The 55,328-nt window shown below is 53.7% G+C and carries 61 protein-coding genes and 2 pseudogenes (1 of these 63 running past the window's edge); 27 read left to right on the top strand and 36 right to left on the bottom strand.

The genetic code is table 11. From position 1 onward, the window contains the following. Positions 1 to 330 carry the 3' end of an ABC transporter permease gene (locus tag SK35_RS01300; RefSeq protein WP_020996068.1) on the top strand. It extends 795 nt beyond the left edge of the window, so the window shows 330 of its 1,125 coding nt (coding positions 796-1,125); the start codon falls outside the window, past its left edge; its stop codon occupies positions 328 to 330. Between the two features lie 97 nt (positions 331 to 427). On the opposite strand, the gene nikR is transcribed toward SK35_RS01300, so the two are convergent. Next, on the bottom strand, positions 428 to 829 hold the full coding sequence (gene nikR, locus SK35_RS01305) for a nickel-responsive transcriptional regulator NikR (protein ID WP_003827507.1): 402 nt from the start codon (positions 827 to 829) through the stop codon (positions 428 to 430). A 91-nt stretch (positions 830 to 920) separates the two neighbouring features. Beyond that, on the bottom strand, positions 921 to 1,781 hold the full coding sequence (locus tag SK35_RS01310; protein ID WP_048215362.1) for a LysR family transcriptional regulator: 861 nt from the start codon (positions 1,779 to 1,781) through the stop codon (positions 921 to 923). A 99-nt stretch (positions 1,782 to 1,880) separates the two neighbouring features. On the opposite strand from SK35_RS01310, the gene SK35_RS01315 reads away from it, so the two are divergent. After that, positions 1,881 to 2,387 (top strand): phenolic acid decarboxylase, encoded by a 507-nt coding sequence (locus SK35_RS01315; RefSeq protein ID WP_048215363.1) that lies wholly within the window; start codon positions 1,881 to 1,883, stop codon positions 2,385 to 2,387. Here the strand turns inward: SK35_RS01315 and acpT are convergent. From acpT to SK35_RS01415, 20 genes are all read right to left on the bottom strand, one after another. Then, complete coding sequence (gene acpT / locus SK35_RS01320; protein ID WP_048215364.1) at positions 2,379 to 2,969, bottom strand: 4'-phosphopantetheinyl transferase AcpT; 591 nt, start codon at positions 2,967 to 2,969, stop codon at positions 2,379 to 2,381. The genes SK35_RS01315 and acpT overlap by 9 nt on opposite strands. A 1-nt stretch (position 2,970) precedes the next feature. Beyond that, the gene (locus SK35_RS01325) at positions 2,971 to 4,200 is read right to left on the bottom strand and encodes a beta-ketoacyl-ACP synthase (RefSeq protein ID WP_003827516.1); all 1,230 of its coding nucleotides are present in this window, start codon (positions 4,198 to 4,200) and stop codon (positions 2,971 to 2,973) included. After that, complete coding sequence (locus tag SK35_RS01330) at positions 4,197 to 4,928, bottom strand: 3-ketoacyl-ACP reductase FabG2 (protein WP_008786386.1); 732 nt, start codon at positions 4,926 to 4,928, stop codon at positions 4,197 to 4,199. Before SK35_RS01330 ends, SK35_RS01325 begins: the two co-directional genes overlap by 4 nt. Further along, complete coding sequence (locus SK35_RS01335; RefSeq protein WP_048215365.1) at positions 4,925 to 5,401, bottom strand: ApeP family dehydratase; 477 nt, start codon at positions 5,399 to 5,401, stop codon at positions 4,925 to 4,927. The genes SK35_RS01330 and SK35_RS01335 overlap by 4 nt, the downstream gene beginning before the upstream one ends. Continuing rightward, the gene (locus SK35_RS01340) at positions 5,398 to 6,567 is read right to left on the bottom strand and encodes a beta-ketoacyl-[acyl-carrier-protein] synthase family protein (RefSeq protein ID WP_048215366.1); all 1,170 of its coding nucleotides are present in this window, start codon (positions 6,565 to 6,567) and stop codon (positions 5,398 to 5,400) included. The genes SK35_RS01335 and SK35_RS01340 overlap by 4 nt, the downstream gene beginning before the upstream one ends. 1 nt (position 6,568) lies before the next feature. Further along, positions 6,569 to 7,153: a DUF3261 domain-containing protein gene (locus SK35_RS01345; RefSeq protein ID WP_048215367.1), complete on the bottom strand. Its 585-nt coding sequence runs from the start codon at positions 7,151 to 7,153 to the stop codon at positions 6,569 to 6,571. Then, a complete protein-coding gene (locus SK35_RS01350; protein WP_048215368.1) occupies positions 7,146 to 9,467 on the bottom strand; it encodes an MMPL family transporter in 2,322 nt (773 codons plus the stop codon). The genes SK35_RS01345 and SK35_RS01350 overlap by 8 nt, the downstream gene beginning before the upstream one ends. Beyond that, complete coding sequence (locus SK35_RS01355; protein WP_048215369.1) at positions 9,436 to 10,041, bottom strand: LolA family protein; 606 nt, start codon at positions 10,039 to 10,041, stop codon at positions 9,436 to 9,438. The genes SK35_RS01350 and SK35_RS01355 overlap by 32 nt, the downstream gene beginning before the upstream one ends. Then, positions 10,038 to 10,460: an acyl-CoA thioesterase gene (locus tag SK35_RS01360; RefSeq protein WP_008786381.1), complete on the bottom strand. Its 423-nt coding sequence runs from the start codon at positions 10,458 to 10,460 to the stop codon at positions 10,038 to 10,040. Before SK35_RS01360 ends, SK35_RS01355 begins: the two co-directional genes overlap by 4 nt. A 3-nt stretch (positions 10,461 to 10,463) precedes the next feature. Then, a complete protein-coding gene (locus SK35_RS01365; RefSeq protein ID WP_048215370.1) occupies positions 10,464 to 12,155 on the bottom strand; it encodes a glycosyltransferase family 2 protein in 1,692 nt (563 codons plus the stop codon). Next, positions 12,146 to 12,499, bottom strand: coding sequence for an ApeI family dehydratase (locus SK35_RS01370; protein ID WP_020996070.1), 354 nt, complete (start codon positions 12,497 to 12,499; stop codon positions 12,146 to 12,148). The genes SK35_RS01365 and SK35_RS01370 overlap by 10 nt, the downstream gene beginning before the upstream one ends. Next, entirely contained in the window at positions 12,486 to 13,847 is a 1,362-nt protein-coding gene (locus tag SK35_RS01375) for an AMP-binding protein (protein ID WP_048215371.1), read from the bottom strand. The genes SK35_RS01370 and SK35_RS01375 overlap by 14 nt, the downstream gene beginning before the upstream one ends. After that, complete coding sequence (locus SK35_RS01380) at positions 13,844 to 14,425, bottom strand: hypothetical protein (RefSeq protein WP_048215372.1); 582 nt, start codon at positions 14,423 to 14,425, stop codon at positions 13,844 to 13,846. Before SK35_RS01380 ends, SK35_RS01375 begins: the two co-directional genes overlap by 4 nt. A 6-nt stretch (positions 14,426 to 14,431) precedes the next feature. Beyond that, the gene (locus SK35_RS01385; RefSeq protein WP_003827536.1) at positions 14,432 to 14,683 is read right to left on the bottom strand and encodes an acyl carrier protein; all 252 of its coding nucleotides are present in this window, start codon (positions 14,681 to 14,683) and stop codon (positions 14,432 to 14,434) included. Positions 14,684 to 14,695: 12 nt separating this feature from the next. Further along, a complete protein-coding gene (locus SK35_RS01390) occupies positions 14,696 to 14,953 on the bottom strand; it encodes a phosphopantetheine-binding protein (protein WP_003827537.1) in 258 nt (85 codons plus the stop codon). Next, on the bottom strand, positions 14,934 to 15,749 hold the full coding sequence (locus tag SK35_RS01395; protein WP_048215373.1) for a lysophospholipid acyltransferase family protein: 816 nt from the start codon (positions 15,747 to 15,749) through the stop codon (positions 14,934 to 14,936). The genes SK35_RS01390 and SK35_RS01395 overlap by 20 nt, the downstream gene beginning before the upstream one ends. Beyond that, positions 15,746 to 16,468, bottom strand: a complete 723-nt coding sequence (locus SK35_RS01400) for a beta-ketoacyl synthase chain length factor (protein WP_048215374.1) — start codon at positions 16,466 to 16,468, stop codon at positions 15,746 to 15,748. Before SK35_RS01400 ends, SK35_RS01395 begins: the two co-directional genes overlap by 4 nt. Positions 16,469 to 16,508: 40 nt before the next feature. Further along, positions 16,509 to 17,570 (bottom strand): class I SAM-dependent methyltransferase, encoded by a 1,062-nt coding sequence (locus SK35_RS01405; protein WP_003827540.1) that lies wholly within the window; start codon positions 17,568 to 17,570, stop codon positions 16,509 to 16,511. 68 nt (positions 17,571 to 17,638) lie between these two features. Further along, complete coding sequence (locus SK35_RS01410) at positions 17,639 to 18,016, bottom strand: hypothetical protein (protein WP_122973906.1); 378 nt, start codon at positions 18,014 to 18,016, stop codon at positions 17,639 to 17,641. Between the two features lie 470 nt (positions 18,017 to 18,486). Beyond that, entirely contained in the window at positions 18,487 to 19,533 is a 1,047-nt protein-coding gene (locus tag SK35_RS01415) for an AI-2E family transporter (protein WP_048215375.1), read from the bottom strand. 133 nt (positions 19,534 to 19,666) lie between these two features. On the opposite strand from SK35_RS01415, the gene SK35_RS01420 reads away from it, so the two are divergent. After that, a complete protein-coding gene (locus tag SK35_RS01420) occupies positions 19,667 to 20,884 on the top strand; it encodes an MFS transporter (protein WP_048215376.1) in 1,218 nt (405 codons plus the stop codon). Positions 20,885 to 20,887: 3 nt separating this feature from the next. Here the strand turns inward: SK35_RS01420 and SK35_RS01425 are convergent, their stop codons facing one another. Beyond that, positions 20,888 to 21,445 (bottom strand): DcrB family lipoprotein, encoded by a 558-nt coding sequence (locus SK35_RS01425; protein WP_003827547.1) that lies wholly within the window; start codon positions 21,443 to 21,445, stop codon positions 20,888 to 20,890. A 72-nt stretch (positions 21,446 to 21,517) separates the two neighbouring features. Then, the gene (locus SK35_RS01430) at positions 21,518 to 22,183 is read right to left on the bottom strand and encodes a 7-cyano-7-deazaguanine/7-aminomethyl-7-deazaguanine transporter (protein WP_048215377.1); all 666 of its coding nucleotides are present in this window, start codon (positions 22,181 to 22,183) and stop codon (positions 21,518 to 21,520) included. 168 nt (positions 22,184 to 22,351) lie between these two features. Between SK35_RS01430 and tusA the strand changes: the two genes are divergently transcribed. Beyond that, a complete protein-coding gene (gene tusA, locus SK35_RS01435; protein ID WP_003827551.1) occupies positions 22,352 to 22,597 on the top strand; it encodes a sulfurtransferase TusA in 246 nt (81 codons plus the stop codon). A gap of 43 nt (positions 22,598 to 22,640) precedes the next feature. Here the strand turns inward: tusA and zntA are convergent, their stop codons facing one another. Beyond that, positions 22,641 to 24,839: a Zn(II)/Cd(II)/Pb(II) translocating P-type ATPase ZntA gene (zntA, locus tag SK35_RS01440; RefSeq protein ID WP_048215378.1), complete on the bottom strand. Its 2,199-nt coding sequence runs from the start codon at positions 24,837 to 24,839 to the stop codon at positions 22,641 to 22,643. Positions 24,840 to 24,913: 74 nt separating this feature from the next. Continuing rightward, positions 24,914 to 25,540, bottom strand: coding sequence for a lysoplasmalogenase (locus tag SK35_RS01445; protein ID WP_003827558.1), 627 nt, complete (start codon positions 25,538 to 25,540; stop codon positions 24,914 to 24,916). A gap of 141 nt (positions 25,541 to 25,681) precedes the next feature. On the opposite strand from SK35_RS01445, the gene SK35_RS01450 reads away from it, so the two are divergent. Beyond that, on the top strand, positions 25,682 to 26,041 hold the full coding sequence (locus tag SK35_RS01450) for a DUF2500 domain-containing protein (RefSeq protein WP_048215379.1): 360 nt from the start codon (positions 25,682 to 25,684) through the stop codon (positions 26,039 to 26,041). Between the two features lie 99 nt (positions 26,042 to 26,140). Here the strand turns inward: SK35_RS01450 and SK35_RS01455 are convergent, their stop codons facing one another. Continuing rightward, complete coding sequence (locus SK35_RS01455) at positions 26,141 to 26,416, bottom strand: DUF1145 family protein (RefSeq protein ID WP_003023415.1); 276 nt, start codon at positions 26,414 to 26,416, stop codon at positions 26,141 to 26,143. Then, on the bottom strand, positions 26,406 to 27,002 hold the full coding sequence (gene rsmD / locus SK35_RS01460; protein ID WP_032945257.1) for a 16S rRNA (guanine(966)-N(2))-methyltransferase: 597 nt from the start codon (positions 27,000 to 27,002) through the stop codon (positions 26,406 to 26,408). The genes SK35_RS01455 and rsmD overlap by 11 nt, the downstream gene beginning before the upstream one ends. A gap of 151 nt (positions 27,003 to 27,153) precedes the next feature. Between rsmD and ftsY the strand changes: the two genes are divergently transcribed. The 5 genes from ftsY to livJ all read left to right on the top strand — a co-directional run bounded on the left by ftsY (position 27,154) and on the right by livJ (position 32,886). Further along, positions 27,154 to 28,665, top strand: a complete 1,512-nt coding sequence (gene ftsY, locus SK35_RS01465) for a signal recognition particle-docking protein FtsY (protein WP_048215380.1) — start codon at positions 27,154 to 27,156, stop codon at positions 28,663 to 28,665. Between the two features lie 2 nt (positions 28,666 to 28,667). After that, a complete protein-coding gene (ftsE, locus tag SK35_RS01470) occupies positions 28,668 to 29,336 on the top strand; it encodes a cell division ATP-binding protein FtsE (RefSeq protein ID WP_003023420.1) in 669 nt (222 codons plus the stop codon). Next, entirely contained in the window at positions 29,329 to 30,387 is a 1,059-nt protein-coding gene (ftsX, locus tag SK35_RS01475) for a permease-like cell division protein FtsX (RefSeq protein ID WP_020996073.1), read from the top strand. Before ftsE ends, ftsX begins: the two co-directional genes overlap by 8 nt. Before the next feature lie 270 nt (positions 30,388 to 30,657). Beyond that, positions 30,658 to 31,512 carry an RNA polymerase sigma factor RpoH gene (rpoH, locus tag SK35_RS01480; RefSeq protein WP_003023425.1) on the top strand — a complete coding sequence of 285 codons (855 nt, stop codon included), beginning with the start codon at positions 30,658 to 30,660 and terminating at the stop codon, positions 31,510 to 31,512. Positions 31,513 to 31,782: 270 nt separating this feature from the next. After that, positions 31,783 to 32,886 carry a branched chain amino acid ABC transporter substrate-binding protein LivJ gene (gene livJ / locus SK35_RS01485; protein ID WP_139153507.1) on the top strand — a complete coding sequence of 368 codons (1,104 nt, stop codon included), beginning with the start codon at positions 31,783 to 31,785 and terminating at the stop codon, positions 32,884 to 32,886. 83 nt (positions 32,887 to 32,969) lie between these two features. Here the strand turns inward: livJ and SK35_RS27100 are convergent. Then, positions 32,970 to 33,097: pseudogene (locus tag SK35_RS27100) on the bottom strand (hypothetical protein). Continuing rightward, a complete protein-coding gene (gene panM / locus SK35_RS01490; RefSeq protein ID WP_003827573.1) occupies positions 33,082 to 33,465 on the bottom strand; it encodes an aspartate 1-decarboxylase autocleavage activator PanM in 384 nt (127 codons plus the stop codon). Before panM ends, SK35_RS27100 begins: the two are co-directional and overlap by 16 nt. Positions 33,466 to 33,888: 423 nt before the next feature. On the opposite strand from panM, the gene livK reads away from it, so the two are divergent. The 11 genes from livK to ugpQ all read left to right on the top strand — a co-directional run bounded on the left by livK (position 33,889) and on the right by ugpQ (position 44,353). Then, a complete protein-coding gene (gene livK / locus SK35_RS01495; RefSeq protein WP_003023433.1) occupies positions 33,889 to 34,998 on the top strand; it encodes a high-affinity branched-chain amino acid ABC transporter substrate-binding protein LivK in 1,110 nt (369 codons plus the stop codon). A gap of 61 nt (positions 34,999 to 35,059) precedes the next feature. Further along, positions 35,060 to 35,986: a high-affinity branched-chain amino acid ABC transporter permease LivH gene (gene livH, locus SK35_RS01500; RefSeq protein ID WP_003827575.1), complete on the top strand. Its 927-nt coding sequence runs from the start codon at positions 35,060 to 35,062 to the stop codon at positions 35,984 to 35,986. Beyond that, complete coding sequence (gene livM / locus SK35_RS01505; protein WP_048215381.1) at positions 35,983 to 37,260, top strand: branched chain amino acid ABC transporter permease LivM; 1,278 nt, start codon at positions 35,983 to 35,985, stop codon at positions 37,258 to 37,260. Before livH ends, livM begins: the two co-directional genes overlap by 4 nt. Continuing rightward, a complete protein-coding gene (gene livG / locus SK35_RS01510) occupies positions 37,257 to 38,024 on the top strand; it encodes a high-affinity branched-chain amino acid ABC transporter ATP-binding protein LivG (RefSeq protein ID WP_003023438.1) in 768 nt (255 codons plus the stop codon). Before livM ends, livG begins: the two co-directional genes overlap by 4 nt. 17 nt (positions 38,025 to 38,041) lie before the next feature. Continuing rightward, positions 38,042 to 38,755: a high-affinity branched-chain amino acid ABC transporter ATP-binding protein LivF gene (livF, locus tag SK35_RS01515; RefSeq protein ID WP_003827581.1), complete on the top strand. Its 714-nt coding sequence runs from the start codon at positions 38,042 to 38,044 to the stop codon at positions 38,753 to 38,755. 99 nt (positions 38,756 to 38,854) lie between these two features. Then, entirely contained in the window at positions 38,855 to 39,136 is a 282-nt protein-coding gene (locus tag SK35_RS01520) for a hypothetical protein (RefSeq protein WP_048215382.1), read from the top strand. A gap of 247 nt (positions 39,137 to 39,383) precedes the next feature. After that, a complete protein-coding gene (gene ugpB, locus SK35_RS01525) occupies positions 39,384 to 40,700 on the top strand; it encodes a sn-glycerol-3-phosphate ABC transporter substrate-binding protein UgpB (RefSeq protein WP_048215383.1) in 1,317 nt (438 codons plus the stop codon). A 110-nt stretch (positions 40,701 to 40,810) separates the two neighbouring features. Beyond that, positions 40,811 to 41,698: a sn-glycerol-3-phosphate ABC transporter permease UgpA gene (gene ugpA / locus SK35_RS01530; RefSeq protein WP_048215384.1), complete on the top strand. Its 888-nt coding sequence runs from the start codon at positions 40,811 to 40,813 to the stop codon at positions 41,696 to 41,698. Further along, entirely contained in the window at positions 41,695 to 42,540 is an 846-nt protein-coding gene (ugpE, locus tag SK35_RS01535) for a sn-glycerol-3-phosphate ABC transporter permease UgpE (protein ID WP_003023450.1), read from the top strand. Before ugpA ends, ugpE begins: the two co-directional genes overlap by 4 nt. A gap of 2 nt (positions 42,541 to 42,542) precedes the next feature. Further along, positions 42,543 to 43,613 carry a sn-glycerol-3-phosphate import ATP-binding protein UgpC gene (locus SK35_RS01540; RefSeq protein WP_048215385.1) on the top strand — a complete coding sequence of 357 codons (1,071 nt, stop codon included), beginning with the start codon at positions 42,543 to 42,545 and terminating at the stop codon, positions 43,611 to 43,613. Then, positions 43,610 to 44,353, top strand: a complete 744-nt coding sequence (gene ugpQ, locus SK35_RS01545) for a glycerophosphodiester phosphodiesterase (protein ID WP_003827589.1) — start codon at positions 43,610 to 43,612, stop codon at positions 44,351 to 44,353. The genes SK35_RS01540 and ugpQ overlap by 4 nt, the downstream gene beginning before the upstream one ends. Here ugpQ and SK35_RS01550 read toward each other — a convergent pair. Then, positions 44,350 to 44,790: a DUF2756 family protein gene (locus SK35_RS01550; RefSeq protein WP_048215386.1), complete on the bottom strand. Its 441-nt coding sequence runs from the start codon at positions 44,788 to 44,790 to the stop codon at positions 44,350 to 44,352. The two genes, ugpQ and SK35_RS01550, sit on opposite strands and share 4 nt — an antisense overlap. 118 nt (positions 44,791 to 44,908) lie before the next feature. Here SK35_RS01550 and ggt point away from each other — a divergent pair, with 118 nt between their 5' ends. Continuing rightward, positions 44,909 to 46,654, top strand: a complete 1,746-nt coding sequence (gene ggt, locus SK35_RS01555) for a gamma-glutamyltransferase (protein ID WP_048215387.1) — start codon at positions 44,909 to 44,911, stop codon at positions 46,652 to 46,654. Between the two features lie 47 nt (positions 46,655 to 46,701). Here ggt and SK35_RS01560 read toward each other — a convergent pair whose 3' ends face one another. Both SK35_RS01560 and yhhY read right to left on the bottom strand, forming a co-directional pair. Further along, entirely contained in the window at positions 46,702 to 47,586 is an 885-nt protein-coding gene (locus tag SK35_RS01560; RefSeq protein ID WP_048215388.1) for a hypothetical protein, read from the bottom strand. Between the two features lie 46 nt (positions 47,587 to 47,632). Further along, a complete protein-coding gene (gene yhhY, locus SK35_RS01565; protein WP_019078130.1) occupies positions 47,633 to 48,121 on the bottom strand; it encodes an N-acetyltransferase in 489 nt (162 codons plus the stop codon). A 470-nt stretch (positions 48,122 to 48,591) separates the two neighbouring features. Here yhhY and SK35_RS01570 point away from each other — a divergent pair, with 470 nt between their 5' ends. The 5 genes from SK35_RS01570 to gntU all read left to right on the top strand — a co-directional run bounded on the left by SK35_RS01570 (position 48,592) and on the right by gntU (position 53,585). Then, positions 48,592 to 49,629 (top strand): oxidoreductase, encoded by a 1,038-nt coding sequence (locus SK35_RS01570; RefSeq protein ID WP_048215389.1) that lies wholly within the window; start codon positions 48,592 to 48,594, stop codon positions 49,627 to 49,629. A 123-nt stretch (positions 49,630 to 49,752) separates the two neighbouring features. Next, positions 49,753 to 50,448: a quercetin 2,3-dioxygenase gene (gene yhhW, locus SK35_RS01575; protein WP_003023472.1), complete on the top strand. Its 696-nt coding sequence runs from the start codon at positions 49,753 to 49,755 to the stop codon at positions 50,446 to 50,448. A 129-nt stretch (positions 50,449 to 50,577) separates the two neighbouring features. Next, a complete protein-coding gene (gene gntR / locus SK35_RS01580) occupies positions 50,578 to 51,573 on the top strand; it encodes a gluconate operon transcriptional repressor GntR (RefSeq protein ID WP_008786351.1) in 996 nt (331 codons plus the stop codon). Between the two features lie 141 nt (positions 51,574 to 51,714). Continuing rightward, entirely contained in the window at positions 51,715 to 52,245 is a 531-nt protein-coding gene (gene gntK, locus SK35_RS01585) for a gluconokinase (protein ID WP_003023475.1), read from the top strand. Beyond that, positions 52,245 to 53,585, top strand: coding sequence for a gluconate transporter (gene gntU, locus SK35_RS01590; protein WP_003827609.1), 1,341 nt, complete (start codon positions 52,245 to 52,247; stop codon positions 53,583 to 53,585). The genes gntK and gntU overlap by 1 nt, the downstream gene beginning before the upstream one ends. On the opposite strand, the pseudogene SK35_RS01595 reads toward gntU, so the two are convergent. From SK35_RS01595 to yhgN, 3 genes and pseudogenes are all read right to left on the bottom strand, one after another. Continuing rightward, positions 53,508 to 53,687: pseudogene (locus SK35_RS01595) on the bottom strand (MarC family protein); the annotation flags it as partial. The gene gntU and the pseudogene SK35_RS01595 sit on opposite strands and share 78 nt — an antisense overlap. Continuing rightward, positions 53,681 to 54,127, bottom strand: a complete 447-nt coding sequence (locus SK35_RS01600) for a hypothetical protein (protein ID WP_047408133.1) — start codon at positions 54,125 to 54,127, stop codon at positions 53,681 to 53,683. The pseudogene SK35_RS01595 and the gene SK35_RS01600, both read right to left, overlap by 7 nt. 458 nt (positions 54,128 to 54,585) lie before the next feature. Further along, a complete protein-coding gene (gene yhgN / locus SK35_RS01610; protein ID WP_003023480.1) occupies positions 54,586 to 55,179 on the bottom strand; it encodes an NAAT family transporter YhgN in 594 nt (197 codons plus the stop codon). Positions 55,180 to 55,328: the final 149 nt, after the last annotated feature.

Below are 55,328 nucleotides of genomic sequence, written 5' to 3' on the forward strand. Positions count from 1 at the left end.
AGCCTGTTCGCCACCACCTCGATCGGCATTTTTATGGGCACGCTGGCGCGCTCCATGCCGCAGTTGGGGCTGCTGATGATTCTGGTGCTGCTGCCGTTACAGATGCTCTCAGGTGGCTCCACACCGCGTGAAAGCATGCCGCAGGCGGTGCAGGACATTATGCTGACCATGCCGACTACCCATTTCGTCAGTCTCGCGCAGGCGATACTTTACCGCGGCGCCGGGTTTAGCATTGTCTGGCCGCAGTTTCTGACGCTGCTGGCGATTGGCAGCGCGTTCTTCCTGATAGCACTGCTGCGTTTCAGAAAGACGATTGGTACGATGGCGTAATCATTATTGCCGGGGGCGCTTCGCTTGCCTGGCCTACAAACGATAACGGACGTAGGCCGGATAAGGCGTAGCCGCCATCCGGCAACGAAACAGGCAATTACTCTTCTTTCGGCAGGCACTGTAGATGGCCGTGGCGCACGCCGCGCTGGGAAATCACGTCATCGGCAAAATGTTGTACATCGCCCATGTCGCCTTTTAGCACGGCGATTTCCAGGCAGTCGTCATGGTTGATGTGCACGTGCAGCGTGGCGACCGATAAATCGTGGTGGTGGTGTTGGGTAGAAACAATACGGCTGGCCAGATCACGCTTCTCATGCTCATAAACATACGAGAGCACCGCGAAGCCCTGAGTGCCGTGTTCAAGGGTAGTTTCCTGCGCCAGTGCGCCACGCAGAATATCGCGGATCGCTTCGGAACGGTTGTTGTAGCCACGGCGCTGACTCAGGCCGTCGAGCGTTTCCAGTAAATCGTCATCGAGGGTAATGGTGACTCGTTGCATCTGCAGTTAACCTTTCATGTGGCGCGTTGGCGCACAGGGGGTAAGGGGAATAGCGTATTTTGTAACACACGTCCGGCATCCGGGGAAAAGGTTAATGCTCTCGCAATAAACGCAGGAGGGTACTGACCTGTTCATCCAGCGGAGCGAGAGTATCTTTAACGATCAGATGCAAAGGCGTGGCGCGACGAGCACCATGGCTTAACGGCAGTGGGCGTAAAAGCCCCTTATCAAGCTGCGTCTGAATACGTTCCTCGGGCAGCCAGCCGTAACCGACCTGATACATCACCGCATCAATCGCGGCATCAATGGTCGAGAAGGTCCAGGCATCACGCGCCGGTTGTTGTGGGTTATCGCGATCGGCAATGCGAATCAGCGGCCAGGCGCGTAATGCGTCTTCATTCAGCGGCGCATCCAGCATGCAGAGTGGGTGATCGCGGTGGGCCACGGCCACGAAGTCAATATTCATCAGCCATTCGCCGCGTCCGGTGACATCCTGACGCCGGGTCAGGACCATTACGTCCGCATCGGCATGTGCTGCCAGTCGAGCATCACCATTCTCCAGGACTTCGGTCAGACGCACCTGCGTTTGCGGCCAGGCCTGCTGAAACTGTTTGAGAATGGCAAACAGGCGTTTGCGTGGGAAGATGCTATCTACCATCAAATCCAGCCGCGTTCGTGTACCGTTTTGTAACGTTGCGGCCCGGGTTTCCACCCATAAAAAGGCCTTCAGTAGCGGTTTGACCTGATTGAGTAATAGCTCTCCGGCCGGTGTCAGGACAGCCCTGCGGCCTTCCGGGGTCAGCAGCGTTACGCCAAGTCGCTCCTGTAACAGTGCCAGATTATAGCTTACCGAAGACTGGCTACGGTTGGTCTCTTCCGCCGCTTTAGCGAAGCTGCCCAGCTCCACCACTTTCTCCAATAGGGCCCACTGATCGAGGGTTGTTTTGTGCATAACTCATCTAATAATTGAATGAATTTGATACAAACATAGCGTTATTCATCCAAATTTTGAAGCGTTAAGATCCTCGCATCAAGTAAGAGGAGAACGAATATGAGCGCGTTTGATAAACATGATTTAAGCGGATTTGTCGGCAAACATCTGGTCTATACCTACGATAATGGCTGGAATTACGAGATCTACGTGAAAAACGACACTACCCTGGATTACCGCATTCACAGCGGTATTGTGGGGAATCGTTGGGTGAAAGATCAGCGGGCCTATATTGTGCGGGTCGGGGAGAGCGTTTATAAAATTTCGTGGACCGAACCGACCGGGACCGACGTCAGCCTGATCGTAAACCTGGGTGACAAACTCTTTCACGGCACCATCTTTTTCCCTCGCTGGGTGATCAATAATCCGGAAAAAACGGTCTGCTTCCAGAATGACCATATTCCGCTAATGATGTCGTACCGCGATACCGGCCCGGCGTATCCCACCGAGGTGATTGATGAGTTCGCGACCATCACTTTCGTACGTGACTGCGGCGCGAACAACGATGACGTTATTGCCTGTGCGGCGAGCGAGCTGCCGAAAAACTTTCCGGAAAATTTACGCTAAGGCTTCCAGGCGCTGCACGGTGTCTGCGGTCAGGGTAAACGGCGTGGGGGTGCACACCGCCAGGCTCAGGGTATCGAGCTGGCACTGGCTGACGGAGAGTGAGGAAGTTAACGCGGTACTGTCGACGCTGACGATTTGCCAGGCACTGCCGCCGCGTTGCTTCACGATAGCTTCTTTACGCGTCCAGATGCGCCAGAACGCCGCCAACTGTTGTTCCGGGCGTTCGGCCTCGACTTCTGCATGTTCACCAAGACTGAATACCGTATTTGCCAGCGTTTGCCAGTTATCGCGCGGGCGAACGACTTCTATATCGCAGCCGACTTCCCCTTCGTCGCTGAGCAGCAGGGCGATATCATCACCGCTGTGGCTGAGATTGAACCACAGCGGCGTGTCAGCAGAAAAGGCCGGTTTTCCTTGCTCGCCATAGATGATGTCCGGTAATGGCGAAAGGGTATGGGAAAGCAGCACGCGACCGGCCAGCCAGCGCGCACGGCGAGCACCTTGCGGCGCTTGCTCACTCAGTGCGGCAGGCAGTGCACCTGCGCTTAAAACAGAAACTTTCCCAAGAACGATCCGGTACATATCACGGCCAACGTTTAATGATGATAGAAGTATTTATGCCGCCAAACGCAAAGTTGTTGCTCTGCAAAAACTCGCAATCAATCTTGCGGGCTTCACCCATAATGTAATCCAGCGCGCCACAATTGGCATCTGGCTGACTCAAATTTAGCGTAGGCGCAAACCAGCCTTCACGCATCATTTGCAGACTCATCCAGGCCTCTAGTGCGCCACAAGCGCCAAGGGTATGTCCAAAATAGCTTTTAAGCGAGGATAGCGGAACATTATCACCATAAATTGCAGAGGTTGCCTGACTTTCTGCAACATCACCACGATCGGTTGCGGTTCCGTGCGCTGAAATATAGCCGATATCCCGGGCACTAATACCTGCCATATTCAGCGATTTTTCCATGCAAATCTGCATTGTTTCGCGCTGCGGCTGGGTGATATGGGCAGCATCGCAGTTAGTGGCAAAGCCAACGATTTCACCATAAATCGTTGCTCCGCGCGCTTTAGCGTGTTCCAGCTCTTCCAGTACTAGCGTACCTGCACCTTCTCCGATGACCAGACCATCGCGTTTTTCATCGAATGGGGATGGGGTGGTTTTCGGCTCGTCGTTGCGCTGACTGGTTGCGAATAACGTATCAAACACGGCGGCTTCGGAAGGACACAGTTCTTCTGCGCCGCCGGCGACCATCACCGTTTGATAACCGTGTCGAATGGCTTCCCATGCATAACCAATTGCCTGGCTACCGGATGTGCAGGCGCTGGATGTCGGGATGACTCGCCCACGCAGACCGAAAAACAATCCGGTGTTAACGGCAGTGGTATGCGGCATCATTTGCACGTAGGTCGTGCCGGTGATGTTATTGGTGTGTTTCTCGGTCAGCATGGTCGCGAACTCGCTCACTGGACCGGTACTACCGGTTGATGAACCATAAGCGATCCCGGTTTCACCGTTAGTCAGTACCCGATCGCCAATCAGCCCGGCTTGCTCAAGCGCCAGCTCTGTTGCGCGGGTGGACATCAGCGATACGCGCCCCATGGCGCGAATTCGCTTGCGGGTATAGTGTTCCGGCAGAGTGAAGTCGTCGATCGGCGCTCCCAGCAGTGTGTGTAGTCCGTCATAAACCTGCCACTCCGGCATTTTGCGTACCGCATTTTCATATGCCAATAACCTGGCGGAGACAGCCTGCCAGTTTTCCCCAAAGGCGGTGACGCCGCCCATGCCTGTAATCACGACACGACGTGTCATAACATCCCTCCATTGATGGAAATCACCTGGCGAGTTACATAGCCCGCCACATCCGACATTAAATAACTGGCAAGCCCGGCCACTTCTTCAGCCTGACCTATTCGTTTCATGGGAATCATCGACATCGCCTCTTTCAATGCGGCTTCTTCCATCTCGATCATCCCGGTATCAATGAGTCCCGGTGCAATGCAGTTTACGGTAATTTTGCGTTTTGCCAGTTCGATAGCCAGCGCTTTGGTGGCACCAATAATTCCGGCTTTTGCCGCACTGTAATTGACCTGACCGCGGTTGCCCATCACGCCCGAAACCGAAGACAGTGTGATGATACGGCCCCCCTGGCGTGCGCTTATCATCGGCATAATGCACGGATGAATGACGTTGTAAAAGCTGTCGAGGTTGGTATGGATCACCGAATCCCAGTCGTTATCACTGAGCGCAGGGAAAGCGGCATCCCGAGTGACTCCAGCGTTGCTGACAATGCCGTACCATGCGCCGTTTGCCTCAATATCTTGCGACAGTATTTCACGGCACTGCTCGCGATTGGCAACGTCAAATGTCAACAGGCGCCCTGCGCCGCCAGCGGCGAGGATAGCATCCAGCGTTTCTTGTGCTCCTTGCACATCGCGATGATAGTGTACGCCGACCACAAAACCGTCCGCGGCCAGTTGTCTGGCGATGGCGCGACCGATACCTTTGCTGGCACCCGTAACTAAAACTGAACGGCTCATGTGGACGCTCCTTGTTGAAATAGCGTGTTAATTTCTTCTGATGTCGGCTGGAAGGTGTTGACGCGACCGGTTGCCAGCGTCTCGTTGTCTGCCTGGATGGCACATTCAAAGCTACCGAATCGTGCATCCTGCATCAGCAATTTGACATGGATACTCAGCTTCTTCCCGGCAGGCAGAACACCTGTAGCACAGACTAACTCACGTGCGCCCAGTACCATGCCTAACGTAATACTCGCCTGACCTTGTTGCTGGCGGTGCCAGCCAGACCAGACGCCAATGGTCTGCGCCATGAGTTCCAGTGCGAACCAGCCAGGCAGATTGCCATCAGGGTCGAGAAAAGGGGCCAGTACGCTGTTTGCTGAAACCGTCACGTGGCAGGTGGCGGTTTCGTCCGCCACACTGACGACCTCTTCAAGAAGCAGCATCGGCGCATCATGCGGTAAATAATCGCCCGGTGATAAATAGTGGCTCATGAGATTCTCCCGAGCAGGATGCTGGCATTATTGCCACCGAAGGCAAACGAATTAGACAAGATAACCGGGCGAGTCAGCGGCTGCGGCTGTTCAATGATGCCGCAGGGTGGCAATGTTTCATCGCGTGGCGACTGGCTAAAATCCTGCGGCGGCAGCGGCAGCTCGCGTTGCAGAATCAGCATACTGATCGCTGCTTCGGTGATCCCCGCAGCGCCCAGCGTGTGCCCGGTCAGGTGTTTGGTTGAACTGCACGGGACCGTTTCGCCAAATAGCGCGCTCACGACGTTGGACTCAATCTGATCGTTTAACGGTGTGGCGGTACCGTGCAGATTGATATAGCCCACGTGTTCCGGCGTCATTCCTGCGTCGTTAAGCGCCTGGCCGATGGCGCGAATGGCACCTTCCCCCTGTGGATGGGGAGCAGAAATATGGTACGCGTCGCTGGATTCGCCGACGCCAAGGAGCGCGATAGGCTGTGGCTCGCGGGTTAATACCATCAATGCGGCGCCTTCGCCAATGGTGATCCCACAACGGTTGCGGCCAAACGGCTGACACAGCGTTGGGGAGAGTGATTCCAGACTGTGGAATCCGTTGATTGGCATTCGGCTTAGCGTATCCGCACCGCCGACAATGGCGATATCGACCAGACCAGATTCGATCAAACGACATCCGCTCATGATAGCTCTTGCACTGGACGAGCAGGCGGTTGAGAGCGTAAAGGCCGGGCCATCCAGCGCCAGCCAGTGGCTAAGAAAACGCGACGGATCGCCCAGTTCCTGTTGCGGATAGCGCCAGTCAGTGCTCTCTTTGCCGTTGAGCATCAAATCTACGTGAACGTCACCCTCATCCAGACCGGAGGTGCTGGTGCCGAGAACAACAGCAATACGATCGCGACCAAATCGGGCGATAGCGTCGTCCACCTGCGGCTGGATTTGCATCAGTGCTGCCAGCAATAGCTGGTTGTTGCGCGAACGATGAGCGCTAAAGTGCTGAGGAATAGCGGGCAGCTCACCGTCAACGCCTGCTAACACGGCGGATGGGTGTCCTTGCAGCCAGCCCGTGCGCGGGCGCATTCCCGGCGCTATGCCACGAGTGATGTTGGCTGCGATTTCATCAGTGTTATTGCCCAACGCATTAATCATGCCAACGGCAGAAATGTAGATCATCTCAGTCACCCAGGTATTGAATGGTGATGTGGTATTTAAAAACGTGCTGTTCAATGCTGATCGGTTCGCGTTTTCCTTTTCGATTCAGATACGTGATTTCCGTGACCACTTTGCCGCGGGCATTGCGCAGCTCACGCGTGTCACCCGTATCGACGAGCGTCCAGCCTGTGGGTAATTGCGGTTGCCAGGCGCTAATCGGCCAATGACTTAGCATCACGTCAGCCAGCACCTGGCTGGCTGGCGGCAATTGTGGAACGATGATCGATTGCTCGGTGTGCAGTCCTTTTTCATCGTAAGTCACGAGGAACAGGCGAATGCCGACTGATGACAGCCCGGCAAGTGTGATTTTCTTGTCATCAGCATTGAGCATGACCAACAGTGACTGAGTTTTGCCGTTGAAACTTCCGGTTAGTAGCTGTTGTGAATTCACCGCGGGAGAAATCCCCGGGGCAGGTAGCGTTACACGAGTCCCCGGCTCTAACCAGGCTTGCGGGCGGCCTTTCTGTTCCGGCTGCGAGTGGCTGCAACCTGCCAACAGCAACGTGGCGACGAGCGCAGCGGTGCGCCAGAATCTCTGTTTAATCATCTTCTTTTTTTCTCTTTTTTCCTGGCATCGCCAGCGGTGACAGCAGGAAGGCGGTGAAAATACCGCTCACTAGCACAATGCCAAAACTGCTGATTGCCTGAGTGGCGCTAAAGACCAGCATGCCGAGCGTCAGGAGCGTGGTCATCATTGCCAGCGTGATAGCCAACAGCGATGTCAGTGGCGTACCGCGTGGATTACTGAAAAACAGCGTGTAGTTAATGCCAATTCCCAGTACCAGCACCAGTGCCAGCAGCGAGAACAGGTTGAGCGCATGACCGCTCAGGGCCAGTACTGCCAGACCACAACCTAAAGACAGCACGGAGGGTACCAGGCTAATTAAGCCCTTACGCCAGCCAAGCCGAATGACGGCGCCACAGGCAATTACCGCCAGCGCAATGCATAGCAGGCCGGTCAGAATATGGCGATAAAGGGAAAACAGGTTGTCAAAGCTGCTCTTACGATCCACCCACGCCACGCCGGAATATTTCGCGCTGAGCGTATTTAAAGCATCACTTTGTTTCACCCCTTCAACGGGAACCAGTACGCTGCTTTCGCCATCAGCCAGAGACAACCATAGCAAGCGCCAGCCTTCACTGGCCGGGCTGGCAAGCCAGGCATCGACGGTTACGGGCATGGCGCTAAGATCTGTGTTCACCGTCGCCAGACCGGCGTTGTTTAAGGCTTTCGTGATGGCGGGCGCGGCATCTTTTAGCAGAGACAGATCCTGCTGTTGCCGGGCGAGTGAATTGAGCGGAATGGTGCGATATCCGCTGAGTAACCCGTCTTTTTTTGCCTGTTCCAGCGCGGGGATAAAGGTTTCCAGCCGCTCCAGCGTTTGCTGAGCGGATTTGCCGTACACCACAAACCACTTCTGGTCGACGCTTTGCCCGGTCAGGGCTGTAATCGCTTTTTCCTGAGCAAGAATTTCCTGCGGCAGCGCCTGTAACTGGGAGATATCATCGTCTACGCGTAGCGTCGCCATACCTGCCAACGAGAACAACGCCAGCGCCACCGGCAGGCCAACGGATAATTTCTTATTCCGCCGCCATGCAGCAAGCCAGCGTAGCATGGGTACCATTGCCGGCACCGGGCGTACCGGCAACCGACGACACAACCACGGGTGCCAGAAAATGACCGTCAGGCAGGAGGCGCTCAGACCTACCGCCGCGAATACCGCCATCTGGCGAATACCGGGGAAGGGGGCCAGCATCATAATCAGATAAGCCGCTACGGTGGTGAGTAGAGCCAGGAGCAGGGCATTGCGCACTTTGGCAAGGCTTTGCCATGGCGATATTTCCGCACCGTGCACCATCCGTTCGGTCAAATAGTAGAGCGTATAGTCTGCGGAAATACCGATGATGCTCATGCTCATCACCAGCGTCATCAGATGGAGCTCGCCAAAAATCAGCAGCGTGACGACGGTCCCCGCCAACGCACCAATGCCAATCGAAATCAGGCACAGCAGCAGCGGACGCAGCGAACGAAATACAGCCACGATGAGCAGGATCACCCCGAGCACAGTGGCTATGCCGAGAGTAGAGATATCTTGTTTCGCCTGCTGGCTGGCGTAATCGCTATAGAACAGCGTCCCGCGAGACAACAGTTGAGCCTGTGGATAGTGGGCTTTTAGCTCACCTTCCAGCGTATTCAGCGTGGTGACCAATTGGTGCGTCTGTTGCATATCAAACGATGAGCCGGTCAACTCGCCATGTAACAGATACCAATAGTTGCCTTGCTCATCCTGGGTGACAAGCCAGCCATCCATCAGGCGCAGGCGCTGCCCGGTTTTGGCCATGGCCAACTGCGAACCACGCATCAGCATGAAGGGATCGTTTTGTAGCTCTTTGCCACTGACGCCGGAGAATGCGGAGTAAAGTTGGGACAGGATCCACTGGCCCTGCGCTTCACCGCCGTTTTGCAGCCGGGCGCGGGTCTCGTTATCTATCAGGCCGTTACGATGTTGCCAGAAGAAGGCCCCCCAGGCTTGCTGGCTGTCGGCATCCATTGGACCTTTTACCTGGGCTAGCGCGTGCGATTTTTGCAGTAAAGCCAACCAGTCCCGGGCTATAGCTGGGTCCGGTTGCTTACCGGGGCTCACCAGCCAGACCACCTGACGGTCAAGACGCTGCATAAATCCCTCGTTCAGGCCCGGAGGTATAGCGCCCAGCGTCTGCTTTGGCAACATGGCCAGCACGCTGCTGTTAAGGCGGGTCTGAGGTAGCAGCGTCAGAAAGATGCCCAGCAGAAGCAGGCAGACGACTCCCCATAACAGCGCGGGGCGTTTACTGGGCGGCAAAGCGTTGGCGTTCGTCATCGGTCAGTTGCGCTGGCGTTAGTTGGTGTTGGGAAAGCGCGATATCGGTGCGATCGCCCTGCTTATCATTGAGCTGAATGCTCTCCAGGTAGGTCTTTCCTGCTAAATCAATCGTCGCAAAAATCTTATCCAGCGGTGTGGTGATTGGCGTCAGGCGTAGCGTCCAGCGACCTTCTCCTAAGTCTGCAAACTCCACGCGGAAGTTTTGTTCCAGCACTTTACGATCCGCCTGGAATAACGCCCGTAGCAGATGATTAAACTGGAACATTTGCGGGTTATTCTCAGCGGTAATGGTCTGCGGTGGTTGACCGTTAATTGCCTGAACCATCCGTTTGTCGTCCAGCAGCAGCTGCATCGGGAACGGGGACGTTTGATCCCACAGCAACCCCTGGTCGCGGGCGATCAACATCTTGCCCTGAGATCGCAGCGGCTGCGGCAGATCCTTTATCGTCCGGGTTTGATCGAAGTGGGCGCGAACCACCGGTTGTTCGGTAAAACGCTGTTGTAGGGAGTCGAGCGTCAGGGCACTGACGAAAGGGCTGACGAGCAGCACGAGCAATGGCCATAATTTCATGGTGTCACTCCCATCCGTTCAAACAGAATATCCGGGCTGACAAAGCACAGTTCACGGCTTTTTTCGTCGACGGCGACCTGGATGGTGTAGCCTGTTGTGGCGCGTTTACCTGTTTCGGCATCAAAAATTTCGTAGCCGATATGCAGGCGATTTTCGTACTCTTTAATTTGGGCGCGTACACGGATACGCTGCTCGAAAGTCAGCGCATTGCGATACTTCACCCGAGTGTCGACCACGGGCCACAGATAGCCAGATTCTTTCATCTGCCGATAGCCATAATCGAATTGGTTCAGCAGTGCCTCACGGGCAATCTCGAAGTAACGGAAGTAGTTACCATGCCACGCTACGCCCATCATATCGACGTCGTGAAACGGAATAGTTAGCTCGACTTCAGCCGTAAAGCGGGGATCGTTAAGCACCCTTTACTCCTTGTCATTGGTATCCGGCAGTTGCCAGAAATCGAAAAAGTTAAACCAGTCGAGGGGCGACTGAAGCGCATAGTGCTCAAGGCGTTCGGCGTAGCGATCGACAGTATTCTGTAATGCCTGTTGTCGTGTGGCGCGCGGTAAGAGCAGCGGGTCGGCAAACGGTTCGCAGTAGATGTGGAGTTTCTCCTGCTGACGCAGGGCAAAAATCAGATCTACAGGGCAGCGTAAAATAGACGCGAGAATAAACGGGCCCTGAGGGAATGGCGCGTTTTGCCCCATAAAGCGGCTCCAGCACACGCGCCACTCGCCGCCGCGTTGGGGATTGACTGCGATGCGATCGCCTACGATGGCTACCCATTCACCGCGCTCCAATTTCTCTTTGAGCAGAATGGCAGTATCTGGACCAATACTGTTCACCGGGAGCAGATTTAATCCAGCCTGCGGGGCCATCTCTTGCATGATTTGTTTAAAGCGTTGGGCGTTATCGCTAAATACCAGCGCATTGATTGTTTTACTGCCCTGTAGCTGGGCCAGTGCCCGACAGGCCTCGACATCGCCAAGATGTGAAGCCAGTAGCAGTTTTCCCCGAGGATCGCTGATATTCAGCGTCGTTTCTGCACCTGGTGCAAAAATCACATCGCGACCGAAGTGCAGCTCACCACGCCAACTGGCGATCTTATCCAGCATCGCGCCGCCAAAACGCAGGAAATGCTGATAACTGGTCAGGTTTGGCGGTACTGGCATCCGCCGTGTGATCAGTTGCGCCCTTACGCGGCTAATCCAGCGTTGAGAGGCTTTTCGGGCAGTTGAAGCGCTGAGCCAGTATACGCCGACGACCGGATACAGTAGCAGGGAGAAGGCTTTGTGACCCAGTACACGCCAGACCAGTAGCATCAGGCGCATTCCCCACAACCCTTTGACTTCCTGTTGCTGCGCCCAGTGTGTCGATGAACGACGACAAAGCAGGGAGGGGATGCGTGGCAACATGCCAAAGAACAGGCGAGTGTGCATCAATGAAATGTGCAAATTGTCTTTAAGCGCGTCGAAATGGGATAGCCCGTCCTGCGGATAGGTGACTCGCGTGGGGATAAAATAGCTGGTGTTGCCTTGCCAGTAGAGGCGCACCATCACTTCAGTATCAAAATCCATCCGTTTGCCGAGCGTTACGCGCTGTGCCAGTTGCAGCGTGGGGGCCACCGGATACACCCGGAAGCCGCACATACTGTCTTTGAGCTGCAACGAGAGCGTTTCTATCCACACCCAGATATGGGTTACCCAACGACCGTACAGGCGCGAGCGAGGAACCGAATCATCGTAAATCGGTTGCCCGGAAATCAGTGCTGTCGGATGTTCTTTTGCCAATGCAAGCAGCCTGGGAATATCTTCAATGGCATGTTGCCCGTCGGCATCGACTTGCACGGCATGACTGAACCCGGCATCTGCCGCCGTCTGCATTCCGCGAATAACCGCCGCGCCTTTGCCTGCGTTGATGGGCAGGCGAATTAACGTCAGATTGCTGTATTCTGCCGCCAGGCGTGCCAGTTCATCTCGTGTAGTCTCGTCACTGCCATCGTCCACCACAATGCAGGGGAGATTGAACGGCTGAAGACGATCCAATACGTCCGACATCATCGCGCCGTGGTTGTAGCAGGGGATCAACACGCACGGGGAAAAGGTTAGCGGCATAACCGAATCTTCCCGCTGCTGGCGGTATGGCGCACGTCACCGTCGTGGCGCTGGTAGCTAAAAGAGAGCATCTGACGCGCTTCCTGCCAGCTCAGACTCAGGGTGACGGTGGCCTCTGGCAATAACGGCGACTGGAACTTCACGTTTTGAATACTGTGAAAACGCCAGCCAGGGGCCAGCAGCGTGGTGGCGTAATCCATCGCCCAGTTCAGCTGTGCAACGCCCGGCAGCAGTGGCTGCACGCTAAAATGCCCGCTGAACCAAAACAGAGAAGGGTCGAGTTGTAAAACAATCTCAGCCTGATGAGGCAGTGCCTGATGGCGCTCGATTTCATGGGGTTTCATGAAATAACTCCTGTAATTGCGCATAGACACGCTTGTTCATACTGTTGACCGGAATCTCATCAATCACCCGCCAGTAGCGGGGAACCGCGACAGGCTCCAGCCAGGGCAGCAGCGAACGTCGCCAGGTCAGTTCTTGCGGTTTACCACCGCACTCAAGCCAGCGTTGCCGGGCTTCGTCATCCAGTACCAGCAGGACGCCAACGCCCTGACGTCCTCCACGTGAGACCGGCAATGCCGCGACTTCACAGATACCATCCAGTGCCAGTAAACGTTGCTCCACTTCGCTGAGTGAAATGCGTTTCTCTTCAATTTTGACCACCCGCCCGCGTCTGCCCATCAGGCGGAACTGTCCATTTTCGATAAACTGCAGTACATCATCGAGTAACAGGCCATCATCAGCGTTAATTAGCGGTGAAAACACACGAAATGCGTCGTCTTCTGACTGGAATCTGACGCCGGGAAAGGGCAGCCATGCCACATCATCCTGATGGCGATAGCGCCACGCAAGGATCCCGGTTTCAGTGCTGCCGTAGATCTCATCGGGCCAGACATTTAGCCAGTCAGCAGCCTGCGTGACGTCCTGCCAGGGCAGCATGCCGCCCGCAGACAAAATCAGTTCGACCGGCGGCGGTGTCAGGTTGTGGTCGAGGCGTTTCAGAAACGCCGGGCTGCTGATAAACGCATACCGATGCTCAGCGCTCAGCGCCGCCAGTTGTTCGGCATACCAAAGCATCGCCGCGTGCAGCGGCAGACCTAAGGCCATCGGCAAAAAGATACGGAACGTCAGGCCATACAGATGTTGCGGTACCACTGACGCGACCACCCGGCAACCTGCCAGACGATCGGCAAAGCGTGTAGCGAGCAATGCCGCTTCGCTATCCAGACGAGCGATCGGTTTGATCACGCGTTTCGGCTGGCCGGTCGAACCGGAAGTGAATAGCTCCACAAAGGCGTCACTGCGTATTGCTGGGAACGTGATGTCGTGAGCCACGGATGTCATGGCGGAGCTGACCACCCGCAGCGTTCCCTGCCAGTCCATCGCTTTATCGCTCAGTACGCCGTCAAACAGCAAGTGCTGCTCGTTTAACAACGAAACGCGACAATGTCCTGGGATCACCGGTGTTTTGCCGGCATAGAGCGTTGCCAGCAGCGCGACGATGAATAAATAGCTGTTCTCGAAGCACAATGCCCAGCGTTCACCTTCCTGCTGTCGCAGATATGTTATCAACTGGGCCACATCATGGCGCAGATGGCCAAGCGTCCAGGTATGCTCTTCCTGCCACGCAACAGGAACGTCGTCCGGACGTGGGGCACAGAGCCATTGAGCGAGTGTGAGGGGCTGCTTCATTGGGTATCTCGTTTTATCACCAGTTGGCGAATTAACCACTCGCCTACCATCAATGTTCCCATTAGCAGATAGGAAACCATGCCGTTCCAGGTGGTCCACAGGGTCATATCGCCATTCAGTGCGGTAAAGAGCGCAATGCTGCCATTGAGGATGAAAAAGGCGCACCAGATTTGTGTCACACGGCGCGTGTAGCGCACGCCCGCATCGGGCAGATTTGGGTCGCGCAGTCGTGCCAGACGTTCAACAATGGGCATTGCTGACCATAACGATCCACCAAAAACCAACAGCATAACGGCGTTTACCACTACCGGATAAAACAGCAGCAGCTGGTGCGTTTTGAGCAGATAACTGGCAATGCACAAGGTGATACCCGCGACCGCCACTACCTGTGTCACGACGCGCAGCGGCCCCGCCTGTCGCCGGGTCTGGCGAAAGCGTAAAAAAAGGAGTAGCGCCATCAACGGTAGCAACCAGTGCAGACTGTTATGCGCCAGGCCAAACCAGATCAAAAACGGCCAGGCCAGCAACAGTAGACCTGTCAGCAGTTGTACGACTGGCAACGAGCGTGTGCCCGACACGGAGAATTACGCTTCTTTGAGAAGGCGTTCTACCGCATCGACGACATCTTGTACGGTGCGAACTGCTTTGAACTCTTCCGGCTTGATTTTCTTACCGGTTTTCTTTTGCAGATGCACGATCATGTCGACGGCATCGATGCTATCGAGTTCCAAATCTTCGTACAGGCGCGCCTCAGGCTTGATATCTTGCGGGTCAACTTCAAACAGCTTGACCAGCAGCGAGGAGACTTCTGCGTAAATGGCTTTTTGTTCGGTCATAACGGACTATCCTCAGGCACGTTGCGCGTGAATGAAAGATGCCAGCGTGGCGACGGAGAAGAAGTGCTGACGCATTTCTTCGCTCTCTGCTGAGAGGATCACGCCATACTCGTTTTTCACCGCCAGACCCAGCTCCAGGGCATCGATTGAGTCCAGACCTAAGCCATCGCCAAAGAGTGCCGCTTCGGTTTCAATATCATCAGCTGTCAGTTCGTCGAGATTCAATGTCGTTATAATGAGATTTTTGATTTCAAGATAAAGCGCTTGCATCATTAATTCCTGAAAGAGGTAAAGTACCTGGTTGTAATTGAAGCAAAAGATGCCGGTTCAACTGCCTTGCGGCCAGCGCCGGTTCTTGTGAGTTTGCGTCGTAAAATTGGTCGATCTTAACCCGTTCGTGTACTGAAATGGTAAACATCGGTTTTACAGATGGGACGTTGTACCATTGGCTTTCTTTATCCAGCATTTGTTCGCTGCAGTTAATAGTCACTATGCGTAAATCACTGCTGCAGCGCACGGCGATATTTGCTGCACCACGCTGTAACGTCATTGCTTCTCCGGGGCGTGTACGGGTTCCCTCGGGGAAAATTAAAATGGTATCGCCTTGCTTCAGACGTTGCTGGCAAGCGGGCAATAGCGCATCAGCCTGGCTGTTAATCAGATAATCTGCGGCCCGGACTACGCCGCCGAGAAAAGGATTTTTTAGTAGTGCACTTTTCACCAGACAGTCGGTTTCTGGCATGACCGAGGCCAGTAGGACATAGTCGATGAGCGTCGGGTGGTTGGCGACGACAAGACACCCTTGTTCGTTGCGTAAAATGTCTCGCCCTTCAATCTGGTAATCCAGCACGCCAAGCCGCTTCGCCACGGTTAAGAAGAGACGAAAACTGGCGGCGATACTGCGTCTGGCGATACGCCGACGTCGGGCTTTATCCCATACCGCGATCAGCAGGACGTTAAACCAAATCGTAGATAGGAGGAGCCCGCCGAGGCCAAACAGGGCAAAGCAAAAACCGGTCATCACCAGTCGCCATACCCGGTTAAGCCGCAGGATCATCGTGTTCATCCCTGACTCCACTGCCACTGTACGCGTTCGCCAGGCAGGGTAAACGCCCTGGCATCTTGTAAGTAATGTTGTAAAAACAACAGGCTTTGCGGCAACGTTGTCTCGTCCTGTGCGCTGTGTGGACGGGTTTCACATTGCCAGCTATCACCGGATTCAATAACCAGCGCGACGGCAAACGGCCACGTTGGCATGTCTGGTGGTAACTGTGGGTGATAAAACTCGGGCAGAAAACCGTCGAAATCGACCATCAATACGCGCTGATATCCCGCCTGCAACAGCCCGATGACTTCGCATAACCCCTGCTGGAATGTATCCCTGCCAGCAGAAAGCGAGGAGGAGACAATCGGTTTTTTTGCGGCGATGGTCAGGTTACCCACAGCAGAGTTATGGACAGAAAGGGCAAAATCGGTCGGTGAGAGCGCTTGCTCAGTCGCGAGAGCGTGCAGGATCCTGTAGTTACGCTCCAGTTCACCATGGCGGCTGGTATACAAAACGGCATTGATATCATGACGGCGTAGCATCGCCAGACCGCAATCGACGGCCAGTTTGCTACCGGAACTGAGGCGGCGAGCTGTCATCATCGGTAACTCATGGAGCTTAGCCAACGGCGCGGTGGGATCGATGGCGTGCGAAAGCCGTGACCATTCATGCCACTGTTCTGTTTCGCTTAACCCTGGTGCCTTGGCCTGCCAGTCAATAATGTTGAAAGCAAATTTCATCAACGCGTATCCGCGGTAAATCGGTTGTTCCGATTGTTTCTTATTTTTTCTTCTGACATATCAATAAAGTATGCCCAACACCTAAGTTGTCGTGGCGTTCATCTACCTGAAAACCTGCCTGATTCAGATAGTGATAAAACTTCTCTACGCTGTAGAAACGGCTGTTGCCATTCGCCATACAGGTAAAATAAAGCGAAGACGCATTCAGGCTAAATGAGGCCGCCTCAAATTTTTGGGCATCCCAAAACAGCTCCATAATGCACAGCTTCGCGCCCGGTTTCATCACCCGAGCAACGTTGCTTAGCATAGCGATAATTTGTTCCGGGGAAAAACAGTCCAGGAATTGGCTCATCCACCAGATATCAGCGCCGTCAGGTAAAGGCGAGTCGCTAAGCATATCCACAGCATGGAAATTTATGCGATGAGATAATCCTGCATTTTCTATATTTTCGCGGGCAAGTGCAATTTGTTGCGGCAAATCTAAGAGGGTGACTGTAATATTGTCATCATGTTGACAACAACGTAATGCCCATTTTCCGGTATTTCCACCGACATCGTACAGGGTTGCAGGGGCGCTGGCGAATACATATGGCAATGCGGCATCAAATGCGCCATCTGAATAGTAATGATCAAAAGCAAACCAACTTTCACGCGCAGCCAGCGGTAATTGTGATAGCGCAGGATAGATTGTTGGCCAGTCGCCAAAAATTTTTAGTCCCGCGGGTTTTCCATCTTTCAACGCATTTTCAAGATAGAACAATCCTTGGTAGCAAACATCCTGAGTGAAGTCCATATTCACGCGCGTCATCGTGTCATGTAAAAGAAAATGACCGACTTTAGCGAGGTAATAATATCCTTCTTTGTGGGTAATGATTCGCCCACTTAACCCCATATCCAACAGGATGCTGGCGGCATATTCGTTGATGGTGCTGTTTTCGGTAATTTCGTCGAGCGTGGCGCCGCGTTTACCTTGCTTGTCTAGCCAGGTGAGTACTCCCGCATTTCGCAGACACAACGCGGTTTGAAAAAGCATAGGGGCAAAGGCGATACGTTGTGCTTCAGTAATGGCATCCAGTGCGCTAAGCGAATCCTGTTCGTACATGTGGGGACAACCTGTTAAATGGCAGATAATAAGAGTATCGGGCCTTTTCAGCCCGACTTTAGGCATAATTACAGATTGGCGCCGGCTGACAGATTAAGCTGGATGTCTTTATCCAGATTGCGTACCCAGCGGTTATAGTTTTTGTGAATTTTTCCACCAGATGCCTGCAGGTTGAGGCTGCTGTCGTATTTGATGTCATAGCTGGTGGCGGTATAAGTGATACGGACTTCAGCTACATGATCGCGGGTTTGTTGGCGAGCTTTAATAACACCTGGTCCGGCTTCAGACATGACCCATTGGCGTTGAATACCGGCTTTCAGGATCGCGGTTTTAACCTGGTCCTGAGTATGCCCCGCGCTCACACTGGTGTGAACTTGATCAATCGGCGCAGTACGTGCACAACCCGCCAGAGCACCGACAACGGCAATGGCCGCAAACCACTTAATATACTGTTTCATTAAAGCTCCCTATCAAAGTACCGTTTATACGTATTAAATAATAAACTCCGAAATCATGGGCACCTTGTATTGCCTATGATTATATTTAAGCTAAATTAGCATTTTATTTCATATGGTTGGTAGCAAGGTAATGAGATGACCGGATAGTAATATCCCAGGACTTTCTTCAACAGAAATTTTTCAGCATCATCATTGGCGAGAAGTATAGATTTTTAGAGAAAATGTATCAAATAAAATAACCTTTAAAGCTAAGTAGATAGCTTAAGTTAAATGCTTTGGGGGGATTCATTATTTTTATGCGTTTTGGTAAAGAAACCATCATCTTGACTTATGTATTTTCTTTATAAAGAATGAAATCCCTTTCACTCTTTATTTAAGATAAGCTTCTATATATAACTGCGTTAGCGTCATTTTAACGGTCATATAAAAATATAAAAACTACCTCGGTTGGTAGTTTTTCAGGGAAGCCGACTTTTGGGCCTGCCGGGCCCCAGCAAAATCGCCAGTTTGCTGCCGCCAGTGGTCGTTTCCATCCAGATTTTACACACGCTGGTTAATGGCACGGAGAGCAACATGCCGACCGGACCGAGCAGCCATCCCCATACCAACAGAGAGAGGAAGACGATTAGCGTCGATAATCCCAGCCGATGCCCCATCATTCGGGGTTCGAGAATATTGCCAATCACCATATGCACCACCAGAAATAGTGCGCCAACCAACAGACATTCGTAAATGCCATTAAATAGCAGTGCCTGGATCATGGGCGGGACGGCGGAAATGACCGAGCCAATGTTGGGCACGTAGTTTAACAGGAATGCCAGTACGCCCCACATCAGAGCAAACTGAATCCCCATCAGTGCCAGTCCCAGCCAGATTATGGCACCGGTCCATAAGCTGAGCAGCGTTTTCAGCGCCAGATAGTGTGACACACCCTTCAGTGCCCGATGTAGCCCCGCAATGTGGATTTGCGGATTATTCAACGCAAAACGCATCTTATAGGGGACATGACGCACCTCAAACAGCATAAAAACTACCGTCATCACCAGCAGAAAGACGCTGGCCATGGCACCAGAAAGACTCGTCATCAGCGTGGTTGTGAAGGTCATCAGCTTGTCAGAGTCCATGCGTTGCAGTATACGTTCCGGGGACATATGCAGATTCAGAAAAGGCACCATCTCTTGCAAATACAGAACCTTGCGCGTTAGCTCCTTATTGTATTTTGGCAGCAGGTCCATGAATTCAGTGATTGACGACGCCAGCACGCCAACCAACGCCGTAAGAACGATCAGCATCACCACCACGACTAAGGTAATAGCGATTGGGCGACCGACTCCCCGGCGGATAAACCAGGTGACCAGTGGATTCAATACAATGGCAAAAAAGAGGGCCAGCAGCAGCTGCACAATGATATCCGCCGCGGCATGGATGCCCGCGAGGATCACCACCAAAGCGGCCAGTTTGAGCAAAATATGCATACCCGTTTTATCGGGCTGAGCGGTTGTCATGTTTTCTTCCTGTTTGCGTTTTTGCATTAAGTGTAGCGGTTGGCTTACGTCTGTTATTCCTAAACTGGCTGCTGATTTATGGTCTGCAACATGGTAGAAATGAAACACTGTTGTGAAAATGTGGTGACCTTCCATGCCCGAACCCGTCGCTGAACCGACGCTAAGCGGTTTGCGCCTTAATCTGCGCATTGTCTCGGTGGTGATGTTTAACTTCGCCAGCTATCTGACCATCGGCCTGCCGCTCGCGGTATTGCCAGGCTATGTCCATGATGTGATGGGATTTAGCGCCTTCTGGGCAGGACTGGTCATCAGTCTGCAATATTTCGCCACGCTGCTGAGCCGCCCTCATGCCGGTCGCTATGCCGATCTGCTGGGGCCGAAAAAAATCGTGGTATTCGGACTGTGCGGCTGCTTTTTAAGTGGTTTGGGCTATCTGCTGGCGGGATCAACCCAAGGTTGGCCGCTGGTAAGTTTGTTACTGTTATGCATCGGGCGGGTGATTCTGGGCATCGGGCAAAGCTTTGCCGGGACCGGCTCTACGCTATGGGGCGTGGGAGTTGTTGGCTCGATGCATATCGGACGGGTGATTTCGTGGAACGGCATCGTGACCTATGGCGCGATGGCGATAGGCGCTCCGCTGGGCGTTCTGTGTTATGCCTGGGGTGGCTTACAGGGGCTGGCGCTGACCGTGATGGGCGTGGCGCTGTTGGCAATACTGCTGGCGCTCCCCCGCCCGGCGGTGAAGGCCAGCAAAGGCAAACCGTTGCCGTTTCGCGCGGTACTTGGACGCGTCTGGTTGTACGGCATGGCGCTGGCATTGGCCTCCGCCGGATTTGGCGTGATCGCCACCTTTATCACGCTGTTTTATGATGCTAAAGGTTGGGACGGTGCAGCTTTTGCGCTGACGCTTTTTAGCTGTACGTTTGTGGGCACTCGCTTGTTATTCCCAAATGGTATCAACCGGTTAGGTGGGCTCAATGTCGCGATGATCTGTTTTAGCGTCGAGATTGTTGGGTTACTGCTGGTGGGCATGGCCTCCATGCCGTGGATGGCGAAAATCGGCGTTCTGCTGGCAGGTGCCGGGTTCTCGTTGGTCTTCCCGGCGCTGGGCGTGGTGGCGGTAAAAGCCGTCCCGCAGCAAAATCAGGGCGCCGCGCTGGCGACCTATACGGTGTTTATGGATTTATCGCTGGGCGTTACCGGGCCGCTGGCCGGGCTGGTAATGACGTGGGCGGGTGTACCGGTTATCTATCTGGCGGCAGCCGGGCTGGTGGCGGTGGCGTTACTGCTGACCTGGCGGCTAAAAAAACGGCCTCAGGCGGTGTCACCGGAGGCCGAGTCATCGTCTTAACCGTTACTGGATAACCAGCGTGTTAATGATGTTTTCTGCGGTCGTTTGCGCTTTTTGCTGATCGTCAGCAGGCAGCGTGATTTGCAGCGTCAGCAGTTGGTTGTCCACTTTACCCAGCACCACGGAAGAGTAAGCGGTCTGGCCTTTGGCCGAGATGATGCTGTCTAACTGTTGCAGCGTGTGGCCTTTCAGCTCAATAGATTTATTGGTGACGACCTGCAACTGCGGGTCGCGGCTACGCTGCTGATCTTCCAGGCGTTTTGCCAGCACCGCCAGATCTTCGTTGGTATTGTCGCCGACAATTACAATCACCGCTTTCTGGCCGGTTGCGTCAGAATACACGTGCATATTGTTCGCCTGGGTACCCAGCTTGCCGCTCTGATCGGTCATATCCGCTGGCAGGGAAAAACTGAGTTTGCCGTCCAGCAGGCTGACCGGTTGTCCGGTGGCGTTACTTTCTGCGGCGGCACCCTCTGCCGGCGCTTTCGTATCGCTATTATCACAGGCCGCAAGCCCCATAACCAGCAGGCCAATACCGACATATTTAACCAGATTGCGCATTGACTTCTTCCTTTCGATAAACGGCCATAACGGCTCATTCGACCATCTTATCACAACTCGGAAAATGAACCTTTAACTCGTCTGCAATGCAGATAATTCAGATTTATCTGCCAGCCTTTTCAGTAACATATTCAGCAGTACGCCGTACATCGGCAGGAAGAAAATAATGCTGATCAGTACCTTGAAGCAGTAGTCGACCAGCGCGATTTCCATCCAGTGCTCGGCCATAAAGGCATCCGGGCTACGCCAGAAAGCGATAAAGAAAAAGGCCAACGTATCGCTGATGTTGCCAAACAGCATGGAAGCCGTCGGCGCTAGCCACCAGCGGCGGTTCTGACGCAGGCGGTTAAAGACATGCACATCCAGAATTTGTCCCAGCGCGTAAGCCATAAAGCTGGCTGCAGCGATACGGGCGACAAACAGGTTAAAGTGCAGCAGCGCGCTGAACCCCTGCCACGACCCCATATAGAACAGTGATGACACAACATAGGAGATCAGCAGCGCGGGGATCATCACCGCAAAGATGATACGTCGTGCCAACGGCGCGCCAAAAATACGCACGGTCAGGTCGGTCGCGAGGAAAATAAACGGAAAGCTAAAAGCGCCCCATGTGGTATGGAAACCAAAAATGGAGATCGGTAGCTGCACCAGATAGTTGCTGGAGGTGATCACCAGCAGATGAAATAGCGATAGCCAAAACAACGCTTTTACGCGCTGAGATTGTGTAAACGGAGTCATATTGTGACCTTTTTGTTGGATGGGGTGAGGGAACCCAATAAAAAACCGTCGCATGATACTGCTTTAAGAGCACATTGCAATGGTTGTTTTTCACGCAATCGTTAACCTGATTGGCTTACGCCACAACAGAGCGTAAAATAACGCCGTTTTTGCATGAATGAGACTACGATGAGCGATCTGTTTACCTCTCCCGACCATACGCTTGATGCCCAGGGACTACGCTGCCCGGAACCTGTAATGATGGTGCGTAAAACTGTGCGCGGTATGCAGGCGGGTGAAACGTTGCTGATTGTCGCCGACGATCCGGCGACAACCCGCGATATTCCCGGCTTCTGTACCTTTATGGAGCATGAACTGGTGGCCAAAGAGACCGACTCTCTGCCGTACCGCTATTTAGTGCGCAAAGGGCAGTAATCTTGTTATGCCGGATGGCGCTAACGCTTATCCGGCCTACAGGTTACCCTTTACGCAACAACCGCAGCGCGTTAGCGGTCACCAGTACCGTTGCCCCCGTATCCGCCAGCACCGCCAGCCACAATCCGGTTATCCCGAGCAGCGTGGTGACGAGGAAAATCCCCTTCAGGCCCAGCGCAATCGCAATGTTCTGGCGAATATTGGCGTGGGTAGCCCGCGCCAGCTGAATCATTTGCACCAGACCACGCAGACGGTTGTGGGTCAGAGCGGCATCGGCGGTCTCCAGCGCGACGTCGGTCCCGCTTCCCATCGCAATACCAATTGTGGCCGCTTTCATTGCCGGAGCGTCGTTGATGCCGTCGCCGACCATCGCCAGCGGCGACTGTTGGTTAAGATGGGTAACGGCCTGCACCTTATCTTCTGGCAAGAGTCCTGCTTTGAATTCGAGGCCCAGTTCACCGGCAATGGCGGCGGCCGCACGCGGGTTATCACCGGTCAGGATCACCCCTTTCACACCAATCTGATTAAGCTCGCTGATGGCGCTGCGAGCGTCATCGCGCAGCGTGTCCTGTAAGGCCAGTACGCCGAGAACGGTATCGTTACGCAGCACCAACACCACCGTTTGGCCCGCGCTTTCCAGCTCGCTAATCTGCCCGGCAAAGGCATCGGCAGGCTGCTTACCGGCGGCGCAAATCAGTACGCGTTCGCCGTTGACCAGCGCTTCAATTCCAGAGCCAACCAGCGCCCGTTGCTCTTTTGCGACAGGAATAGACAGCTCGCGCGTTTGTGCTTCCCGAACAATTGCTTGTGCCAGCGGGTGCGTCGCGCCTTGCTCTACCGCTGCCGCTAGTGCCAGCAGTTCAGCCTCACCAATACCGCTTGCCGGATGAATCGCCGTGACGCGTGGTTTACCGACGGTCAGGGTGCCGGTTTTATCAAACGCCACCTGAGTGACTCTACCCAACTGTTCCAGCGCGGCTCCGCCTTTGATTAATGCCCCACGACGCGCCGCAGCGGCCAGACCAGAGGTAATGGCTGCGGGCGTTGAAATCACCAATGCACAAGGGCAGCCAATCAGCAGTAGCGTCAGCCCTTTATAAATCCACTCCTGCCAGGATGCGGCAAACAGCAGTGGCGGTACGAGGGTGACCAGCAGCGCAACCGCCATAATGGCTGGAGTGTAAATCCGGCTGAAACGGTCAATAAAGCGCTCAATGGGAGCGCGGCGTTCTTCCGCTTCTTCAATCAGCTTCAGAATACGGTCAATCGCGCTGGCACCCGGCTCGGAGAGCACTTCCAGCGTAACCAGACGATCCACGCTGGTGGCACCCGCCGGGACTTTCTCGCCGGTGGCGAGTTCAACTGGGATCGATTCGCCGGTCAGGGCGCTCTCATCAAAGCTGGCAAAGCCGGAGACCAGTTTGCCGTCGGCAGGTAAACGCCCACCCGCGGCAACCTCAATAACATCGCCAGGCCGGAGGGTATTGATAGCCACTTCTTCGCGCTCGCCGTTATGCAGGCGTGTGGCGGTTTCCGGTTTGAGCGCCATCAGTGCGCTGACCCCTTTACGGGCGCGGCTGGCGGCCCAACCTTCCAGACGCTCGCCAATTAAAAACAGCAGCAGCACCATGGCGGCTTCCGCCGTCGCGCCGATAAACAGTGCGCCAATGGCGGCGACGCTCATCAACGTTTCAATGGCAAAGTAGCTGCCGGTTTTCATCAGACGCAGGGCCTGACGGGCAATGGGATACAGGCCGACCAGCGTGGTGGCGATAAACGCTATCTGACCGAAGGGATGATTGAACTGCTCCAGCACCCAGCTAATCGCCATCATGATAATCAGCGAAATCAGCGGCAGGTTTTCTTTAAAACGTGACTCGGGAGCGGCGTCCGTCGCGTGCTCATCGCGCAGGGTATAGCCTGCTTTTTGCACCGCGTTTTCAACTTGCTGGCGGATATCGGAACCGGCATCGACCACCAGTTTTTCAGTGGCGAACAGAACCTGGACTTGGTTGACGCCGCTGACCTGGCGGACCGCATTCTCTACTTTGCGGGCGCAAGCTGCGCAGTCCATGCCTGCCACTTTCCAGGAATAGCGGGTACCTATTACGGTATCGGATACGGTTGGTGTAGTGGAGCAGCTTCCTTCGCAGCAGCAGTCATCCGCCTTTTGTGGTGCAGGCGCTGGCTTGAAAGAAGAGAATTGTGGGACTTTTTTGCCACGGGTATCGGGTGTCGACATGGCATCCTCCGGTTGATAATCATTTCGTATTAACCGGAGGATACACTCTGGAGTCGACTCCAGAGTCAAGCGTTTTAAAGATACAACGAACGAACAATCAGGAAATGTCCGGCGAAGTAGCAGGCGGCGGCAATGGCGTTATCGGCGCGGAAGCGGCGACGGTAATGGCTACCCAGCCAGACAATGTTGCCGATGAACAGGAGGGATGCGCCCATAAATGCCGACAGCGCCGGGGCGGTCGGGCGGAAGAACCACAGCTCACCGGCCATCCAGACCATCATCAGCGTGATGCCGATAAAGGTGCAGATAGCGACACGCAGCTCTTCCAGACGCGTCCAGATCACGGCGATCAGCAACGCCCCCAGCACTACCAGCACCAACGGCAAAGGCCAGAAGAATGACAGCGTCATTTGGCTGGCGAAGTAGATGGTGTACAGCAGATGCGACAGGAAGAATGCCCCCACGGCGTACAGCAGGCGTTGGCGCGGTAACAGCGTCAGCGCATCGCCCAGCAGCGAGGCAAGCAGGCCAGCCAGCACCAGATAGCTGATAGCGTTAAACATTGGCGCCTGCCAGGCCAGCAGCGCCAGCAGGAGTAACGTCAGGGGCTTAAAGACCCAGCGTTGCCAGGCAGGTCCACGATAGGAAGCATCCACGAACAACCATGCGGAAAGACAGACAGCGATAAACGACCAAAGCATCTTAGTTCCTTGAATTCGTTATTTTTTCGTAAGCGGGGTGCTCACGGCTCTACTGTCCAGTGTAGAGGTCGACACAGCCAGATGACAACACCATAACAGGCGATGTATGCTTATTTCCGCATTTTCTGATGGGTTAATAATATGAGCAAACCACCACTTTTTTTCATTGTTATCATTGTCTTAATCGTTATCGCTGCGTCGTTTCGCTTTGTTCAGCAGCGGCGAGAAAAAGCCGATAATGATGCGGCGCCGCTGGTGCAAAAGCAGGTGGTGGTAAGTAACAAACGGGAAAAACCGCTAAACGATCGGCGGTCCCATCAGCAGGAAGTGAGCCCGGCAGGAACCAGCATGCGCTATGAAGCCAGCTTTAAGCCACAAAACGGGGGGATGGAGCAGACGTTTCGTCTGGATGCGCAGCAGTACCACGCATTAACGGTCGGGGATAAAGGCACGCTGAGTTACAAAGGTTCGCGATTTGTTGATTTTACGCTTGAACGCTAAGGTGTCATCTGACTGATGCCGGATGGCGGCTTACGCCTTATCCGGCCTACAGATTTTTCGCCCCGGCCCGCAACGTGCCGCCGGGCGAAAAGATCACAGCTACTTCTTCAACTGATCTTTAATCTTCTTCTGCCACACCAGTAGCTCAAAGACGCCGAACAGAAAAATACGGATTTTCTCTCCGTTGGTCATCTGCGGGCCATCTTTAGGCATGGTGCTTTTTAGCAGCGCCAGCTGCATGCCATGCATCAGCACCATAAATATCAGTGCGACGTTAACGAAGATGTTAAGCGGGCGTGGAAAGGGTTGGAAAATATTCAGTAGTAAAAATGCCCAGACGCACAGCATCAGCAGGCGTCCCAGGTTAATCAGCATCGTGCTCTCCTTGTGCTTCACGTTGGTACAGGCGATAGGCGACCTGTCCGGCGACTTTCTCACGGTATAGCGACCAGTTCACCGGAACCGGCGGTAAGCCGTTTTCTACTTCGCTTTCAACGTAAATATACGCTTCATTTGCCAGCCAGCCATGAGTTTCCAGAAGCGTTAATGTTTCTTCCAGTAATCCTTTGCGAAACGGCGGGTCAACAAATACCACGTTATGCGGCGTACCTGCCTGAGCCAAAAATGTCAGCGTATTGGTGTTGACGACGCGGGCGTGAGAGGCTTTCAGCGTGGCGAGATTCTTTTGTAGCTGCTGAGATACCGCGCGATCCATCTCCAGAAGCGTCGCATTTGCCGCATAGCGAGAGAGGGCTTCCAGCCCCAGCGCGCCGCTGCCGGCGAAGCAGTCCAGACAGTGAGCATCGACCATTACCGGGGCCAGCCAGTTAAACAACGTTTCGCGCACACGGTCGGTGGTCGGACGCAGGCCGGGACTGTCCGGAACCGGGAGTTTACGGCCACGCCATTGCCCGCCAATAATGCGGATCTGGCCGCTACCAGAGTGATTCGGTTTTTTCATTTCTATTATTGCTCAATCCGCCTATAGCATGTCATTCCAGGCGGTGATGTGAGTTAAGTTAAGTGATAGACTATTTCATCATTTTTTTAGCTGCTATGTACATAGCGTTGACGCTGTGCCATGAAGCAACAGCGGGGGAGTGTAGTCGCAAATGGCGAAAGAGAAAAAACGTGGCTTTTTTTCCTGGCTGGGCTTTGGTCAAAAAGAGCAGGCACCGGAAAACGAGACAGAAGTAAAAAACGAAGAACAACAACCGGTTGCTGAAGAAACTACCGTCGTTGACGAACAACCGCACGTCGAGGAAACCCGTAGCGAGGCTGAAACGCAAGCCTTTGCAGCTGAAGTCGTTGAAGTAACTGAACAGGTTGCGGAAATCGAAAAACTGCAGCCGGAAGTCGAACCTGTCGCCGAACAAGTGCAGCCGGAGATTGAGCCGGTTGCTGAACCCGTTGCTGAAACTGTAGTGGAAACGCCAGCAGCGGTGGTTATCGAACGCGAAGAATTGCCGCTGCCGGAAGAGGTGAAAACTGAAGAAGTTTCTGCCGAAGAGTGGCAGGCCGAAGCGGAAACCGTGGAAATCGTTGAGGCGGCTGAAGAAGAAGCTGAAAACGAACCGCAGCTGACCGACGAAGATCTGGAAGCACAGGCGCTGGCCGCTGAGGCTGCTGAAGAAGCGGTTATGGTGGTGCCGGTAGAAGAACCGGTAGAAGAAGAGGCGGTCCAGGAGCAGGAAAAACCAACCAAAGAAGGTTTCTTTGCGCGCCTGAAACGCAGCCTGCTGAAAACAAAAGAAAACCTCGGTTCCGGATTTATCAGTCTGTTCCGTGGTAAAAAGATCGACGATGATCTGTTTGAAGAGCTGGAAGAGCAACTGCTGATCGCTGATGTGGGTGTAGAAACGACCCGCAAAATCATTGCGAATCTGACGGAAGGCGCCAGCCGCAAGCAGCTTAAAGATGCGGAAGCGCTGTACGGTCTGTTGAAAGAAGAGATGGGCGAGATTCTGGCGAAGGTTGACGAACCGCTGAATGTTGATGGCAAAACACCATTTGTTATCTTAATGGTTGGCGTCAACGGCGTGGGCAAAACCACCACTATTGGTAAGCTGGCGCGTCAGTTTGAGCAGCAGGGTAAATCGGTAATGCTGGCGGCAGGTGATACTTTCCGTGCGGCGGCGGTAGAACAGCTGCAGGTTTGGGGTCAGCGTAACAACATCCCGGTGATTGCTCAGCATACTGGCGCGGATTCCGCGTCCGTTATCTTTGATGCCATCCAGGCGGCGAAGGCGCGTAATGTGGATGTGCTGATCGCTGATACCGCAGGGCGTTTGCAGAATAAATCGCACCTGATGGAAGAATTGAAAAAAATCGTTCGCGTCATGAAGAAGCTGGACGAAGATGCGCCGCATGAAGTTATGCTGACTATCGACGCCAGCACCGGGCAGAATGCGATAAGCCAGGCCAAACTGTTCCATGAAGCGGTGGGCTTAACCGGTATCACCCTGACCAAGCTGGACGGTACGGCGAAGGGCGGGGTTATCTTCTCGGTAGCCGATCAGTTTGGCATCCCTATCCGCTATATCGGTGTGGGCGAACGTATCGAGGATTTACGTCCGTTTAAAGCGGACGATTTTATAGAGGCACTTTTTGCCCGAGAGGATTAACAATGATTCGCTTTGAACATGTCAGCAAGGCCTATCTCGGTGGGAGACAAGCGCTGCAGGGAGTGACCTTCCATATGCAGCCTGGCGAGATGGCGTTTCTGACCGGCCACTCCGGCGCGGGGAAAAGTACCCTGCTGAAGCTGATTTGTGGAATTGAACGGCCCAGCGCCGGGAAAATCTACTTTAGCGGGCATGACATCAGCCGTTTGAAAAACCGTGAAGTGCCGTTTCTGCGTCGTCAGATTGGCATGATTTTTCAGGATCACCACCTGTTGATGGACAGAACCGTGTTTGACAATGTGGCAATCCCGCTGATCATCGCGGGTGCCAGCGGGGACGATATTCGTCGTCGCGTGTCAGCGGCGCTGGATAAGGTCGGGCTGTTGGACAAAGCGAAAAACTTCCCGATTCAGCTCTCCGGCGGTGAACAACAACGCGTCGGCATCGCCCGTGCGGTGGTGAACAAACCTGCGGTGCTGCTGGCGGATGAACCGACGGGGAACCTGGATGACGCGCTGTCAGAAGGGATCCTTCGCCTGTTCGAAGAGTTTAACCGCGTCGGGGTCACGGTATTAATGGCCACGCACGATATTGGCCTGATCTCCCGTCGCTCCTATCGCCAAATGGTTCTGAGCGATGGACATCTGCATGGAGGCCTGGCGCATGAATAGACGTGACGCTATTAACCAAATCAAACAGTTCGGTGGCCGACTGGATCGCTTTCGTAAATCGGGCGGTGCGCCGGGTGACGGCGGTCGCAACACGCCAAAGCGTGCGAAAGCCGCGCCAAAGCCGAATTCGCGTAAAACCAATGTCTTTAACGAGCAGGTACGTTATGCGTTTCAGGGCGCGTTACAGGACCTGAAAAGCAAGCCGCTGGCGACGTTTCTGACGGTGATGGTTATTGCCATCTCCCTGACGCTGCCAAGCGTGTGCTACATGGTTTATAAGAACGTAAACCATGCGGCAAGCCAGTATTATCCGTCTCCGCAGATCACCGTTTACCTGCAAAAAACGCTGGATGATGATGCGGCGGCGCGGGTGGTTGGTCAGTTGCAGGCCGAGCAGGGCGTGGAGAAAGTGAATTATCTTTCTCGTGACGACGCGCTGGGTGAATTCCGCAACTGGTCTGGCTTTGGCGGCGCGCTGGATATGCTGGAAGAGAACCCGCTTCCGGCCGTGGCGGTTGTTATCCCGAAACTGGACTTTCAGGGTACGGAGTCGCTGAACACGCTGCGTGACCGCATCGCACAAATCAACGGTATTGATGAAGTGCGAATGGATGACAGCTGGTTCGCTCGCCTGGCGGCGCTGACGGGCCTTGTCGGACGCGTTTCCGCGATGATTGGCGTGCTGATGGTGGCGGCGGTCTTCCTCGTCATCGGTAACAGCGTGCGGCTGAGTATTTTTGCGCGTCGCGATACCATTAACGTGCAAAAACTGATTGGCGCGACGGATGGATTTATCTTGCGTCCGTTCCTCTACGGCGGTGCACTGCTCGGTTTTTCCGGTGCATTTCTTTCACTGATTTTGTCAGAAATTTTGGTGATGCGTCTGTCGTCAGCGGTGACTGAGGTGGCACAGGTATTTGGAACCAAGTTTGATATCAATGGCTTATCATTCGATGAGTGCCTGTTATTGCTGCTGGTGTGCTCAATGATTGGCTGGGTGGCAGCCTGGCTTGCCACGGTTCAACATTTACGCCACTTTACCCCCGATTAAAAAATCTCTGGTATAATCTTTCCCTGCACTGAGTAGTTCGCTCTGCAGGGAAAGAGTCCCTGTGATCTCTTCCCGGCGTATTCATTGTGATGTCACATTTTGTGCGTAATCTATACACATTACGACATGGAACTTGTGGATAAAATCACTGTCTGATAAAAGATTGAATGATATTCTCGTTGCTCATAAGCTCTGGCATGGTTGTTGCTACTGGTTTTTGTTAATTAGTTTTTAGCCAATGCGCCAGATGAAAAGATTGAGAGGATTTGAATGACCAAAGAAATGCAAAATTTAGCTTTAGCCCCTGTTGGTAACCTGGAATCTTACATCCGGGCTGCGAACGCGTGGCCGATGTTGTCGGCTGACGAGGAGCGGGCACTGGCTGAAAAGCTGCATTACCAGGGCGATCTGGAAGCAGCTAAAACGCTGATCCTGTCTCACCTGCGCTTTGTTGTTCATGTTGCTCGTAATTATGCGGGTTATGGCCTGCCGCAGGCGGATCTGATTCAGGAAGGTAATATCGGCCTGATGAAAGCCGTGCGCCGTTTCAACCCGGAAGTGGGTGTGCGCCTGGTTTCCTTCGCCGTGCATTGGATCAAAGCTGAGATCCACGAATACGTTCTGCGTAACTGGCGTATCGTTAAAGTTGCGACCACCAAAGCACAGCGTAAGCTGTTCTTTAACCTGCGTAAAACCAAGCAGCGTTTGGGCTGGTTTAACCAGGACGAAGTTGAAATGGTTGCTCGCGAGCTGGGTGTTTCCAGCAAAGACGTGCGCGAAATGGAATCCCGTATGGCGGCGCAGGACATGACGTTTGACATGTCTTCAGACGACGAGTCTGACAGCCAGCCGATGGCCCCGGTGCTGTATCTGCAGGATAAATCTTCTAACTTTGCCGACGGCATTGAAGAAGATAACTGGGAAGATCAGGCCGCGAACAAACTGACTCACGCAATGGAAGGTCTGGACGAGCGTAGCCAGGACATCATTCGTGCCCGTTGGCTGGACGAAGACAACAAGTCGACGTTGCAGGAACTGGCCGATCGCTACGGCGTTTCCGCTGAACGTGTTCGTCAGCTTGAAAAGAACGCCATGAAAAAACTGCGCGCGGCGATCGAAGCGTAATCTTCCAGCCGAACTGGAAATGCTGATAAACCCTGGATGAAAATCCGGGGTTTTTTGTTTTTATCTCTTCCCCTCTCTCCTGACGTTTAAGCTTTTTGTCATCAAGTTGTTATCTGCATGTCAAATTTAGCTATTCCAAAATAATAAAAATCGGGTATGTTTTAGCAGAGTATGCTGCTAAAGCACGGGTGGCTATCCAATAATCGAAATAAAGTGCTGAGCAACAACATCACAACACACGTAATAACCACAATAATGGGGATTGTCAGGATGAATATGAAGGGTAAAGCGTTATTGGCAGGATGTATCGCCCTGTCTTTGAGCAATATGGCGTTTGCTAAGGATATTAAAGTTGCCGTCGTCGGCGCGATGTCCGGTCCGGTAGCGCAGTATGGCGATCAGGAATTTACTGGCGCAGAGCAGGCGATTGCAGATATCAACGCCAAAGGCGGCGTGAAAGGCGACAAACTGGTCATGGTGAAATATGACGATGCCTGTGACCCGAAACAAGCGGTAGCGGTAGCTAACAAAGTGGTCAACGACGGGATTAAATATGTTATCGGCCACCTGTGCTCGTCTTCCACTCAGCCTGCATCAGATATCTATGAAGACGAAGGCATTCTGATGATCACCCCAGCGGCAACGGCGCCGGAGCTGACCGCGCGCGGTTATAACCTGGTGATGCGTACCACCGGTCTGGATTCCGATCAGGGACCAACCGCTGCCAAATATATCGTTGAAAAAGTGAAGCCGAAGCGCATTGCGATCGTTCACGACAAACAACAGTACGGTGAAGGCCTGGCGCGTTCCGTGCAGGACAACCTCAAGAAAGCCAACGCTGACGTGGTGTTCTTCGACGGGATCACCGCCGGTGAAAAAGACTTCTCGACGCTGGTAGCGCGCCTGAAGAAAGAGAATATCGATTTCGTTTACTACGGTGGTTACCACCCGGAAATGGGGCAGATTCTGCGCCAGGCACGCGCTGCGGGTCTGAAAACCCAGTTTATGGGACCAGAAGGGGTTGCGAACGTGTCGCTGTCTAACATCGCGGGTGAGTCTGCAGAAGGCTTACTGGTAACGAAACCGAAGAACTACGATCAGGTTCCGGCGAACAAACCGATAGTGGACGCGATCAAAGCCAAGAAACAGGATCCGAGCGGTGCATTCGTATGGACCACTTACGCCGCGCTGCAATCCTTGCAGGCCGGTCTGAACCAGTCTGACGACCCGGCTGAAATTGCCAAATACCTGAAAGCAAACTCAGTGGAAACCGTAATGGGGCCGCTGTCATGGGATGCGAAGGGCGATCTGAAAGGCTTCGAATTCGGCGTGTTTGACTGGCATGCAAACGGGACGGCGACCGACGCCAAATAATTTTCCAGGCGCCTTTCGCGCTGCAGATGCGTTGGCTACGTTATTCAACCCCGGTCACTTACTTATGTAAGCTCCCGGGGACTTCATAACTTGCCGCCTTCCTGCAACGTGAAATTCTTGGAAAATTGCGAGGTGGTTTTTTATTTTTTGCTCCCAGCATGTAGGCCGGATAAGCGTCAGCGCCATCCGGCTTTTTTATCTTTTTTCCCAGCCATTCTCCTGGGCTGTAAACCCTAACGCCTGCATAAACGCGGCCATCACGCTGCGGTCTTCAACGCCGACGTCGGCCATCCACCATGAACTCACGTCAGGGTTTTCCCGGATGACTTCTTCGATCAAATACTGCCCGACGCCGCGACGGCGGGTGATATCGCGTACGCGCAATGAATCTAATGCACCTTGCGTGCCGCTCAGGGTTACGCGAACTGCGCCTAACAGACGCTCGTTAAAGCGTGCGGCGTAGATCCGGTGCGTTTCATCTACGCTTAATGATGAGGCGGAATATTCCGGCCAGATTTTGCCCAGATCAATCTGGTCCTGGTCGCTAAAGTTATCTAAACGAACGATGGTCAGCTTCATTAACAGCATGTCCAAATCACAAAAGATGGAATGAGTGTACCGAAATAATTCGCCCGGATGCTTTCTCTTTTTTATGTGAATAACCAGATTAATAATTTTGTAACAACGGTAATGACAGTTTGAAACCGTAGAGATTGAAAAACAGGCAGAATAATACCCTGGAATGCAGCATTTTATTCGGCTCTTTGTACCGTTATTTTATGCTGACAAACGTGCTTTTTTTTGTTTATCTATAGTGAAAAGCAGAATATTATCTTTTCTTAATCGACTGAAAAATAGAGATTTTAGCCTTATTTTGCTTAAAAAACTGCGCTAAACCATTAATGAGACTGGTAAAAATAGTGTAGTTCAAAAAAAGCACAGACTGCTTTTTAACCACATAAATACAAAATATTAATTACGTCACGAATGGGGATTCAGGTAATGAAACGGAATGCGAAAACAATCATCGCAGGGGTGATAGCACTGGCAATGTCACACGCGGTCATGGCGGAAGATATCAAGGTCGCTGTTGTCGGCGCGATGTCAGGTCCGGTCGCGCAGTGGGGCGATATGGAATTTAATGGCGCACGTCAGGCCATTAAAGATATCAATGCCAAAGGCGGGGTCAAAGGCGACAAACTGGTCGCTGTGGAATATGACGACGCCTGCGATCCGAAACAGGCCGTTGCGGTAGCGAACAAAATCGTCAATGACGGTATTCAGTACGTTATTGGACATCTGTGCTCATCTTCAACGCAGCCCGCATCAGATATCTATGAAGATGAAGGCATTCTGATGATTTCTCCGGGTGCCACAAACCCGGAACTGACCCAGCGCGGTTACGCTCACATTATGCGTACAGCGGGTCTGGACTCCTCTCAGGGGCCGACCGCCGCGAAATACATTCTGGAGAAGGTGAAGCCACAGCGTATCGCCATCATTCACGATAAACAGCAATACGGTGAAGGTCTGGCGCGTTCGGTGCAAGACAGCCTGAAAGCGGGCAAAGCCAACATCGTTTTCTTTGACGGTATCACCGCCGGGGAAAAAGATTTTTCTGCGCTGATCGCTCGCCTGAAAAAAGAAAATATCGACTTTGTTTATTACGGTGGCTACTACCCGGAAATGGGGCAAATGCTGCGCCAGGCGCGCTCCGTTGGGCTGAAAACCCAGTTTATGGGCCCGGAGGGCGTGGGCAACGCGTCGCTGTCTAATATTGCCGGTGATGCTGCTGAAGGCATGCTGGTAACCATGCCAAAACGCTATGACCAGGATCCGGCGAATAAGGCTATCGTCGATGCGCTCAAAGCTGACAAGAAAGATCCAACCGGACCATACGTGTGGATCACTTATGCAGCCGTCCAGTCATTGGCGACAGCAATGGATCGCAGCGGTAGCAAAGAGCCGCTGGACCTGGTGAAAGATCTGAAAGCACACGGGGCTGATACCGTGATTGGGCCGCTGAAATGGGACGAAAAAGGCGATTTGAAGGGATTTGAGTTTGGTGTCTTCCAGTGGCATGCAGACGGTTCTTCGACCGTCGCGAAGTAATACCTGAAGACGAGTTATCCCACCGCCCGTGCAAAACGGGCGGGTTTAAAAAGGTTACCTTATGTCCGAGCAGTTCCTCTATTTCTTGCAGCAGATGTTTAACGGCGTCACGCTGGGAAGCACCTACGCGCTGATCGCCATCGGTTACACGATGGTGTACGGCATTATCGGCATGATCAACTTCGCCCACGGCGAGGTGTATATGATCGGCAGCTATGTCTCCTTTATGATCATCGCAGCGCTAATGATGATGGGCATCGATTCCAGCTGGCTACTGGTCGCGGCGGGCTTCGTCGGCGCGATTGTGATTGCCAGCGCCTACGGCTGGAGCATTGAACGCGTGGCGTATCGGCCCGTGCGCAGCTCCAAGCGCCTGATCGCGCTGATTTCCGCTATCGGGATGTCCATCTTCCTGCAAAACTACGTCAGCCTGACGGAAGGTTCGCGCGACGTGGCGCTGCCCAGCCTGTTTAATGGCCAGTGGACTGTCGGCAGTAGCGATAACTTCTCTGCTTCCATCACCACCATGCAGTTGGTTATCTGGATCGTAACCTTCCTGGCGATGCTGGCGCTGACGCTGTTTATCCGTTACTCCCGTATGGGCCGCGCCTGCCGTGCCTGTGCCGAAGACCTGAAGATGGCCAGCCTGCTCGGCATTAACACCGATCGCGTGATTGCGTTGACCTTTGTGATTGGCGCGGCAATGGCGGCGGTTGCGGGCGTGCTGCTCGGTCAGTTCTATGGCGTAATTAACCCTTACATCGGCTTTATGGCCGGGATGAAAGCCTTTACCGCGGCGGTACTGGGCGGCATCGGCAGTATTCCTGGCGCGATGATCGGCGGCCTGATTCTGGGCGTTGCGGAAGCGCTCTCCTCTGCTTATCTGAGTACTGAATACAAAGACGTTGTTTCATTCGCGCTGCTAATTCTGGTGCTGCTGGTGATGCCGACCGGTATTCTGGGTCGCCCGGAGGTAGAGAAAGTATGAAACCGATGCATTTTGCAATGGCGCTGCTCTCTGCCGCTATGTTCTTCGTCCTGGCGGGCGTCTTTATGGGCGTTCAGTTAGAGCTGGACGGTACCAAGCTGGTGGTCGATACCGCCGCGGATATCCGCTGGCAGTGGGTATTTATCGGCACTGGCGTGGTCTTTCTTTTCCAACTGCTGCGTCCAGCCTTCCAGAAAGGCCTGAAGAGCGTCTCCGGACCGAAATTTATTCTGCCGGCGATTGACGGCTCCACCGTTAAACAGAAGCTGTTCCTGGTGGCGCTGCTGGTGATTGCCGTGGCGTGGCCGTTTATGGTCTCGCGCGGTACGGTGGATATCGCCACGCTGACGATGATTTATATCATCCTCGGCCTCGGCTTAAACGTGGTGGTGGGGCTTTCCGGCCTGCTGGTGCTGGGCTACGGCGGCTTCTATGCCATCGGCGCTTACACCTTCGCGCTGCTGAACCACTATTACGGACTCGGCTTCTGGACCTGTCTGCCGCTGGCGGGACTGGTTTCCGCTGCTGCGGGCTTCCTGCTCGGCTTCCCGGTACTGCGCCTGCGCGGTGATTATCTGGCGATTGTGACCTTAGGCTTCGGCGAAATCGTCCGCATCCTGCTGCTCAACAACACCGAAGTAACCGGCGGTCCAAACGGTATTAGCCAGATCCCGAAACCGACCTTTTTCGGTCTGGAGTTCAGCCGTACCGCCCGTGAAGGCGGCTGGGATACCTTCAGCAACTTCTTTAACGTCAAGTACGATCCGTCTGACCGCGTCATTTTCCTCTATCTGGTGGCGCTGCTGCTGGTGGTCTTCTCGCTGTTTGTTATCAACCGTTTGCTGCGTATGCCGCTGGGTCGTGCGTGGGAAGCGCTGCGTGAAGATGAAATTGCCTGTCGTTCTCTGGGCTTAAACCCTACGCGTATCAAGCTGACAGCCTTTACCATCAGCGCCGCGTTTGCCGGTTTTGCCGGTACGCTGTTTGCCGCGCGCCAGGGCTTCGTCAGCCCGGAATCCTTCACCTTTGCCGAGTCGGCCTTTGTGCTGGCGATTGTGGTACTGGGCGGAATGGGCTCGCAGTTTGCGGTCATCCTCGCAGCTATCCTGCTGGTGGTGTCACGCGAACTGATGCGTGATTTCAACGAATACAGCATGTTAATGCTGGGTGGTTTAATGGTACTGATGATGATCTGGCGTCCGCAGGGCTTGTTGCCGATGACCCGTCCACAGTTGAAGCTGAAAAACGGGGAAGCAAAAGGAGAGCAGGCATGAGTCAGCCATTATTATCCGTTAACGGCCTGATGATGCGCTTCGGCGGTCTGCTGGCGGTAAACAACGTTGAACTGGAACTGCGACCGCAGGAGATTGTCTCGTTAATCGGCCCGAACGGCGCGGGGAAAACCACGGTCTTCAACTGCCTGACCGGTTTTTATAAGCCGACCGGCGGGACGATTAAGCTGCGCGACCAGCACCTGGAAGGGCTGCCGGGTCAGCAAATCGCGCGTATGGGCGTGGTGCGTACTTTTCAGCACGTGCGTCTGTTTCGCGAAATGACGGTGATTGAAAACCTGCTGGTGGCGCAACATCAGCAACTGAAAACCGGCGTCTTCTCCGGCCTGTTGAAAACCCCGTCGTTCCGTCGTGCGCAGAGTGAAGCGTTGGATCGCGCTGCCACCTGGCTGGAGCGTATTGGCTTGCTGGAGCACGCCAACCGTCAGGCCAGTAACCTGGCCTACGGCGACCAGCGCCGTCTGGAAATAGCCCGCTGCATGGTGACCCAGCCGGAAATCCTGATGCTCGATGAACCCGCTGCTGGACTCAACCCGAAAGAGACCAAGGAGCTGGACGAGCTGATTGCTGAACTGCGTAACCATCACAACACCACCATTTTGTTGATTGAGCACGACATGAAGCTGGTGATGGGGATTTCCGACCGTATTTACGTGGTGAACCAAGGCACGCCGCTGGCAAATGGGACGCCGGAACAGATTCGTAATAACCCGGATGTTATCCGCGCCTATTTAGGTGAAGCATAATGGGGGCGAGGATTAATATGGATAAGGCGATGTTATCGTTCGACAAAGTCAACGCCCACTACGGCAAGATACAGGCGCTGCACGACGTCAGCTTGTATATCAACCAGGGTGAAATCGTTACTCTGATTGGTGCTAACGGCGCGGGAAAAACCACGCTGCTCGGCACATTGTGTGGCGACCCGCGAGCGACCAGTGGGCGAATCGTCTTTGATGGTAAAGACATTACCGACTGGCAGACGGCGAAAATCATGCGCGAAGCGGTAGCGATTGTGCCGGAAGGGCGTCGCGTGTTTTCCCGCATGACGGTGGAAGAGAACCTGGCGATGGGCGGCTTCTTTGCCGAAAAGGACCAGTTTCAGGAACGCATCAAATGGGTGTATGACCTGTTTCCCCGTCTGCATGAGCGTCGTATTCAGCGTGCGGGAACGATGTCCGGCGGTGAACAGCAGATGCTGGCGATAGGCCGCGCGCTGATGAGCCAGCCGAGGCTGCTACTGCTTGATGAACCGTCGCTGGGTCTGGCGCCGATTATCATCCAGCAGATTTTTAACACCATCGAACAGCTGCGCGAACAGGGGATGACCATCTTCCTCGTCGAACAGAACGCTAACCAGGCGCTGAAGCTCGCCGATCGCGGCTACGTGCTGGAAAACGGTCATGTGGTGCTGGAAGACACAGGTGATGCGTTACTGGCTAACGAAGCGGTGCGAAGCGCGTATCTGGGCGGTTAATCATTCTCTGAATAGACAAGGGGCCGCTGTGGCCCCTTTTTATTGCTCTATGTTATTATTGAGAATAGTTATCAATAATAAAATGAACATGGAGAAAGGATGATTCGTTCAGGTACCTGCATGATGATTGGCAGTTTGTTTTTGACGCTTTCATTAACTACCCTGGCCTCAACACCGCCAGCGTTTGACCCGCGCGATCCCGCTATCTGGGAAGAGAAACCGGACAACCCGTTAGCGCAATCCGACTCGCCCTGCGAAGTGTTTACCAGCTCGGTATGCCCAGGCTGGGATGATGATAAATCGGATATCCAACGTGAACGTGAGCGGCGAGAGCAGCAGCGTTTACAGAATGAATATGAGCGACGCTGGCGTCGGGATTAATCTTCCTTGCTGGAGCAGCAGATAACGCCATCCAGGCCGGAGAAGGTATAGCGATATCCGGCTTTGTTGTGCACCACCCCGCATTTTCCTGTCACTACGCTTTCACCGCCTTGCCATCTGTTTGTCGCCTTACTATCTTTTTTTTGTAATAAAAAAGTTATTTTTCTGTCATTCGAGCATGTCATGTTACCCCCGCGAGCATAAAACGCGTGATATCGCGCATCCGGCACAACAAGAGAGATAACCGATGATATCGTTACGACATACAGCTTTAGGACTGGCACTTAGCCTGGCATTTGCAGGTCAGGCACTGGCGGTCACCACTATCCCGTTCTGGCACTCAATGGAAGGCGAACTGGGTAAAGAAGTTGATTCACTGGCGCAACGTTTTAATGCAGCCAATCCCGACTACAAAATTGTTCCGCAGTACAAAGGTAACTACGAGCAGAGCCTGAGTGCAGGAATTGCCGCTTTCCGTACCGGAAACGCGCCTGCGCTGCTGCAGGTTTATGAAGTGGGCACGGCAACCATGATGGCCTCAAAAGCCATTAAACCGGTCTATGAAGTATTCAAAGAGGCTGGCATTAACTTCGATGAGTCTCAGTTCGTACCGACCGTTTCCGGTTACTACACCGACTCTAAAAGCGGACACTTGCTCTCCCAGCCGTTTAACAGCTCCACTCCGGTGCTGTACTACAACAAAGATGCCTTCAAAAAAGCCGGTTTAGACCCTGAGCAGCCGCCGAAAACCTGGCAGGATCTGGCGGATTACACCGCGAAGCTGAAAGCCGCAGGAATGAAGTGCGGTTACGCCAGCGGCTGGCAGGGATGGATTCAGATTGAAAACTTCAGCGCCTGGAACGGTCTGCCGGTAGCAACCAAAAACAATGGCTTTGACGGTACTGACGCGGTGCTGGAGTTCAATAAACCGGAACAGGTGAAACATATCGCTCTGCTGGAGGAGTTGAACAAAAAAGGTGATTTCAGCTACTTCGGGCGTAAGGACGAATCCACTGAGAAGTTCTACAACGGAGATTGTGCCATTACCACCGCCTCTTCCGGTTCGCTGGCCGACATCCGCCACTACGCTAAATTCAATTATGGCGTCGGAATGATGCCGTACGATGCCGATGTGAAGGGCGCGCCGCAGAATGCGATTATCGGTGGGGCCAGCCTGTGGGTGATGCAGGGTAAAGACAAAGCAACCTACGAAGGCGTGGCGCAGTTCCTCAACTTCCTGGCGAAGCCTGAAATTGCTGCCGAATGGCACCAGAAGACCGGCTATCTGCCGATCACCACCGCTGCCTACGACCTGACCCGTGAGCAGGGCTTCTATGAGAAGAACCCTGGGGCTGATATTGCCACCCGCGAGATGCTGAACAAGCCGCCGTTGCCGTTCACCAAAGGGCTGCGTTTGGGCAATATGCCGCAGATCCGCACTATTGTGGATGAAGAGCTGGAAAGCGTCTGGACCGGGAAGAAAACCCCGCAGCAGGCACTGGATGCCGCCGTTGAGCGTGGCAATCAGTTACTGCGCCGCTTTGAGCAATCGACCAAGTCTTAAGTGTATAAGTGCCTGATGGCGCTGCGCTTATCAGGCCTACAAGTTCGTAGTTTGTAGGCCGGATAAGGTGCTTGCACCGCCATCCGGCACCTTCCAGGAAAAGAACCTACATGTCTTCATCCCGTCCGGTATTCCGCTCGCGTTGGCTTCCCTATTTGTTGGTGGCTCCGCAGCTGGTTATCACCGTTATTTTCTTTATCTGGCCCGCCGGTGAAGCGCTGTGGTACTCGCTACAATCCGTTGATCCGTTTGGTCTTTCTAGCCAGTTTGTCGGACTGGAAAACTTTGTCGCGCTGTTTCATGACCCGTACTACCTCGACTCATTCTGGACCACCATTAAGTTCAGTACGTTAGTCACGGTAAGCGGTCTGCTGGTGTCGTTATTTTTTGCGGCGCTGGTGAATTACGTGGTGCGCGGCAGCCGTTTTTACCAGACGCTGATGCTGTTGCCCTATGCCGTCGCGCCTGCCGTCGCCGCCGTATTGTGGATCTTCCTGTTTAACCCAGGTCGCGGGCTGATTACCCATTTTCTCGGTGAGTTTGGCTATGACTGGAACCATGCGCAAAACAGCGGTCAGGCGATGTTTCTGGTGGTGTTCGCGTCGGTCTGGAAGCAGATTAGTTACAACTTCCTGTTCTTCTTTGCCGCACTGCAGTCTATCCCGCGATCGCTGATCGAAGCTGCTGCGATTGATGGCGCAGGGCCGGTTCGCCGCTTCTTTAAGCTGGCGCTGCCGCTGATAGCCCCGGTCAGCTTCTTTCTGCTGGTGGTGAATCTGGTTTATGCCTTCTTTGATACCTTCCCGGTGATCGATGCCGCCACGGCGGGTGGACCGGTACAGGCGACCACGACGTTGATTTATAAGATCTATCGCGAAGGCTTTGTTGGGCTGGATCTCTCCGCCTCGGCCGCGCAATCGGTGGTGCTGATGTTCCTGGTCATTATTTTGACGGTGGTGCAGTTCCGCTATGTGGAAAGTAAGGTGCGTTACCAATGATTGAGAACCGTCGTGGGCTGACAATATTCAGCCATGCCATGTTGATTATGGGGATTATGGTGATCCTGTTTCCGCTGTACGTCGCGTTTGTCGCGGCGACGCTGGACAATAAAGCGGTGTTTGAAACGCCGATGACGCTGGTTCCCGGCACGCAGTTGCTGGAGAACATGAAATACATCTGGGTCAACGGTGTGGGCGTCAACAGCGCGCCGTTCTGGTTGATGATGCTTAACAGCTTCATCATGGCGTTCAGTATTACGGTAGGGAAAATCACCGTCTCCATGCTCTCCGCATTCGCCATCGTCTGGTTCCGTTTTCCGCTGCGCAACCTGTTCTTCTGGATGATTTTTATCACCCTGATGCTGCCGGTTGAGGTGCGAATCTTCCCCACCGTGGAGGTTATCGCCAACCTGAAAATGCTCGACAGCTATGCGGGTCTGACGCTGCCGTTGATGGCATCGGCTACTGCGACCTTCCTGTTCCGACAGTTCTTTATGACCCTGCCGGATGAGCTGGTTGAGGCGGCGCGTATTGACGGTGCGTCACCGATGCGTTTTTTCCGCGATATCGTACTACCACTGTCAAAAACCAATCTGGCGGCGCTGTTCGTTATTACCTTTATCTACGGCTGGAACCAGTATTTGTGGCCGTTGTTAATTATTACCGACGTCAATTTGGGCACTGCGGTGGCGGGTATCAAAGGCATGATTGCCACTGGTGAAGGCACCACCCAATGGAATCAGGTAATGGCAGCCATGCTGCTGACGCTTATCCCTCCGGTAATCATCGTGTTAGCCATGCAGCGTGCCTTCGTACGCGGTCTGGTCGATAGTGAGAAATAAAAATGGCTGGTTTAAAACTACAGGCAGTAACCAAAAGCTGGGACGGCAAAACCCAGGTGATTAAACCGCTGACGCTGGACGTCGCGGACGGGGAATTTATCGTGATGGTTGGCCCATCCGGCTGCGGAAAGTCTACGCTGTTGCGGATGGTGGCCGGGCTGGAACGGGTGAGCGGTGGCGATATCTGGATTGATAATAAACGCGTCACCGAGATGGAGCCGAAGGATCGCGGCATTGCGATGGTCTTTCAAAACTACGCGCTCTACCCGCATATGAGTGTGGAAGAAAACATGGCCTGGGGGCTGAAAATCCGCGGGATGGGCAAGGAACACATTGCTGAGCGGGTAAATGAGGCGGCGCGTATTCTCGAGCTAGGTGAGCTGCTCAAACGTCGTCCGCGCGAACTTTCTGGCGGTCAGCGCCAGCGCGTAGCGATGGGGCGAGCGATTGTGCGCGACCCAGCGGTATTCCTGTTCGATGAGCCGCTTTCTAACCTCGATGCCAAGCTGCGCGTACAGATGCGTCTGGAGTTACAACATCTGCATCGCCGCCTGAAAACCACTTCGCTATACGTGACGCACGACCAGGTTGAAGCGATGACCCTCGCCCAACGGGTGATGGTGATGAACAAAGGCATTGCCGAGCAGATAGGTACACCGGTTGAGGTGTATGAAAAACCTGCCAGCCGCTTTGTGGCGAGTTTTATCGGCAGCCCGGCAATGAACCTGCTGGACGGGCGCATCAGTACCTCGGGCACCCATTTTGAACTGGAGGGTGGCATGACGCTACCCATCGGCAGAAGCGCGAGAGAGGCTATTGGGCGTAAAATGACGTTGGGTATCCGCCCAGAGCATATTGCGCTAAGCTCGCAGGCCGAAGGCGGCGTGCCGTTGGTTGTTGATACACTGGAAATGCTGGGCGCAGATAACCTGGCACACGGACGCTGGGGTGAGCAAAAGCTGGTGGTGCGACTGGCGCATCAGCATCGCCCGACGGCAGGCAGCACGCTGTGGCTGCATCTGCCGGAAGAACATCTGCATCTTTTTGATGGCGAAACAGGACAACGTGTATGAGTAACTGGCCTTACCCCCATATTGTCGCCCATCGTGGCGGCGGTAAGCTGGCCCCGGAAAACACCCTGGCGGCGATCGACGTGGGGGCGCGATACGGGCATACCATGATCGAGTTTGACGCTAAATTGTCGAAAGACGGTGAGATCTTCTTACTGCATGACGACAACCTGGAGCGAACCAGCAACGGCTGGGGCGTGGCAGGCGAGCTGAACTGGCAGGATTTATTGCGCGTGGACGCCGGCGGCTGGTTTAGCGGTGAGTTTAAAGGTGAACCGCTGCCGCTGCTCTCGCAAGTGGCCGAGCGCTGCCGTCAGCACGGTATGATGGCGAATATTGAAATTAAACCCACAACCGGCACCGGAACGTTAACCGGCAAAGTCGTGGCGCTGGCCGCGCGGGAACTGTGGGCGGGAATGACGCCGCCACTATTGTCATCCTTTGAAATTGATGCACTTGAAGCGGCGCAGCAGGCGGTACCTGAACTGCCGAGAGGCTTGCTGCTTGATGAATGGCGCGAGGACTGGCGCGAGCTGACCACGCGGCTTGGCTGCGTCTCTATTCATCTTAATCACAAACTGCTGGATGAAGCGCGTGTGGATGCGCTGCGTGATGCGGGGCTACGTATTCTGGTATATACCGTCAACCGACCCCAGCGCGCGGCGGAACTGCTGCGCTGGGGCGTGGACTGCATCTGTACCGATGCCATTGATACGATTGGTCCGGATTTCCAACCTTTTTAAGGCCCAATCGTTTTTAACGGAACGTTAGGCTGCGGCGTGCTGGAGGGCTTCAGCATGTCGCCGTTCTTTTTCTCTGACAGCATATGTTGCTTATTCAGAGAGCTGTCCGGGTTACGGGTTCCACTCAACATCCCACCGTTGCTGTTGGGCAGCATTTGCTGCTGGCTGGGATTCAACTCGCCTGGCTGAGACTGAAGGACCCGCTGGGAGTTGGTGTTAATTTGGTTTTCCAGATGCTGTTGCTGCATACGCGTCTGCGTTTGCAACTGTTGGTTGAGCATCCCTTTCTGCTGAATTTGCTGCGTTTGCATTTGGGTTTGCATACGCTGCTGACTCGGGATCTGATAACCGGGTTGGTTCGGGTTATTCATGGTGTTGATGGGCTGTGCAAAGCCTGCAAACGGCAACAGCATGGCTAAAAGTAAGAGTCGTTTCATCGCTTTTCTCCTCTCGGGGATCTCTTAAGTTTACTCCTTTCTCGCCGTTACGATGATTATTTCAGAGTTATGCACCAGGCTTAGTGGGGGCAGACCCCCATACATCTGGAGAATAACGATGATAAAACCGACGTTTTTACGCCGGGTAGCCATTGCTGCTCTGCTCTCAGGAAGTTGTTTTAGCGTTGCTGCCGCGCCGGCTGCGCCACCGCCGGTATCTTACGGAGTCGAGGAAGATGTGTTCCATCCCGTACGTGCTAAGCATGGGATGGTGGCCTCTGTGGATGCTTTAGCTACCCAGGTTGGTGTGGACATTCTTAAACAGGGTGGGAATGCCGTCGATGCCGCCGTGGCCGTTGGCTATGCGCTGGCGGTGACGCATCCCCAGGCGGGCAATCTGGGCGGCGGTGGTTTTATGCTACTGCGTACCAAAGACGGTAACACCACCGCGATCGATTTTCGTGAAATGGCGCCTGCTGGCGCGACCCGTGACATGTTCCTCGATGAGCAGGGCAACGCCGATGCGAAAAAGTCGCTGACGTCGCATCTGGCATCCGGTACGCCGGGTACCGTGGCGGGTTTCTCGCTGGCGCTGGAGAAATACGGCACGATGCCGCTAAACAAAGTGGTGCGCCCGGCGATGAAGCTGGCGGAAGAGGGCTTTGTGGTTAATGACGCGCTGGCCGACGATCTGAAAACCTATGGCAGCGAAGTGCTCCCTAATCACGAGAATAGCAAAGCCATTTTCTGGAAGGACGGCGAGCCGCTGAAAAAGGGCGACAAGCTGGTGCAAAAGAATCTGGCGAAAAGCCTGGAAATGATTGCCGAGAATGGCCCGGATGCGTTTTATAAAGGGGCAATTGCCGATCAGATAGCCGGGGAAATGCAGAAGAACGGCGGGCTGATGACCAAAGAGGATTTAGCCAGCTATAAAGCCGTGGAGCGCACGCCGATCAGCGGTGACTATCGCGGGTATCAGGTCTTCTCCATGCCGCCGCCGTCCTCTGGTGGTATTCACATCGTGCAGATCCTCAATATTCTCGAAAACTTCGATATGAAGAAGTACGGATTTGGCAGCGCCGATGCTATGCAGGTTATGGCTGAAGCGGAGAAATATGCTTACGCCGACCGTTCAGAATATCTGGGCGACCCGGATTTTGTGAAAGTGCCGTGGCAAGCGCTGACCAACAAAGCCTATGCTAAAACGCTTGCCGATCAGATTGATATCAACAAGGCTAAGCCCTCCAGCCAGATCAAACCTGGCAAGCTCGCCCCGTATGAAAGCAACCAGACTACGCACTTCTCGGTAGTGGATAAAGACGGCAATGCCGTGGCGGTAACGTATACCCTGAATACCACCTTCGGGACCGGCATCGTGGCGGGTAACACCGGTATTCTGCTGAATAATGAAATGGACGACTTCTCCGCTAAGCCGGGCGTGCCGAACGTTTATGGACTGGTGGGCGGTGATGCCAACGCGGTTGGACCGAAGAAGCGTCCGCTGTCGTCGATGTCGCCGACTATCGTGGTAAAAGACGGGAAAACCTGGCTGGTTACCGGCAGCCCAGGTGGAAGCCGAATCATCACTACCGTGCTGCAAATGGTAGTGAACAGCATTGATTTCGGAATGAACGTCGCCGAAGCGACCAACGCGCCGCGTTTCCATCATCAGTGGTTGCCGGATGAACTGCGTATCGAGAAGGGCTTTAGCCCGGATACAATCAAGCTGCTGGAGCAAAAAGGACAGAAAGTAGCGTTGAAAGAGGCGATGGGCAGCACGCAGAGCATTATGGTTGGACCGGATGGCGCACTGTATGGTGCTTCTGACCCGCGTTCCGTGGATGATTTAACGGCGGGGTACTAAGAATAATGGCCTACAGCGTTCTGAACGATGTAGGCCTGACCGGTAGGTTATGGCGCATATCGCTGCAGTGATTCGGACCAGCGGAATATTTGGCTGCTTTTATCCTGTAGGTTAACGCGCTCTAAGTCATAAAACCCGTGCGTCTTTGCCGAGCGCATTTTGAGAATGTACTTACTTTCGCTGATGTCGTGCTGCCTTGTGCCGTCTTTATTCCAGTCTCCGGCAATGTCTGAATAGTAATAAACAAGGTCAGAAAACACGTTGATTATTTTGCTGTCTTTGATGGTGTAGAGTTCCAGCACTTCATAAAATGCGCCGCCGCCGGAGTAGGCATCGGAGTATCCACCCCGTACCCCGAATGCCAGGGTATCGGGTGCTATCCGGTACGGTGCCAGATCCAGCTTTGTATAATAAGCCAGCGGTCTGACGGACTCATCATCGTTCTCTTTTTCAGCGGCTTTATTCCACTCTGAGAGCTGGTTTAACGGTTTTTCCGAGCGTGCAATCGGCGTTAGCTGTGGATTCTGCCAGGAAAAAACGCCGAGATATAATTTATTAGCGCGCCCGTTGCTGTAGTTTTCCGGGCAGGTGTTATCCGCGTATTTTTTTGCTTGCTCGGCGTCAGCCTTATTATCGGCGAAACAGGCAATGCCAATATATTTACCGTCTTTTCCCCAAGATTTAGCACCAGTCAGGATCAGGTTGCCAGGATCTTCATTCGGTGCAACCCAGGCAATCCACTGCTTTTCAGATAAGCCCTGAGGAAGCTCACCAAATCCTTTTGCAGGGGTTGCTCCCGCCATTTGTTCAGCGAAAATCTGTTTACCTTCCGGATGTTGGATGGCACAGGGTATGGAATCGAGATTTTGTACAGTAGTGGCAAAAGCAGGGGAGAGCGAGGCCAGCAAAACCAGGGGAAGAAACTTTTTCACTATTGCGTCCTTTCAATAATCAGGGCGATATGACTCGCCCTTAAATTTATTTCACGCGCGCCATAAAGTAGGCATCAACGTACTCACCGTTGCGCAGGCCGTATTTCTTACCGGTGCCTTCGATTTCAAAGCCGTACTTCTTATAGACTGCTACCGCAGGCTCATTATCAACAAATACCGTCAGCTCAATGCGCTCGACGCGCAGCCAGTTGTCGCACATGTCGATCATCGTACGAATCAGCGCACTGGCAACGCCACGATTGTGCCACCTGGCATCCACGCAGATACCAAAATCGGCCACGTGGCTGCGGCGCGGGCGCTGCGCGACCTCAATACAGAGATGCCCCACGACGATATCGTCAATGCAGGCAACCAGCTGTTTGACACCGGCTTGCTCGGTTAGCCGCGCTTGCCACATTTCGAGGGAAGGATGAGGAACCTGTAGCGTGTTGTGGTACACCTCCGGCTGGGCGTGGATCTGACGAATTGCGTCGTAATCTTTCGGTTCAGCGTGGCGTATCACTATCTCACTCATTCCTTATCTCCTGCAGGGTTAATTGTGCATTTACACTCGCTGAGAAAGAAAAATCCGTCAACTGCATTTTTCTGCAAAAAGAAGTAGACAAGTGCGAATGAGAATGATTATTATTGCTCTGCGTTCAGGGGAACCCCTACGGAGAACCTGAAAGCACGACATTGCTCACATTGCTTCCAGTATTACTTTAGCCAGCTTTTGCTGGCTTTTTTTTTGGCTGGGTTTCGGGCTAGTTTGCTTGCCAGCTTAATCCCGGGCTGTGCTCGCAATCCTCACGTACTCAGTGTACGCTCCGGTTGCTGCGCGCAGGCCGTGAATAATCTGCCTACGCCACTTACGCCCGATCTTTTGGCTGTATAATGCGGTAGGCCGGATAAGGTAACGCCGCATCCGGCACGATGACAGGATGGATTCAGTCTCCAGCCGCTTTGCGCTATGGTGTAGACAATCACCTTCAAAAGGATCGTCTCATGACCTTACACTGCGCATTTATTGGTTTTGGTAAAAGCACCACCCGCTACCATTTGCCGTACGTCCTCAACCGCAAAAATAGCTGGCACGTCGCGCACATTTTCCGCCGCAACGCCAGGCCGGAAGAGCAGGCGCCGCAGTATTCACATATTCACTTCACCAGCGACCTCGATGAAACCTTAAGCGATCCGCAGGTGAAACTGGTGATCGTCTGTACTCATGCTGACAGCCATTTTGAATACGCTAAACGCGCGCTGGAAGCGGGTAAAAATGTGCTGGTTGAGAAACCCTTTACGCCGACGCTTGCGCAAGCAAAAGAGCTGTTCGAACTGGCGCGAAGCAAAGGACTGACCGTTACGCCGTATCAGAATCGCCGTTTTGACTCCTGCTTCCTCACCGCGAAAAAAGCCATTGAGAGCGGCAAGCTCGGCAAGATTGTTGAGGTTGAAAGCCATTTCGATTACTACCGTCCTGAAGCAGAAACCAAGCCGGGACTGCCGCAGGACGGCGCGTTTTATGGTCTGGGCGTACACACCATGGATCAGATTATTTCCCTTTTCGGGCGTCCTGACCATGTAGCCTATGACATTCGCAGTCTGCGCAACAAAGCGAACTCGGACGATACCTTTGAAGCGCAATTGTTTTACGGCGACCTGAAAGCCATTGTTAAAACCAGTCATCTGGTGAAAATCGACTATCCGAAGTTTATTGTCCATGGCACCAAAGGCTCGTTTGTGAAGTACGGCATCGACCAGCAGGAAACCAGCCTGAAGGCCAATATCATGCCCGGTGAACCAGGTTTCGCCGCTGACGATTCTGTTGGGGTGCTGGAGTACGTCAACGATGACGGCATCACGGTAAAAGAAGAGGTAAAGCCGGAAGTGGGGGATTACGGTCGTGTCTATGACGCGGTGTACCAGACGTTGACGGCCGGTACGCCTAATTACGTCAAGGAATCTGAAGTTCTTACCAACCTGGAGATCCTCGAACGCGCCTTTGAACAGGCAACGCCTGCCACGATAACCCTCGCCAAATAGCCTGCACAGACTCCTCTGGGCTTGTTCATATTTTTTGAACAGAGGAGTCAATTTTCACCCTCTATGATCCCAGGCGGATTGAGTCCACACTTACTCCATCGAAAACATCTGGGGGTGAACACAATGATCTACTTACGCAAAGCTAACGACCGTGGCCACGCTAATCATGGCTGGCTTGATTCCTGGCATACCTTCTCTTTTGCCAACTACTATGACCCGAACTTTATGGGGTTCTCAGCACTGCGCGTGATTAACGATGACGTGATCGACGCAGGTCAGGGATTTGGTACTCACCCCCATAAAGACATGGAAATCCTGACCTACGTGCTGGAAGGCGCGGTAGAGCATCAGGACAGCATGGGCAACAAAGAGCAGGTTCCGGCCGGTGAGTTTCAGATTATGAGCGCCGGGACGGGGATCCGTCACTCGGAGTACAACCCGAGCAATACTGAGAAGCTGCATCTGTATCAGATCTGGATCATGCCGCAGGAGAACGGTATTACACCGCGCTATGAACAGCGTCGTTTCGATGCCGCTCAGGGTAAACAACTGGTGCTGTCGCCGGATGCCCGTGATGGTTCACTGAAAGTGTACCAGGATATGGAGCTGTACCGTTGGGCGCTGGTCAAAGATGAGCAGTCGGTGCATCAGATTGCCGCTGAACGCCGCGTTTGGATCCAGGTGGTAAAAGGCAATGTCACTATTAACGGCACTAAAGCGACCACCAGCGACGGTCTGGCAATCTGGGATGAACAGGCAATTTCTATTCATGCCGACAGCGACAGTGAAGTGTTACTGTTTGACCTGCCGCCAGTCTAACGTGCTGTAACCCATTGTAGGCCGGATAAGACGCGAAAGCGTCGCCATCCGGCTTTTCATCGTTTGTCATTAATTCCATGCGTCCGTGGTAAACTGGGAAAATCTATCCCTTTTTAACGCTTCAGGACGATGAAAAAGAAAAGACCCGTACTTCAGGATGTAGCCGACCGCGTGGGCGTGACCAAAATGACGGTCAGTCGCTTTTTGCGTAACCCGGAGCAGGTCTCCGTGGCGCTGCGGGGCAAAATTGCCGCTGCACTTGATGAGCTGGGTTATATCCCCAATCGCGCTCCTGATATCCTTTCTAACGCCACCAGCCGCGCTATCGGCGTGCTGTTACCGTCTCTCACTAACCAGGTTTTTGCTGAAGTGCTACGCGGCATTGAGGCCGTCACCGACGCCCATGGTTATCAAACTATGCTCGCGCACTACGGCTATAAGCCTGAGATGGAACAAGAGCGCCTGGAATCGATGCTGTCGTGGAATATTGATGGCCTGATCCTCACCGAACGTAGCCATACACCCCGTACGCTGAAAATGATTGAAGTTGCCGGTATCCCGGTGGTTGAGCTGATGGACAGCCAGTCTCCGTGTCTGGATATCGCCGTCGGTTTCGACAACTTCGAAGCCGCGCGTCAGATGACTGCCGCTATTATCGCCCGCGGGCACCGTCATGTAGCCTATCTTGGCGCTCGTCTTGATGAACGTACTATCATCAAACAGAGAGGCTACGAGCAGGCAATGCGCGATGCCAACCTGGTGCCGTACAGCGTGATGGTGGAACAGTCTTCTTCCTACTCCTCCGGTATTGAACTCATCCGTCAGGCGCGGCGTGAATACCCGCAGCTCGACGGCGTTTTCTGTACCAACGATGACCTGGCGGTAGGGGCGGCCTTCGAATGCCAGCGTTTAGGGCTGAAAATCCCGGATGACATGGCGATTGCCGGATTCCATGGTCACGACATCGGGCAGGTGATGGAGCCGCGTCTGGCGAGTGTACTCACGCCGCGTGAACGGATGGGCAGCATTGGCGCAGAACGCCTGCTGGCGCGCATTCGTGGTGAAGCAGTCACGCCTAAAATGTTAGATTTAGGTTTCACCTTGTCACCGGGCGGATCTATTTAAGCCAACAAGTTTGAAGTAGCTCACACTTATACACTTCGAGCACGAATGGATATTGCTTCTCTATTTATCCGGCTGGACAATGTTACCGATAACAGTTACCCGTAACAATTTCCTGATTCTTGTACCAGTGGGGGCAACGCTTTGAGCACGACTAATCATGATCACCACGTTTACGTTCTGATGGGCGTATCGGGCAGCGGTAAATCTGCTGTCGCCAGCGAAGTGGCGCATCAACTGCAGGCCGCGTTTCTTGATGGCGATTTTCTCCATCCGCGCAGCAACATCATGAAAATGGCTTCCGGTGAGCCACTCAACGATGACGACCGTAAACCGTGGCTACAGGCGCTGAATGATGCCGCCTTTGCGATGCAGCGTACCAACAAGGTTTCGCTGATCGTCTGTTCTGCCTTGAAAAAAGTCTACCGCGACCAGTTGCGCGACGGTAACCCGAACCTCTCTTTCATTTATCTGAAAGGGGATTTTGACGTTATTGAAAGCCGTCTGAAGGCGCGTAAAGGCCACTTCTTCAAAACGCAGATGCTGGTTACCCAGTTTGAAGCGCTGGAAGAACCGGGTGCGAATGAAAACGATGTACTGGTAGTCGATATCGATCAACCACTGGACGGTGTGGTCGCCAGCACCATTGAGGTTATTAACCAAGGCAGTAAGTAGTGAGCACATTAACGCTTGTTTTAACAGCAGTAGGGTCCGTTTTATTACTGCTGTTTTTAGTGATGAAGGCGCGTATGCACGCCTTCGTTGCTTTGATGGTGGTATCCATTGGTGCAGGTCTCTTTTCCGGTATGCCGCTCGATAAAATCGCGGCGACCATGGAAAAAGGGATGGGAGGCACGCTCGGTTTCCTGGCGATTGTGGTGGCGCTGGGGGCGATGTTCGGCAAGATTTTGCATGAGACCGGCGCGGTCGATCAGATTGCCGTCAAAATGCTGAAATCCTTCGGTCATAGCCGCGCACATTACGCGATTGGCCTGGCAGGTCTGATTTGCGCGCTGCCGCTGTTCTTTGAGGTGGCGATTGTGCTGCTGATTAGCGTAGCGTTCTCAATGGCGCGCCATACCGGTACTAACCTGGTTAAATTGGTCATTCCGCTGTTTGCGGGCGTGGCGGCTGCCGCAGCGTTCCTGCTGCCGGGGCCTGCGCCGATGCTGCTGGCCTCTCAGATGCACGCCGACTTTGGCTGGATGATCCTGATTGGCCTGTGCGCCGCGATCCCGGGCATGATTATCGCCGGGCCGCTGTGGGGTAATTTCATCAGCCGTTACGTTGAGCTGCACGTACCGGAAGACATTACCGAGCCGCATCTGGGCGAAGGAAAAATGCCCTCCTTTGGCTTCAGCTTATCGCTGATCCTGCTGCCGCTGGTGCTGGTTGGTCTGAAAACCATCGCCGCACGCTTTGTTCCGGTCGGTTCTTCAACCTACGAATGGTTCGAGTTTATCGGTCATCCGTTTACCGCGATTCTGGTTGCCTGTCTGGTGGCGATTTACGGTCTGGCGGTACGCCAGGGCATGCCAAAAGACCGCGTGATGGAAATCTGCGGCCATGCACTGCAGCCAGCGGGGATTATTCTGCTGGTGATTGGTGCTGGCGGCGTGTTCAAACAGGTACTGGTAGATTCCGGCGTTGGTCCTGCACTGGGCGAAGCGTTAACCGGTATGGGCTTGCCGATCGCTATCACCTGCTTCGTGCTGGCGGCGGCGGTGCGTATCATTCAGGGGTCCGCGACAGTGGCCTGCTTAACGGCGGTCGGTCTGGTGATGCCAGTGATTGAGCAACTGAACTACTCCGGTGCCCAGATGGCGGCGCTGTCTATCTGTATCGCGGGCGGCTCTATCGTGGTCAGCCACGTTAACGACGCTGGTTTTTGGTTGTTCGGTAAATTTACCGGCGCGACCGAAGCGCAAACGCTGAAGACCTGGACGATGATGGAAACCATCCTCGGTACGGTCGGCGCGATTGTCGGTATGATTGCTTTTCAGCTGTTGAGCTGATGGCATTGCCCGGTGGCGCTAGCGCTTACCGGGCCTGGAAACGAGCACATATCGACACCGTAGGCCGGGTAAGGCGAAGCCGCCACCCGGCTTTTTTACAGCACCATCACCCCATCCTCGGTTTTCAACCAACGCGGCGCTTTTAGCGTATCGGCGAAATAGCCCACTAAATCCTGCAGTAAATCACCCGCCACGCGTTCCATCTCGTCAGACAGCGTTTTACTCATCAGTAAATGCGTCAAAAGCTGGCAGTAACGCCCCATCTGATCTGGTTCGGGTTCAAAGAGGGGAGAGCGGGTTGGTAAGGTTTCTACCGTCAGGCTGGCCTGCAGATGCTGCGGTACAGGTTCCGTTAAGGTTGGTTGCAGTAGTGCCAGACAGGCCGACAGGCGCGCACAAATCGCCAGTTTTTCAACAGGGTCATGACATTCAACAAGCCCTTCGACAAAACGCTCACAGTTATCCGCCAGTTCGGTGAAGTCCGTGGCATGGCTAAAGGGAAGGGTAAATAAAGAGTGTGAAAAGAGAGGGGTAGTAGCCATAGGGCAGCCTCCAATGAGTGATTTCATCCACCACTGGAGAGGCTAATCTCACTGGTGGTGGAACCGAACAGGGTTAGCCTTACCGGCCTCATCGGATACCGGCGCGTCTTGCGACGCCCCCGCCCGGTCCACCATTGGAGTGTACCTAAGCGTGCGACACAAAAATACTTGCGTCACCGATGAAGGAGTTCAGAAGGCTAATTCTGGCACCTGATTTTGCAGGTGCAGCGAGAAGATAATGCTTATCCGTGATGCTGACAAGAGGGCATTCCGGAAGGCGCTTCGCAGAAATGAAAATACGCTTTTTCAGAGACTTAAATGATTGAGGTGTTTCTTACAAACACATTCACGGCGCTGATTGCCCGGTGGCGCTAGCGCTTACCGGGCCTACAAACGAGCACATATCAACACCGTAGGCCGGGTAAGGCGAAGCCGACACCCGGCGTAAAGTGAGTGCGTTACCCCTTCATCCACATCCGCACGCCGTCGAGGAACATCTGGGTTGCCATCATCACCAGAATCAGCCCCATCAGGCGCTCCAGCGCGTTAACCCCTTTCTCTCCCAGCAGACGTAAAAACAGCGAAGACTGCAGCAAAATAACGAATGTACCGCCCCAGGCGATCAGCAGCGCAATCACCAGATGCCCCATCTGGTTTGGATACTGATGCGACAACAGCATTAATGAGGCCAGGATTGTCGGCCCGGCTACCAGCGGAATCGCCAGCGGTACGATAAATGGCTCTTCACCAGCCGGAAGCCCGGTGCTATTCCCGGTGGCGCTGGGGAAAATCATCTTAATGGCGATCAGGAACAAAATGATGCCCCCGGAGATCGATACGGTTTCTGCACGCAGGTTAAGAAATGCCAGAATTTTCTCGCCCGCAAACAGGAATATCAGCATCACCAACAGCGCAATAAACAGCTCGCGAATCATAATCGCGCGGCGACGTTTTGGTTCGGTATGTTTCAATACGGACATGAAAATGGGCAGATTTCCGAGCGGATCCATAATCAGGATCAATAAAACTGCCGCTGAAATGATTTCATTCATAACTCAAATTCCCTGATAATTACCGCGGACTTTCTGCTTGCTTGCGCAGCGGGATAAGTCGCATTACTGATGGCTTCGCTATCATTGATTAATTTCACTTGCGACTTTGGCTGCTTTTTGTATGGTGAAGGATAGGCCAGTAGGATACT

It is taken from the genome of Citrobacter sp. MGH105, assembly GCF_001037485.2.
Lineage (GTDB): Bacteria > Pseudomonadota > Gammaproteobacteria > Enterobacterales > Enterobacteriaceae > Citrobacter > Citrobacter portucalensis.

Excerpts from the sequence above, each read along its gene's own strand:
- nikR (WP_003827507.1), bottom strand. The coding sequence starts at position 829 with ATGCAACGAGTCACCATTACCCTCGATGACGATTTACTGGAAACGCTC.
- SK35_RS01310 (WP_048215362.1), bottom strand. The coding sequence starts at position 1,781 with ATGCACAAAACAACCCTCGATCAGTGGGCCCTATTGGAGAAAGTGGTG.
- SK35_RS01315 (WP_048215363.1), top strand. The coding sequence starts at position 1,881 with ATGAGCGCGTTTGATAAACATGATTTAAGCGGATTTGTCGGCAAACAT.
- acpT (WP_048215364.1), bottom strand. The coding sequence starts at position 2,969 with ATGTACCGGATCGTTCTTGGGAAAGTTTCTGTTTTAAGCGCAGGTGCA.
- SK35_RS01325 (WP_003827516.1), bottom strand. The coding sequence starts at position 4,200 with ATGACACGTCGTGTCGTGATTACAGGCATGGGCGGCGTCACCGCCTTT.
- SK35_RS01330 (WP_008786386.1), bottom strand. The coding sequence starts at position 4,928 with ATGAGCCGTTCAGTTTTAGTTACGGGTGCCAGCAAAGGTATCGGTCGC.
- SK35_RS01335 (WP_048215365.1), bottom strand. The coding sequence starts at position 5,401 with ATGAGCCACTATTTATCACCGGGCGATTATTTACCGCATGATGCGCCG.
- SK35_RS01340 (WP_048215366.1), bottom strand. The coding sequence starts at position 6,567 with ATGATCTACATTTCTGCCGTTGGCATGATTAATGCGTTGGGCAATAAC.
- SK35_RS01345 (WP_048215367.1), bottom strand. The coding sequence starts at position 7,153 with ATGATTAAACAGAGATTCTGGCGCACCGCTGCGCTCGTCGCCACGTTG.
- SK35_RS01350 (WP_048215368.1), bottom strand. The coding sequence starts at position 9,467 with ATGACGAACGCCAACGCTTTGCCGCCCAGTAAACGCCCCGCGCTGTTA.
- SK35_RS01355 (WP_048215369.1), bottom strand. The coding sequence starts at position 10,041 with ATGAAATTATGGCCATTGCTCGTGCTGCTCGTCAGCCCTTTCGTCAGT.
- SK35_RS01365 (WP_048215370.1), bottom strand. The coding sequence starts at position 12,155 with ATGCCGCTAACCTTTTCCCCGTGCGTGTTGATCCCCTGCTACAACCAC.
- SK35_RS01370 (WP_020996070.1), bottom strand. The coding sequence starts at position 12,499 with ATGAAACCCCATGAAATCGAGCGCCATCAGGCACTGCCTCATCAGGCT.
- SK35_RS01375 (WP_048215371.1), bottom strand. The coding sequence starts at position 13,847 with ATGAAGCAGCCCCTCACACTCGCTCAATGGCTCTGTGCCCCACGTCCG.
- SK35_RS01385 (WP_003827536.1), bottom strand. The coding sequence starts at position 14,683 with ATGACCGAACAAAAAGCCATTTACGCAGAAGTCTCCTCGCTGCTGGTC.
- SK35_RS01390 (WP_003827537.1), bottom strand. The coding sequence starts at position 14,953 with ATGCAAGCGCTTTATCTTGAAATCAAAAATCTCATTATAACGACATTG.
- SK35_RS01395 (WP_048215373.1), bottom strand. The coding sequence starts at position 15,749 with ATGAACACGATGATCCTGCGGCTTAACCGGGTATGGCGACTGGTGATG.
- SK35_RS01400 (WP_048215374.1), bottom strand. The coding sequence starts at position 16,468 with ATGAAATTTGCTTTCAACATTATTGACTGGCAGGCCAAGGCACCAGGG.
- SK35_RS01405 (WP_003827540.1), bottom strand. The coding sequence starts at position 17,570 with ATGTACGAACAGGATTCGCTTAGCGCACTGGATGCCATTACTGAAGCA.
- SK35_RS01415 (WP_048215375.1), bottom strand. The coding sequence starts at position 19,533 with ATGACAACCGCTCAGCCCGATAAAACGGGTATGCATATTTTGCTCAAA.
- SK35_RS01420 (WP_048215376.1), top strand. The coding sequence starts at position 19,667 with ATGCCCGAACCCGTCGCTGAACCGACGCTAAGCGGTTTGCGCCTTAAT.
- SK35_RS01425 (WP_003827547.1), bottom strand. The coding sequence starts at position 21,445 with ATGCGCAATCTGGTTAAATATGTCGGTATTGGCCTGCTGGTTATGGGG.
- SK35_RS01430 (WP_048215377.1), bottom strand. The coding sequence starts at position 22,183 with ATGACTCCGTTTACACAATCTCAGCGCGTAAAAGCGTTGTTTTGGCTA.
- tusA (WP_003827551.1), top strand. The coding sequence starts at position 22,352 with ATGAGCGATCTGTTTACCTCTCCCGACCATACGCTTGATGCCCAGGGA.
- zntA (WP_048215378.1), bottom strand. The coding sequence starts at position 24,839 with ATGTCGACACCCGATACCCGTGGCAAAAAAGTCCCACAATTCTCTTCT.
- SK35_RS01445 (WP_003827558.1), bottom strand. The coding sequence starts at position 25,540 with ATGCTTTGGTCGTTTATCGCTGTCTGTCTTTCCGCATGGTTGTTCGTG.
- SK35_RS01450 (WP_048215379.1), top strand. The coding sequence starts at position 25,682 with ATGAGCAAACCACCACTTTTTTTCATTGTTATCATTGTCTTAATCGTT.
- SK35_RS01455 (WP_003023415.1), bottom strand. The coding sequence starts at position 26,416 with ATGCTGATTAACCTGGGACGCCTGCTGATGCTGTGCGTCTGGGCATTT.
- rsmD (WP_032945257.1), bottom strand. The coding sequence starts at position 27,002 with ATGAAAAAACCGAATCACTCTGGTAGCGGCCAGATCCGCATTATTGGC.
- ftsY (WP_048215380.1), top strand. The coding sequence starts at position 27,154 with ATGGCGAAAGAGAAAAAACGTGGCTTTTTTTCCTGGCTGGGCTTTGGT.
- ftsE (WP_003023420.1), top strand. The coding sequence starts at position 28,668 with ATGATTCGCTTTGAACATGTCAGCAAGGCCTATCTCGGTGGGAGACAA.
- ftsX (WP_020996073.1), top strand. The coding sequence starts at position 29,329 with ATGAATAGACGTGACGCTATTAACCAAATCAAACAGTTCGGTGGCCGA.
- rpoH (WP_003023425.1), top strand. The coding sequence starts at position 30,658 with ATGACCAAAGAAATGCAAAATTTAGCTTTAGCCCCTGTTGGTAACCTG.
- livJ (WP_139153507.1), top strand. The coding sequence starts at position 31,783 with ATGAATATGAAGGGTAAAGCGTTATTGGCAGGATGTATCGCCCTGTCT.
- panM (WP_003827573.1), bottom strand. The coding sequence starts at position 33,465 with ATGAAGCTGACCATCGTTCGTTTAGATAACTTTAGCGACCAGGACCAG.
- livK (WP_003023433.1), top strand. The coding sequence starts at position 33,889 with ATGAAACGGAATGCGAAAACAATCATCGCAGGGGTGATAGCACTGGCA.
- livH (WP_003827575.1), top strand. The coding sequence starts at position 35,060 with ATGTCCGAGCAGTTCCTCTATTTCTTGCAGCAGATGTTTAACGGCGTC.
- livM (WP_048215381.1), top strand. The coding sequence starts at position 35,983 with ATGAAACCGATGCATTTTGCAATGGCGCTGCTCTCTGCCGCTATGTTC.
- livG (WP_003023438.1), top strand. The coding sequence starts at position 37,257 with ATGAGTCAGCCATTATTATCCGTTAACGGCCTGATGATGCGCTTCGGC.
- livF (WP_003827581.1), top strand. The coding sequence starts at position 38,042 with ATGGATAAGGCGATGTTATCGTTCGACAAAGTCAACGCCCACTACGGC.
- SK35_RS01520 (WP_048215382.1), top strand. The coding sequence starts at position 38,855 with ATGATTCGTTCAGGTACCTGCATGATGATTGGCAGTTTGTTTTTGACG.
- ugpB (WP_048215383.1), top strand. The coding sequence starts at position 39,384 with ATGATATCGTTACGACATACAGCTTTAGGACTGGCACTTAGCCTGGCA.
- ugpA (WP_048215384.1), top strand. The coding sequence starts at position 40,811 with ATGTCTTCATCCCGTCCGGTATTCCGCTCGCGTTGGCTTCCCTATTTG.
- ugpE (WP_003023450.1), top strand. The coding sequence starts at position 41,695 with ATGATTGAGAACCGTCGTGGGCTGACAATATTCAGCCATGCCATGTTG.
- SK35_RS01540 (WP_048215385.1), top strand. The coding sequence starts at position 42,543 with ATGGCTGGTTTAAAACTACAGGCAGTAACCAAAAGCTGGGACGGCAAA.
- ugpQ (WP_003827589.1), top strand. The coding sequence starts at position 43,610 with ATGAGTAACTGGCCTTACCCCCATATTGTCGCCCATCGTGGCGGCGGT.
- SK35_RS01550 (WP_048215386.1), bottom strand. The coding sequence starts at position 44,790 with ATGAAACGACTCTTACTTTTAGCCATGCTGTTGCCGTTTGCAGGCTTT.
- ggt (WP_048215387.1), top strand. The coding sequence starts at position 44,909 with ATGATAAAACCGACGTTTTTACGCCGGGTAGCCATTGCTGCTCTGCTC.
- yhhY (WP_019078130.1), bottom strand. The coding sequence starts at position 48,121 with ATGAGTGAGATAGTGATACGCCACGCTGAACCGAAAGATTACGACGCA.
- SK35_RS01570 (WP_048215389.1), top strand. The coding sequence starts at position 48,592 with ATGACCTTACACTGCGCATTTATTGGTTTTGGTAAAAGCACCACCCGC.
- yhhW (WP_003023472.1), top strand. The coding sequence starts at position 49,753 with ATGATCTACTTACGCAAAGCTAACGACCGTGGCCACGCTAATCATGGC.
- gntR (WP_008786351.1), top strand. The coding sequence starts at position 50,578 with ATGAAAAAGAAAAGACCCGTACTTCAGGATGTAGCCGACCGCGTGGGC.
- SK35_RS01600 (WP_047408133.1), bottom strand. The coding sequence starts at position 54,127 with ATGGCTACTACCCCTCTCTTTTCACACTCTTTATTTACCCTTCCCTTT.
- yhgN (WP_003023480.1), bottom strand. The coding sequence starts at position 55,179 with ATGAATGAAATCATTTCAGCGGCAGTTTTATTGATCCTGATTATGGAT.